At 41.1% G+C, this 53310-nt stretch carries 59 protein-coding genes; 5 read left to right on the plus strand and 54 right to left on the minus strand.

The annotated features are described in order from the left end of the window. Positions 1-97: 97 nt before the first annotated feature. Positions 98-646 carry a YppG family protein gene (locus tag NFS43_RS17875; RefSeq protein ID WP_251554129.1) on the minus strand — a complete coding sequence of 183 codons (549 nt, stop codon included), beginning with the start codon at positions 644-646 and terminating at the stop codon, positions 98-100. Between the two features lie 184 nt (positions 647-830). Between NFS43_RS17875 and yppF the strand changes: the two genes are divergently transcribed. Continuing rightward, a complete protein-coding gene (gene yppF, locus NFS43_RS17880; protein ID WP_251554130.1) occupies positions 831-1037 on the plus strand; it encodes a YppF family protein in 207 nt (68 codons plus the stop codon). A gap of 16 nt (positions 1038-1053) precedes the next feature. On the opposite strand, the gene NFS43_RS17885 is transcribed toward yppF, so the two are convergent. The 3 genes from NFS43_RS17885 to NFS43_RS17895 form a co-directional block, all read right to left on the minus strand. Further along, entirely contained in the window at positions 1054-1428 is a 375-nt protein-coding gene (locus NFS43_RS17885; protein WP_251554131.1) for a DUF1798 family protein, read from the minus strand. 77 nt (positions 1429-1505) lie between these two features. Next, positions 1506-1766 (minus strand): hypothetical protein, encoded by a 261-nt coding sequence (locus tag NFS43_RS17890; RefSeq protein WP_251554132.1) that lies wholly within the window; start codon positions 1764-1766, stop codon positions 1506-1508. A gap of 409 nt (positions 1767-2175) precedes the next feature. After that, positions 2176-3138, minus strand: coding sequence for a DUF2515 domain-containing protein (locus tag NFS43_RS17895; protein ID WP_251554133.1), 963 nt, complete (start codon positions 3136-3138; stop codon positions 2176-2178). A gap of 197 nt (positions 3139-3335) precedes the next feature. On the opposite strand from NFS43_RS17895, the gene recU reads away from it, so the two are divergent. Both recU and NFS43_RS17905 read left to right on the plus strand, forming a co-directional pair. After that, a complete protein-coding gene (gene recU / locus NFS43_RS17900) occupies positions 3336-3941 on the plus strand; it encodes a Holliday junction resolvase RecU (protein WP_251554134.1) in 606 nt (201 codons plus the stop codon). 16 nt (positions 3942-3957) lie between these two features. After that, positions 3958-6555 (plus strand): transglycosylase domain-containing protein, encoded by a 2598-nt coding sequence (locus NFS43_RS17905; RefSeq protein ID WP_251554135.1) that lies wholly within the window; start codon positions 3958-3960, stop codon positions 6553-6555. Positions 6556-6568: 13 nt separating this feature from the next. Here the strand turns inward: NFS43_RS17905 and NFS43_RS17910 are convergent, their stop codons facing one another. The 17 genes from NFS43_RS17910 to NFS43_RS17990 all read right to left on the minus strand — a co-directional run bounded on the left by NFS43_RS17910 (position 6569) and on the right by NFS43_RS17990 (position 22292). Next, a complete protein-coding gene (locus tag NFS43_RS17910; RefSeq protein ID WP_251554136.1) occupies positions 6569-6931 on the minus strand; it encodes a YpoC family protein in 363 nt (120 codons plus the stop codon). After that, a complete protein-coding gene (gene nth / locus NFS43_RS17915; protein WP_251554137.1) occupies positions 6928-7578 on the minus strand; it encodes an endonuclease III in 651 nt (216 codons plus the stop codon). The genes NFS43_RS17910 and nth overlap by 4 nt, the downstream gene beginning before the upstream one ends. Before the next feature lie 63 nt (positions 7579-7641). Next, complete coding sequence (locus tag NFS43_RS17920) at positions 7642-8340, minus strand: DnaD domain-containing protein (RefSeq protein WP_251554138.1); 699 nt, start codon at positions 8338-8340, stop codon at positions 7642-7644. A 156-nt stretch (positions 8341-8496) separates the two neighbouring features. Continuing rightward, positions 8497-9153, minus strand: coding sequence for a group II intron maturase-specific domain-containing protein (locus tag NFS43_RS17925; protein WP_277613967.1), 657 nt, complete (start codon positions 9151-9153; stop codon positions 8497-8499). Between the two features lie 336 nt (positions 9154-9489). Continuing rightward, on the minus strand, positions 9490-10683 hold the full coding sequence (locus NFS43_RS17930) for a pyridoxal phosphate-dependent aminotransferase (RefSeq protein ID WP_251554185.1): 1194 nt from the start codon (positions 10681-10683) through the stop codon (positions 9490-9492). Between the two features lie 31 nt (positions 10684-10714). Further along, complete coding sequence (locus NFS43_RS17935; RefSeq protein WP_251554141.1) at positions 10715-11266, minus strand: cell wall elongation regulator TseB-like domain-containing protein; 552 nt, start codon at positions 11264-11266, stop codon at positions 10715-10717. Between the two features lie 174 nt (positions 11267-11440). Beyond that, positions 11441-14242 (minus strand): ATP-dependent DNA helicase DinG, encoded by a 2802-nt coding sequence (gene dinG, locus NFS43_RS17940; RefSeq protein WP_251554142.1) that lies wholly within the window; start codon positions 14240-14242, stop codon positions 11441-11443. Between the two features lie 138 nt (positions 14243-14380). Then, positions 14381-14764 (minus strand): aspartate 1-decarboxylase, encoded by a 384-nt coding sequence (gene panD / locus NFS43_RS17945; RefSeq protein ID WP_251554143.1) that lies wholly within the window; start codon positions 14762-14764, stop codon positions 14381-14383. Positions 14765-14780: 16 nt separating this feature from the next. Further along, complete coding sequence (panC, locus tag NFS43_RS17950) at positions 14781-15629, minus strand: pantoate--beta-alanine ligase (protein WP_251554144.1); 849 nt, start codon at positions 15627-15629, stop codon at positions 14781-14783. After that, complete coding sequence (gene panB, locus NFS43_RS17955; RefSeq protein ID WP_251554145.1) at positions 15626-16462, minus strand: 3-methyl-2-oxobutanoate hydroxymethyltransferase; 837 nt, start codon at positions 16460-16462, stop codon at positions 15626-15628. The genes panC and panB overlap by 4 nt, the downstream gene beginning before the upstream one ends. A 246-nt stretch (positions 16463-16708) precedes the next feature. Beyond that, positions 16709-17689, minus strand: a complete 981-nt coding sequence (locus NFS43_RS17960) for a biotin--[acetyl-CoA-carboxylase] ligase (protein WP_251554146.1) — start codon at positions 17687-17689, stop codon at positions 16709-16711. Then, positions 17674-18873: a CCA tRNA nucleotidyltransferase gene (locus tag NFS43_RS17965; protein WP_251554147.1), complete on the minus strand. Its 1200-nt coding sequence runs from the start codon at positions 18871-18873 to the stop codon at positions 17674-17676. Before NFS43_RS17965 ends, NFS43_RS17960 begins: the two co-directional genes overlap by 16 nt. Before the next feature lie 5 nt (positions 18874-18878). Continuing rightward, entirely contained in the window at positions 18879-20009 is a 1131-nt protein-coding gene (gene bshA / locus NFS43_RS17970) for an N-acetyl-alpha-D-glucosaminyl L-malate synthase BshA (RefSeq protein WP_251554148.1), read from the minus strand. A gap of 3 nt (positions 20010-20012) precedes the next feature. Then, complete coding sequence (gene bshB1, locus NFS43_RS17975; RefSeq protein WP_251554150.1) at positions 20013-20720, minus strand: bacillithiol biosynthesis deacetylase BshB1; 708 nt, start codon at positions 20718-20720, stop codon at positions 20013-20015. Continuing rightward, complete coding sequence (mgsA, locus tag NFS43_RS17980) at positions 20713-21129, minus strand: methylglyoxal synthase (protein ID WP_251554151.1); 417 nt, start codon at positions 21127-21129, stop codon at positions 20713-20715. Before mgsA ends, bshB1 begins: the two co-directional genes overlap by 8 nt. Before the next feature lie 10 nt (positions 21130-21139). Continuing rightward, positions 21140-21946 (minus strand): 4-hydroxy-tetrahydrodipicolinate reductase, encoded by an 807-nt coding sequence (gene dapB, locus NFS43_RS17985; RefSeq protein ID WP_251554152.1) that lies wholly within the window; start codon positions 21944-21946, stop codon positions 21140-21142. Then, a complete protein-coding gene (locus NFS43_RS17990) occupies positions 21939-22292 on the minus strand; it encodes a nucleotide pyrophosphohydrolase (RefSeq protein ID WP_251554153.1) in 354 nt (117 codons plus the stop codon). Before NFS43_RS17990 ends, dapB begins: the two co-directional genes overlap by 8 nt. Before the next feature lie 172 nt (positions 22293-22464). Here NFS43_RS17990 and NFS43_RS17995 point away from each other — a divergent pair, with 172 nt between their 5' ends. Continuing rightward, positions 22465-23337 (plus strand): YitT family protein, encoded by an 873-nt coding sequence (locus NFS43_RS17995; RefSeq protein WP_251554154.1) that lies wholly within the window; start codon positions 22465-22467, stop codon positions 23335-23337. 27 nt (positions 23338-23364) lie between these two features. Here NFS43_RS17995 and NFS43_RS18000 read toward each other — a convergent pair whose 3' ends face one another. From NFS43_RS18000 to NFS43_RS18140, 29 genes are all read right to left on the minus strand, one after another. After that, positions 23365-24045: a zinc metallopeptidase gene (locus NFS43_RS18000; protein ID WP_251554155.1), complete on the minus strand. Its 681-nt coding sequence runs from the start codon at positions 24043-24045 to the stop codon at positions 23365-23367. Between the two features lie 57 nt (positions 24046-24102). Then, positions 24103-24891, minus strand: coding sequence for a sporulation protein YpjB (gene ypjB / locus NFS43_RS18005; protein ID WP_251554186.1), 789 nt, complete (start codon positions 24889-24891; stop codon positions 24103-24105). A gap of 66 nt (positions 24892-24957) precedes the next feature. Beyond that, the gene (gene lhaT, locus NFS43_RS18010; RefSeq protein WP_251554156.1) at positions 24958-25551 is read right to left on the minus strand and encodes a lipoprotein heptaprenylglyceryl N-acetyltransferase LhaT; all 594 of its coding nucleotides are present in this window, start codon (positions 25549-25551) and stop codon (positions 24958-24960) included. 70 nt (positions 25552-25621) lie between these two features. Continuing rightward, a complete protein-coding gene (locus NFS43_RS18015) occupies positions 25622-26395 on the minus strand; it encodes a menaquinol-cytochrome c reductase cytochrome b/c subunit (protein ID WP_251554157.1) in 774 nt (257 codons plus the stop codon). 61 nt (positions 26396-26456) lie between these two features. Next, positions 26457-27131: a menaquinol-cytochrome c reductase cytochrome b subunit gene (gene qcrB, locus NFS43_RS18020; protein ID WP_042457816.1), complete on the minus strand. Its 675-nt coding sequence runs from the start codon at positions 27129-27131 to the stop codon at positions 26457-26459. Between the two features lie 2 nt (positions 27132-27133). After that, the gene (locus NFS43_RS18025; RefSeq protein ID WP_277613968.1) at positions 27134-27640 is read right to left on the minus strand and encodes a QcrA and Rieske domain-containing protein; all 507 of its coding nucleotides are present in this window, start codon (positions 27638-27640) and stop codon (positions 27134-27136) included. A gap of 128 nt (positions 27641-27768) precedes the next feature. Beyond that, positions 27769-28242, minus strand: coding sequence for a YpiF family protein (locus NFS43_RS18030; RefSeq protein WP_251554158.1), 474 nt, complete (start codon positions 28240-28242; stop codon positions 27769-27771). Positions 28243-28357: 115 nt separating this feature from the next. Next, positions 28358-28924 (minus strand): ReoY family proteolytic degradation factor, encoded by a 567-nt coding sequence (locus NFS43_RS18035; RefSeq protein ID WP_251554159.1) that lies wholly within the window; start codon positions 28922-28924, stop codon positions 28358-28360. 28 nt (positions 28925-28952) lie between these two features. Further along, positions 28953-30215 (minus strand): tetratricopeptide repeat protein, encoded by a 1263-nt coding sequence (locus NFS43_RS18040; RefSeq protein WP_251554160.1) that lies wholly within the window; start codon positions 30213-30215, stop codon positions 28953-28955. 18 nt (positions 30216-30233) lie between these two features. Continuing rightward, the gene (locus NFS43_RS18045) at positions 30234-31190 is read right to left on the minus strand and encodes a hypothetical protein (protein WP_251554161.1); all 957 of its coding nucleotides are present in this window, start codon (positions 31188-31190) and stop codon (positions 30234-30236) included. A gap of 109 nt (positions 31191-31299) precedes the next feature. Continuing rightward, positions 31300-32592 (minus strand): 3-phosphoshikimate 1-carboxyvinyltransferase, encoded by a 1293-nt coding sequence (gene aroA, locus NFS43_RS18050; RefSeq protein WP_251554162.1) that lies wholly within the window; start codon positions 32590-32592, stop codon positions 31300-31302. Positions 32593-32615: 23 nt separating this feature from the next. Next, a complete protein-coding gene (locus tag NFS43_RS18055) occupies positions 32616-33722 on the minus strand; it encodes a prephenate dehydrogenase (RefSeq protein WP_251554163.1) in 1107 nt (368 codons plus the stop codon). A 216-nt stretch (positions 33723-33938) separates the two neighbouring features. Next, entirely contained in the window at positions 33939-35027 is a 1089-nt protein-coding gene (gene hisC / locus NFS43_RS18060) for a histidinol-phosphate transaminase (protein WP_251554164.1), read from the minus strand. 39 nt (positions 35028-35066) lie between these two features. After that, positions 35067-35441, minus strand: coding sequence for a chorismate mutase (gene aroH, locus NFS43_RS18065; RefSeq protein WP_251554165.1), 375 nt, complete (start codon positions 35439-35441; stop codon positions 35067-35069). An 11-nt stretch (positions 35442-35452) separates the two neighbouring features. Beyond that, positions 35453-36526 carry a 3-dehydroquinate synthase gene (gene aroB, locus NFS43_RS18070; protein ID WP_251554167.1) on the minus strand — a complete coding sequence of 358 codons (1074 nt, stop codon included), beginning with the start codon at positions 36524-36526 and terminating at the stop codon, positions 35453-35455. Continuing rightward, on the minus strand, positions 36526-37704 hold the full coding sequence (aroC, locus tag NFS43_RS18075; protein ID WP_251554168.1) for a chorismate synthase: 1179 nt from the start codon (positions 37702-37704) through the stop codon (positions 36526-36528). The genes aroB and aroC overlap by 1 nt, the downstream gene beginning before the upstream one ends. 237 nt (positions 37705-37941) lie before the next feature. Next, complete coding sequence (ndk, locus tag NFS43_RS18080) at positions 37942-38388, minus strand: nucleoside-diphosphate kinase (RefSeq protein WP_251554169.1); 447 nt, start codon at positions 38386-38388, stop codon at positions 37942-37944. Positions 38389-38536: 148 nt separating this feature from the next. After that, positions 38537-39499, minus strand: coding sequence for a heptaprenyl diphosphate synthase component II (gene hepT / locus NFS43_RS18085; protein WP_251554188.1), 963 nt, complete (start codon positions 39497-39499; stop codon positions 38537-38539). A gap of 39 nt (positions 39500-39538) precedes the next feature. Then, positions 39539-40243, minus strand: a complete 705-nt coding sequence (locus NFS43_RS18090) for a demethylmenaquinone methyltransferase (protein WP_251554170.1) — start codon at positions 40241-40243, stop codon at positions 39539-39541. Positions 40244-40245: 2 nt separating this feature from the next. Next, complete coding sequence (locus tag NFS43_RS18095; RefSeq protein ID WP_251554172.1) at positions 40246-41064, minus strand: heptaprenyl diphosphate synthase component 1; 819 nt, start codon at positions 41062-41064, stop codon at positions 40246-40248. A gap of 216 nt (positions 41065-41280) precedes the next feature. Continuing rightward, the gene (gene mtrB, locus NFS43_RS18100) at positions 41281-41517 is read right to left on the minus strand and encodes a trp RNA-binding attenuation protein MtrB (RefSeq protein WP_251554174.1); all 237 of its coding nucleotides are present in this window, start codon (positions 41515-41517) and stop codon (positions 41281-41283) included. A gap of 34 nt (positions 41518-41551) precedes the next feature. Then, positions 41552-42118 (minus strand): GTP cyclohydrolase I FolE, encoded by a 567-nt coding sequence (gene folE, locus NFS43_RS18105; protein ID WP_251554176.1) that lies wholly within the window; start codon positions 42116-42118, stop codon positions 41552-41554. A gap of 166 nt (positions 42119-42284) precedes the next feature. After that, positions 42285-42557: a non-specific DNA-binding protein Hbs gene (gene hbs, locus NFS43_RS18110; RefSeq protein WP_042457856.1), complete on the minus strand. Its 273-nt coding sequence runs from the start codon at positions 42555-42557 to the stop codon at positions 42285-42287. 353 nt (positions 42558-42910) lie between these two features. After that, complete coding sequence (spoIVA, locus tag NFS43_RS18115) at positions 42911-44389, minus strand: stage IV sporulation protein A (RefSeq protein WP_251554177.1); 1479 nt, start codon at positions 44387-44389, stop codon at positions 42911-42913. Between the two features lie 347 nt (positions 44390-44736). Beyond that, positions 44737-45447, minus strand: a complete 711-nt coding sequence (locus NFS43_RS18120) for a hypothetical protein (protein WP_251554189.1) — start codon at positions 45445-45447, stop codon at positions 44737-44739. A 35-nt stretch (positions 45448-45482) separates the two neighbouring features. Next, positions 45483-45668, minus strand: a complete 186-nt coding sequence (locus NFS43_RS18125) for a DUF2768 domain-containing protein (protein WP_251554178.1) — start codon at positions 45666-45668, stop codon at positions 45483-45485. Between the two features lie 224 nt (positions 45669-45892). Then, the gene (locus tag NFS43_RS18130; RefSeq protein WP_277613969.1) at positions 45893-46942 is read right to left on the minus strand and encodes an NAD(P)H-dependent glycerol-3-phosphate dehydrogenase; all 1050 of its coding nucleotides are present in this window, start codon (positions 46940-46942) and stop codon (positions 45893-45895) included. A 22-nt stretch (positions 46943-46964) separates the two neighbouring features. Then, complete coding sequence (der, locus tag NFS43_RS18135; RefSeq protein WP_251554179.1) at positions 46965-48275, minus strand: ribosome biogenesis GTPase Der; 1311 nt, start codon at positions 48273-48275, stop codon at positions 46965-46967. A 124-nt stretch (positions 48276-48399) separates the two neighbouring features. Beyond that, positions 48400-49008, minus strand: a complete 609-nt coding sequence (locus tag NFS43_RS18140) for a YphA family membrane protein (RefSeq protein ID WP_251554180.1) — start codon at positions 49006-49008, stop codon at positions 48400-48402. A gap of 106 nt (positions 49009-49114) precedes the next feature. Between NFS43_RS18140 and NFS43_RS18145 the strand changes: the two genes are divergently transcribed. After that, positions 49115-49261: a YpzI family protein gene (locus NFS43_RS18145; RefSeq protein WP_251554181.1), complete on the plus strand. Its 147-nt coding sequence runs from the start codon at positions 49115-49117 to the stop codon at positions 49259-49261. A 42-nt stretch (positions 49262-49303) separates the two neighbouring features. Here the strand turns inward: NFS43_RS18145 and fni are convergent, their stop codons facing one another. The 4 genes from fni to cmk form a co-directional block, all read right to left on the minus strand. After that, on the minus strand, positions 49304-50374 hold the full coding sequence (gene fni / locus NFS43_RS18150; protein ID WP_251554182.1) for a type 2 isopentenyl-diphosphate Delta-isomerase: 1071 nt from the start codon (positions 50372-50374) through the stop codon (positions 49304-49306). Positions 50375-50386: 12 nt separating this feature from the next. Beyond that, positions 50387-51526, minus strand: coding sequence for a 30S ribosomal protein S1 (gene rpsA / locus NFS43_RS18155; RefSeq protein WP_251554183.1), 1140 nt, complete (start codon positions 51524-51526; stop codon positions 50387-50389). A gap of 248 nt (positions 51527-51774) precedes the next feature. Further along, positions 51775-52356 carry a lysophospholipid acyltransferase family protein gene (locus NFS43_RS18160; RefSeq protein ID WP_251554184.1) on the minus strand — a complete coding sequence of 194 codons (582 nt, stop codon included), beginning with the start codon at positions 52354-52356 and terminating at the stop codon, positions 51775-51777. 1 nt (position 52357) lies between these two features. Further along, positions 52358-53032, minus strand: coding sequence for a (d)CMP kinase (cmk, locus tag NFS43_RS18165; RefSeq protein WP_251554191.1), 675 nt, complete (start codon positions 53030-53032; stop codon positions 52358-52360). Positions 53033-53310: the final 278 nt, after the last annotated feature.

Raw genomic sequence — 53310 nt, forward strand, 5'->3', positions numbered from 1 at the left:
ACGTCTCTTTCAGATAATGAAAAGAAGAGTGTCGACTGAGTCAACACTCTACGCGACTGCCCGTCGCACAAAAAGACGGCTGGCTTTGCCGTCTTTTTTATGCCTTAAATATTCCGCCAAATCCCTTTACGAGCGAAGATACCTGTGAAACGGCATTGACCATTTGGCCTGCCGTATTAATCATTTTGTTAAAATCAATCGACCCATCCTGTGACTTAAATGAATTCATGATGGATTGCATGCCGCTTGGCTGTTTGGGTATGAAGCTTTGTTTAGGATATGGATTCATAATCGGATACCCGCCCATTGGCGAATAGGACTGAGCGAAGGTTTCCTCCTTCGGCTGCAAAGGGTTTTGAAATAAAAACTGTGAATCTTTTTGCTGGTAAGGCTGATTTTGCATAGACATATAGTGTGCGCCGATTCCAGGCTGAAAATTTTGGGGAAATGGCTGTGATCCCTGTGAAGAATAAGGAAATTGCTGCGGATTCATCCATCCATTAGCGGCCATTTGAGGATAGTACGGGTACGTTTGCTGGCGGAATCCAGAAGGATGATTCCACTCTTGACTAATGAAATTCGGCTGCATCACTTGTCCCGGATATCCATAATGAAAATGATGATTGGGACTCATGGTACCAGACACGGGCAAACATCTCCTCTTTATTTATCTGCTACACATTATGAAGGTTCTCCCTGATAGGTGATTCAATAAAGATAGCTAAAGTTGTCAAACCGAAAAGAATTTTGTCTAAAGTTTAAATTTTATAAAAACTAAAAATCTTCCTTTTCTATGATACGATTAGGAAAATGATGGAGGAGGAGTATCTATGGACATTTGCGAATTAAAAAGTAAGTTTTTACAATCACGGGACTTTACTACCGAAGATGTAAATGCACTAATGGATTTTGCTAAGAAGACCTATATTCATAATGAAATTACGATCAATGAATATCGCCAGCTTGTCCGTGAATTAGAGAACCAAGGCGCAAAATTGCCTGCCGAGGAAGACTCCCTCATCGAGAATACGAAGTAAACATTGAAAAGAGATGCTAATTGGCATCTCTTTCCTTTTTTCTTAATTCTTTTATTAATTCTGTAAGGAAATATTCAATCGTTCTATTGGCATTTAAAAACATAGCTTTGCTTGTTCCAGGGAAAAAAGCCTGGATGGAAATCCGGTCCATGTGCTCTGAAGCAATATCAATTTGTTTCCGATGAATATGCTTTGGAGATTCCTTTTCCATCCACTCTTTCGCCATCTCTGCCCATTCGTCCTTTAAGGATTTAACCTCATTTGCAAAAGGTTTTACGACTTGATAAAAATCCTTCTCCTTTTTGGTTTCCCTGACTTCTTCATAATATTTTAAACACATCTGATTATATGCTAATAGTTTTTCTGTTAATTTAAGGAGCTTTTCCTCCATTTTCTTCCCCTTCAATCCTCGTTAGATAAAAGAGCAGCATCAAAAATGGGCTGCACACCCTTTTATCTTATCGGAAGTTAAAAACCTAATTCAAGTTTTAAGGATTGAGGCATATTGGCAGTATGGGATTGGGCCATAATCACCGAATGACGATAATGATCTTCCAGGACAGACAGCTTTCTGGATGACTCAGCTAATTTCCCCTGTTCTTCCTGATCAAGCTCGCAGCGCCTATTTGAAAATGAGGCATTTAGAACCACTTCCAACTCTTCCAATTGATCATAGATCTCTGTCAGTTTGGCCAATAGCTTTTCTTTATTATTTTGCGGTTTAATCATCTAGAACCCTCCTCATGATTTTTGCCAAGAGAAATTATTCTCATTACCCTCCACCGAAGAAAAGTGGAACAGGACAGTATGTTTAGTATCAATAATTCTCCCTCTCCTTACTGCTTCCTTCATGGTTGACAAAACTAGAAGTGTTTCGCTAAAGAAAGTGCCAAAGCGGCATATTCCTAACCCGGATTCGACATCTTCCCTCCGCATGAAAATTGCCATTTCGCACAAGCTAGTAATGGAGGTGTTATGAATGTCTAAAAAAAATCGTCAATCCAAAAATCAAGCAAAAGCGGCACAACCTGAAAAAAGCGCAGGGTACGGCGATAAAAAGCTGGAAGGGCCTAATCGTCCTGCGGAATGACCTGAAAAAAGCAAGGAATCTCTCCTTGCTTTTTTCAATTCACCTCTCCTAGTCGAGTATCCTTTTAAGTGAGACTAATAATTGAAGCTGATTGGATTTCTTGTAGTACCAATCAGTCAGATGAATAGGATGGGGAAACCGCGCGGGAGCATGGAGCCAAAACGGCGATACAAACCGTTCTTCGCTCCAGTCCTCATATTCATGCTGATGGTGCTCCACAATCGGGAATACCGTCCGCAGCATCGGCGTTCTGCCTGCAGTCCTTGCTTTAAAGTACTGTTCATAATCAAACCTTGAACCAGTATGGGGTGTTTTTTCCGCAAACTCAATAAAATAAGGATAAAGCCGGGGATGAAACAGAATCCGCACCAATCTTTTTCCAAGCCTAATCCGTTTGGAAAGGGACCTAAATCCATATACACTTGCCCCATACACCTCTCCCCCACAGGTTGGAAATAACACGCAGCTAAAATGCAGCCAATCTTGAAAATTAAAAATAAAGGAATGAAACACTTTTCTTTCATAGATTGGGTGCTCAATGACTGGAGTTTGAATCACATTTTGTTCATTTATAATCAACGCTGTTGTCAGCCTGCCAATGTCTTTGGAGTTCCAATAATGCTCCCATTCCTTTTGCATAAACTTGGAAACATGGAATATAGAAAGTAAATGAAACAGAGGGCGGTTTAGTTTCGTCGAATATTGGTAGAGCAATAACTGGGGATAGGCATCATGGAAAATAAGCCAATTGGCCCGTTCATAGGTCATAAACAGCTGCTTTCTGACTTCCGATGCAAGCAATTGACGAAAGGCCGTCCCTTCTAAATCACACATATTCCAGCCGCCATTTCTTGACACCATACTGGCAAGAAAGGACCAAATAATCTCAGGACATTTTTTAAAGTAGGAAAAATAGGCGTCTGTTCTGGAAATATTATCAATATTTTTCTCGCTTGTATCCATTTGAATTTGACTAATAATATTCTGTTCGTGTATTGTAAGATGATTCATATGGCTATTTCCTTTATAAATTTGCTAGTTTATCAGGATCAGATGGATATTTTCAAACTTCTCTAAGTAAAATGGTTCATTTCTTTTCTTGGCAATAACGGTACAATTAATAGTAGTATTTGCGGTGAAATGTATTTTATTCACCCATTTTTACATTGAGTTGGTATGATAATGTATGGCTTAAAGAGGTGAATATCATGAGTGTGAATTACCCAAACGGAAAAAAATATTTTCAGAGTCAAGCAAATCCCAAGTTAACGGTGAGAAATCATAAAGATGGCTCTTATAGCAATCGAGGGATGACACTAGAAGAAGATCTAAATGAAACGAACCAATATTATCGGGAACAAAAAATTGCGGTTATACATAAAAAACCAACACCCATTCAAATTGTCCAGGTTGATTATCCCAAACGCAGTGCAGCTGTCATAAAAGAAGCTTATTTTAAACTTGCATCAACCACTGATTATAATGGTGTATATAAAGGCAAATATATCGATTTTGAAGCAAAGGAAACACAAAATCCAACATCGTTTCCGTTAAAAAACTTTCATCAGCACCAGATTACCCATATGGAGGAAGTATTGAATCATGGCGGAATTTGTTTTGTCATCATTCGGTTTACCAAATTTGACGAAGTCTACCTGCTGGGTGCGAGGCACTTATTGGCCTACTGGGATCGAATGATTAATGGCGGAAGAAAATCTATTACTAAAGAAGAAATTGAAGAACATGGACATTATATCCCTTTGGGCTATCAGCCAAGAATTGACTATATTAAAGTGTTAGAAGATACGGTTTGAAAGGAAGGACTTTCCAATGGCTGAACAATATCAATCGAGAGAGGAACGCCGTAAGAAACTCCAGACAAAAGGCAAGCCAAAAACCAAGAAAAAATCAGGAGGACTGGCCAAAAAGATCTTTCTGATTCTCATCATTCTGGGATTTGCCGGTTTGCTGGCCGGTGTTGGTACCTTTGCCTATTTGGTGAAGGATGCCCCCAAGCTTGATCCGAAATTATTAAAAGATCCAATCCCTTCGAAGATTTTAGATAAAGATGGCAACCCCGTCACAGAGGTAGGTGCCGTTAATCGGGAATATGCCAGCTACGATGATATCCCAAAAGTGCTCGAAAATGCGATTTTAGCGACAGAGGACTATCGGTTTTACCAGCACCATGGAATTGACCCAATCCGTTTAGGTGGGGCCATCGTTGCCAATTTCCGGGAAGGTTTTGGTGCTGAAGGCGGAAGCACGATTACCCAACAGGTGGTTAAGAATTCGTTCTTAACACATGAGAAAACGATTAAACGGAAAGTCCAGGAAGCTTGGCTTTCTTACCAATTGGAACAAAGATATACAAAACATCAAATTTTTGAAATGTATGTAAACAAGGTCTTTGTTTCCGAAAATAGTTTCGGAATGGCCACAGCTGCTAAAATTTATTATGGCAAAGAGTTAAACGAATTAACCTTGTCTGAAGCTGCCCAAATTGCCGGAATGCCGCAAAGCCCGAATAATTACAACCCGTTTACGAACCCAGATTTGGCAGAAAAACGGCGCAACATTGTCTTAACTCTTATGGAGCAGCATGGCTTTATTACGAAGGAAGAAATGGAAGAAGCAAAGAAAGTAAAAGTTGCTGATACGGTTCTAAAACCGGAACAGCGAAACGTAAATGACAAACCCTATGATTCTTTTGTGGACCAAGTTATAGCTGAGGTAAAAAACAATACAGATTTTGATATTTTTACCGATGGATTAACGATCCATACCACATTGGACTCTAATGCCCAAACATATGTCGATAAAATTTTGAATACCGATGAAGTCATTGCCTATCCAGACAGCCAGTTTCAAGCTGGAATTGTGCTCCTTGATACAAAAACAGGAGAAATTCGGGCGATTGGCGGCGGAAGAAACCAGGAGAAACGCGGCTTTAACTATGCCATCCAATCGCAGCGCCAGCCGGGCTCTACCATTAAACCAGTACTTGATTATGCCCCGGCCATTGAATACTTAAATTGGGGCACTTATCAAATGATTGAAGATAAACCAATCACCTATTCCTCTGGGAAACCATTTGGGAACTATGACGGGAAATATAAGGGGCCAATGACCATAAGGACTGCCTTGCAATTATCACGAAATACCCCAGCAGTCCAAGCACTACAGCAAGTAGGACTGGATAGGGCTAAAGATTTTGCTGTCAATTTAGGCATTCCTTTAAAGGAAATTTATGAGTCATATGCTATTGGCGGTTTTGGTGGAAAAACGGTTGGGGTGTCTCCGCTTCAAATGGCTGGTGCTTACAGTGCATTTGGCAATAATGGGATATATACCAAACCACATGCCGTTATCAAAATTGAGCTCCGCGATGGTACCGTCATTGATATGGCACCGGAGCCAAAGGTAGCCATGAAAGATTCAACCGCCTTTATGATCACCAGTATGCTTAAAAGTGTTCTCGTTTCACCAGGAACCGGCACAAGGGCAAACGTGCCTGGCGTACCTGTTGCAGGGAAAACAGGAACGACTAATTATACAACCGATGAAATGAAACAATGGGGAATCGAAAACAAAAGCTCAGTTCCTGACGCCTGGTTTACTGGCTACTCCACCAACTTTACTGCCTCCATTTGGACCGGTTATAAAGATAGAAAAACACCAATTGAGGCTGAAGGGGATAACCAGAGAATTGCCCAAATTATTTTTAGAAATTTAATGTCCTATGTATCAAAGGATATCGACACACCCGATTTTACTATGCCGAATAGTGTCCAAGAGGTCAGAATTGAAAAAGGCTCCATGCCTCCTGCCCTTGCAGGAGACTTTACGCCTGATAGCGAAGTCATTACAGAATACGCTGTTAAAGGGTATGCTCCTAAAACGGTTTCCGAAAAGTTTAATAAGCTTGAGGCACCTGCTAATCCTGCCGCCACCTATGATGCCGCCTCAAAACAAATCATTTTAACATGGGAGTATAGCAATTCTGCAAATGCAGCAGTCCAATTTGATATTGCGGCCGATAACGGAAATGGTCCGACACATGCCGTTCAAAAGGAAAATCGCCTGGCCATTCCTGCCAGCCCAGGTGACAAATATACCTTTACCATTACCGCCATCAGTGGAAATAGAAAAAGCGATCCGGTCTCAACCTCCATCGAAATCCCACTGCCAGCAGGCGATAGCCATGGGAATGATGGGTGGAACGGCGGCAACAACGGGAATGGCAATGGCAATGGGAATGGGAATAACAATGGCAATGGGAATGGGAATAACAATGGCAATGGCGGCAATCAAGGTGGAGCAGGCACAGATAACGGCAGCGGCCAAGATGCCGGGAATGTCTCACCCCCCGTCATTGCTCCTGATACCCAAAGCTGGCGTGGACGCTGGCGCAGCAGTGGCCATTAATCAAAAAAATCGTCTAGGAAGTGGTCCTAGACGATTTTTTTATGGTTTGTTTGACGAACAGCTTTTCCAATTCAATCATCAATTCAGAAAGCTGTCTGTAAGAGTGAAATAAAGCGGGTCTCTTTCTAATAAACTCTAATCTTTCTTCAAGATTTATTGGTTTAATCATGAATTGGGGATATAGGGCAGGCTGGGAATGATGATAGTCATCTCGGCCGTTTGTTATATACAATAAATGAATTAATAGGCTGATACCTTGCTTCATCTTGGTTTCTGCCTTTGCTTGGTCCCTGTCTCTGAAGAATCCCTCAAGCTCTTGTTTCATTTCTCCCCATTCTGTCAGTATCTTTTTAGCGGTATCCTGCTGATTATTCACTTATTTCCTCGCATCCTTTTCTTCCCCTCTCGGCATAACTCCAATAGAGGGCAGCTTGGACATTGGGGATTTTGGGCTTTGCAATGGTATCTGCCAAAAAAGATTAACCGATGGTGTGTAACCGACCATTCGGATTTAGGAACCTTTTTCATTAAAGTATTTTCGACTTCCAATACGGAGTCCTTCCACCTGCAAATTCCCAGCCGCTTACTTACTCTCTCCACATGCGTATCTACGGCAATGGCCGGTATTTCAAAAGCCACCGACACAACCACATTTGCCGTCTTCCTGCCCACACCTGGCAGCTTTGTCAGCTCGTCACGATCCTTTGGCAGTTCACCATGATAATCATTGATTAGCATCCGGCATAAGCTTTGAATATTCTTTGCCTTATTCCTGTAGAGCCCAATGGAACGAATGTCATTTTGCAATTCCTCGAGCGGCACACTTAAATAATCCTCAGGAGTCTTATATTTATTAAATAATTCCTTTGTCACCTTATTGACAAGAGCATCCGTACATTGCGCCGATAAGGATACGGCAATGATTAGTTCAAATGGGTTCGAATGATTTAATTCACAGTGTGCGTCAGGAAACATTTCTGCAATTTGGTCTAAACAATAACGGATTTGCGAATTATTTAGCAACTTTTATCCACCTGCTTTAGCTTAGAATGAAAAATAAACGAGAGCAGACTCTCGTTTCCAGTTTTATTGATCCAGCCAATTGTAAAAAGGAACCGTTGGCTGATTAGAATCATCTCTCACTTTCCCTTTTTGCGTCTGATATTGACGGAACTTGCGGCCATGATTTTTAGCCTGTTCAATTGTTTTAATGCCATTTTTCTTCCATTCAAAAAGGATTCTATCAATATAGCGGAAATTTAGTTTGCCGGACATAACGGCTTCCCTTAAAGCCGCTTTAATAATGATGGGATCATGGTGGTCATCGTCCATCCACATTGCCAGGGATTCACATTCAAAAGGAGATAAAGGCCGGCCGAACTCCTGCTCAAAGCTAGTATATAAATCAGTCTCCTCCGACTTTTTCGCCACCTCTTGTTCCGCTTTATTAGATAGCAGAAACAACTCCACTAGCTTTTCCCATAATGGTTGAATGGAATACTTTTCATAGCGGATTCCTTCGTTTGAGTACTCATCGATAATTTCAAGATACCCTCTTTGGATCAGCCTGCGAAGAGAATCATTACATTCATCAATCGTGACAGTCATCCGGGCTGACAGTTCTTCCGGTGTTGGAAACGGATTGCCTTTTTCTATAAAGGTTAAAATATTTAGTAACAGGACAAGCTCTATTTCAGTTAAATTTAATTTACGATACTCAGCAAATAAAAGAGTTGGAACCGTAATCGTACCTTGTTCCAGCCAGTTTAATAACATTGTTTTCATTTTCGGCACCTCCTAAGGTAGTATAACATGAACCTGCCTTGTTGGGTAAGTGCATTAGGTATCCAGTTTAGGAATCGAGTAGAGGGAAAATAATTTAACTTATTTTCGCCCCTCTAACAACACCGTACGTACGGATCTCGTATACGGCGTTTCAATTTATATTACAGTGTGTACTTTTAGGTAACGTTCCAAAGCAGAGGGGACTCCCCTCTGCTTTAGTCTTTTGTTTGAGATTGCTCTTTGTACGACTTTTGATAACCCTATATATCGGTAGCCTTTTCGACAGTAGGTTAGTCCTTTTGCTTCTTCCTTCGGAATCTTCCATTGCTTCCAGATAATTACTCTAATTCTAGAACGGAGTTTCATATCTGTTCGTTCCATTACTCTCTTCATATTTGCAATTCTGAAGTAGTTTACCCAACCGAATATAACCTGTTTCAGCTTTAGAATTCGGTAGTCTAGTGGAACACTCCAGTTTCGCTTTGTTAGTTGTCGAAGCTTCCTTTGAAATTTCTGCACTGAAGTTGGGTGGGGTTTTACATGATATATCTTGTTTTTCGAATCAAAATAATACCCAAATCCCAAAAATTTTAACTCTTTAGGGCGAGAGATTTTACTCTTTTCAACATTTACTATCAATCCTAATTTCCCTTCTATAAATCTCGCGATTGATTCCATTACTCTGCTAGCTGCTTTTTCACTTTTCACAAAGATAAGGGCGTCATCAGCGTATCTCACGAACCTTAGTCCTCTACTCTCTAGTTCCTTATCAAGTTCGTTTAACATAATATTACTCAATAATCGACTGTACATCTGTACATCCGCAAGACCTCCCAGGGTAAGACAACTATCTTTCCTCTTTTACTCGCCTGATTTACCTAATAAAGTTACGCACATCTTTTGGACTTTGGCTTGTCTTGTAGCCTCATCCCTTTATTAAGCCTTAGTATCAGATTTCTGTTCGTCGAGCCAAGATTTTATTCCACGCTTCCTCCAACCCTTACCTCACGATAAATGCCCTGCGCTTCCTTAGTGGTTGGTCGATGTGTACCCCCACAGTGGACTTTCACCACCTAGATAGTTGCCATGCCTGGCACACAAGAAAAAAGCCTGCTGCTGCAGGCTTCCTCCTGATTAGAATGGGCAACTTTATTTAACTGCCTTGCTTTTTTCTTCAACGAATTGGTGCATTCTTGCTACTGCTGTTTCCAGCTGGTCCAGTGCGGCGGCATAGGAAAGGCGAATATTGTCTGGAGTGCCGAACCCAGAACCAGGCACAACGGCAACTTTAGCTTCTACTAGCAATCCCTCGACAAATTCATCTACACTCTTATATCCAGTCAGTTCAGCAGCCTGTTTAACATTTGGATAGAGGTAGAAAGCTCCCTGCGGCTTAACGCAAGAAAATCCAGGAATAGCAATGAGTTTTTCATAAATAATTTCAAGGCGCTGTTCAAAGGCTTGGCGCATGTCCTCCACCGTCTGCTGCGAACCGGTATAAGCCGCAATCGCCGCATACTGAGCTGTTGTGGTTGGATTTGAAGTGCTATGGCTGGCAAGGTTCGTCATGGCCTTAATAATAGTTTTGCTGCCGGCCGCATATCCAATCCTCCATCCTGTCATGGAGTGGGATTTAGAGACACCATTAATGACAATCGTCTGCTCCTTTAATTCAGGTGAAAGCTGGGCAATAGATACATGGCTGGCCTGCCCATATATTAACTTTTCATATATTTCATCAGAAACGATGAGAATATCCTGCTCCAAACAAACCTTTCCTAACGCCAGCAATTCGTCAGCCGAATAAATGACGCCTGTAGGATTGCTGGGAGAATTAATAACCACAGCTTTAGTTCTGCCGGTTATCGCATCCGCGAGCTGTTCAGGAGTAATTTTAAAACGATTTGCTTCAGAGCCTTCAATAAAGACAGGAACACCGCCTGCAAGCTTGACTTGCTCTGGATAGCTTACCCAGTACGGAGTAGGAATGATGACCTCATCGCCTTCATTTAAAAGCACTTGAAATAGAGTGTAAAGCACATGTTTAGCGCCGCTTCCGACAATAATTTCACTTGGCTCATAGGTCAGGCCTTGGTCTGTTTCAAATTTATTGATAATGGCTTTCTTTAAAGCAGGGAGTCCTGCTGATGGTGTATATTTTGTATGGCCTTCGTTCATTGATTGAACTGCAGCATCTAAAATATGCTGAGGTGTATTAAAATCAGGTTCCCCTGCCCCTAATCCTATTACATCCACACCCTGCTGCTTCAGTTCCTGTGCCTTTGCCGTAATCGCCAATGTAGTAGAAGGCGTCAGTGCCATTACCCGCTTTGCTAATTCGATTGCCATTACCTGTTCCTCCATTCATATCCTTCTATAAATTTTCAATTTGTTTCAGCCATTCCCCTGTTTCAAAATGAACATAATAATAGTTTATTAAGTTATCTTTAGAACGGTAATAAATTTCCCATAATGGGATGTTTTTCTCCATTCCCAGCCTGACTGACATAATTTTTTCTGGATTTTTTTCTTCTAGCAGTTTTTGAATGGCTTCCTCTCTTGTAAGACCTGAACTTGCATTTTTAACCAATACTTGTTTGGTTTTTTCAGGAATCCATACAATGATATTTTTACCCTGCTTGTTTTTCCCTTCAATTACATTTACTATTTCTAAACCATTATAAATATGGAAATCCTTTACTTCACTAAACTGGACCTTATTGCCAGCAAGCTTGATTGCATTTTCTTCAGCTGCCTTCACAGGCCCCATTGCAGTCATATATACTTTTATGGATATCCCCACAATTATCAATACCAAGAGGATAGCCGCAATAATCCATTTTTTCACATTCTTCACTTCACTATGTACAAATTGTATAAATAAATCACATGCTGTTTCTTTCCGTTTACTATTCGTTTCATCCATTTTCCCCCAGTAATTTTGCAAAACTTTAATCGGATAAAATCCTATGAACTATTATAGCAGGTAATAAAAAAACTTGCCCTGATTGAAGGAGAGATTTATACAAAAATTTAAATAAATTACTTCTCACCCAAGTAGTCACAGGGAATATCATGGTAATATTCCCCAATCTTATTATTATAGCCAAGTTTGTATCACCTTTATTAACTCATTCATGGAACCCTTTTTTATGGAAACGGGAGGAATAGATTGTAAAAAGTACTTTCCATAATTTGTTGTCATAATTCGTTTATCAAAAACTACGATGATTCCTCTGTCCGTTTCAGAACGGATTAAACGGCCAAATCCTTGTTTAAATCGCAAAACCGCTTCTGGAAGTGCAAATTCTGTGAAAGGATTGCCGCCGTGTTCTTCGATCATTTGACATTTTGCTTGTGTAATGGGTTCTTCCGGCGGACTAAACGGGAGCCTGACAATCACTAAACAGGATAAATCTTCCCCGGGAATATCCACTCCTTCCCAAAAGCTGCCCGTACCGAAAAGAAGCGCCTTTTCAAACCTCTGGAAGCTTCTTGTAAGCCGCATCCGGCTGCCTCCAGTAATTCCTTGAGCAATCAGAACATAATCCTCCAGAAAACCGCTTTCCCGGATTAATTCATATGTTTTCTTTAACATATCATAAGCTGTAAAAAGGATCAGCATTCTTCCATTAGTGGCTTCCGCTAAGCTGATGATCTGTTCCGATATTGCAATCACATACTCATCTAAAGATACCGCATTAACTTCAGGAAGGTCACTCGGGATTAACATCTGTACTTGGTCTTTATATTCAAAGGGTGACGGGATCACCAGCTGCTGGACTCCGATAGGGTCAAGTCCTAATTCTTTCATAACATAGGTAAAAGAGTGATTGACTGTTAACGTGGCTGAGGTGATGACAATTCCTTGCTTCACAGAAAAAAACTTTTCTTGCATTGTACCTGCAACCGAAGCAGGCTGGGCCATAAAAGCTGTTACATTTTGAGGAGAGCGAAAATCTATCTCAACCCATTTCACATCATCAGTGGCCTTCATAAAACAACTTTTTACCGTGTTTTTCAAGTTTATTAACTCATTTAACCATGTCAGAAGGTCAGTTATGATCGTTTCATCTTCGTCCGTATAAGCCTTTTGCTGATCTTTTAACCATTCCACCCGTGCTTCAACTGCCGCTTGAAGATCAGATAATGAAAATGCCAGCCGCTCAGCACTGTGAACGAGAGCTTTGCTTTGCTTGCTCTTGTCTGTATAAGAAAAGCGGATTTTGGTCCGAAAAGAACTGCTTGAATCTACTTGTTTGGACTTGGCAAAAATGCCAACCAGTTTAAAGAAATCATCGACTTCATAGACTGCCTGTGTCACAATTTCATTTACTTGAGATGTATGCCCTAATTCCGAATGTGAATCAGGAAATGCTTCAAGCAGTTTTTCCAGTTTATAAAACAATTGTCCCTGTTCATACTGGCCGAATTGCCCTAACAGCAGCCGAGTGGAAAAATAATCGAGCGAATGCCCAAAAAATTGGGCTGCAGTTTTTTCAAGATGATGCCCTTCATCAATGATGGCAAAATCATACTTTGGCAGAATTGTGCCTTCGTCTTTTATATCACTTAATAATAATGAATGATTTGTAATAATGATATCTGACGACTCTGCCTTTGCTTTTGCCTGCTTATAAAAGTCTCGGTCATTCCATAGGTGATTCTGAGGGAAAACAGGGGCCTCATTTTTAATTTTATTCCAGAAAAGCAGCCCTCCGCTTGACAGATTTAATTCATCCTTGTCACCTGTCTCCGTCTCAAGCAGCCATATGAGAATTTGCATCTTAGTCAAAGTGGTATCGTAGTTATCATTTTCATCCTGCAAAGTCAGAAAAAACTTCTCTAAACTTAGATAATGGCTTTTTCCTTTCAGCAATACAGCCTTAACCTGAAATGGCAGCATTTTATTTAATTCAGGGATGTCCCTTTTTAAAATTTGTTCCTGCAATTGTGTAGTTTGTGTACTAACAACAATAGGTTTATGATGCTGTTTGGAAAAATAGGCTATCGGCAGCAGATATCCCAGCGACTTTCCGATTCCAGTGCCAGCTTCAATTAGCGAATGTGTCTTCGTTTGAAAGGACATATAAACAGCATCCATCATCTCAAATTGGCCGGTTCTTTTTGTGTACGTTCTATTTCCCTTCCTGAGCACTTCTAGCTTTTCAGTATCATCGGCAGGATAAGCGAACACGTTTTTATTTTCATTTGAACCTGTTTCCTCATGTGGTTTCCTTAAAGCTAATCCATTATATATTTCTACGGACTCATCTAATGGTTCTTTCTGATTTTCTATTTCTGACAGGAGTTCATCAAGCAGCTGCTGCAAGTCGCTTTTAAGCCCTCCAGAAAGCGGCAGAAGCTTCCTGAGCGTCACAGCTGGTAGTTTTGCCAATCGTTTAAGAAACAGAAGAAACAGTTCAGCCGTAACTTCAGCATCACTGTCAGCCTGATGCGGATGATCATGCTCAAGTTTCTCCCTTTCAGCCAGATCAGATAGTTTATAACTATCGGCAGTAGGGTATAGAATTCTGGCCATCTCTACTGTATCAAGAACAGAACCATAAAATCCCCCAAAGCCTGACTGAATCAGTTCCTCTTGAAGGAACGATAAGTCAAACAGAACATTATGTGCAACAAAATAAGCATCTTCTAATAACGCATTTACTTTATCGGCTATTTCCGTAAAAAATGGGGCATCCTTCACCATTTCATCGTCTATTCCAGTTAATTCCTCGATAAAAGGAGGAATGGACTTTTGGGGATTGACAAGGGACGAAAACTTTTCAGTGATTTGGCCATTTTCAATAACCACTGCTGCAAACTGAATAATTTTGTCACCCTTTTTCGGCAAGTTCCCAGTCGTTTCAAGGTCGACGACCACAAATTTATTTAACATTTCAATTAACACCCCAAAACTTCGCGTTCCTTAAACAGCTGCCCTAACAATGATTATACTGCCAGCGGCAGCCACTTTCACTTAACCATTATAATAAAGTCTTGCAAAAAAGAAAAATCCCCTGCAAGAGGGGATTTTTCACATGATGGTAAGAGCAGGTTCAGCATTGATGAGTTCTTTAATTTTGTTACGTTCATCCATAATGGCTACCTTCGGCTTATGGGTGGATAGCTTTTCCTCTGGAACCATGATGTAGGAAATAATAATGACTACATCTCCAGGCTGCACGAGCCTTGCTGCAGCGCCATTTAAACAAACAACCCCGCTTCCCCTTTCACCTGGAATAATATAGGTCTCCAATCTGGCACCATTATTGTTATTAACAATTTGCACTTTTTCATTGGCAATCATACCCACTGCGTCTAATAAATCTTCATCAATCGTAATGCTGCCAACATAGTTTAAATTCGCTTCAGTCACTATTGCTCGATGGATTTTGGCATTCATCATGGTGCGAAACATTTCGAATCCTCCCTTGCTAGTCTATATCGATTATCACATTATCAATTAAACGGACCTTAGAAAATTTTACTGCAAGGGCAATAATAATCCTGCCAGTGAGTTCTTCCAATGGTTTTAATTGTGGATACGATAATAGTCCAATGTAATCTATTTTTCCGCTTGATTGGTTTGTAATCATGTCATCGATTAACTGAATCAATGAGCTTGGATTCCGTTCCCCTTCGTTGATTGCCTGATGCGCTGCCTGCAAGCTTTTGTAAAGAATGGGTGCTTCCTGCCTTTCATCAGGCAGAAGATTCACATTCCGTGAGCTTTTGGCCAGCCCATCCTGTTCTCTGACAATATCGACGGCAACTAGTTCAACTGGAAAATTAAAATCTGAGACTAACCCTTCAAGTACGGCGACCTGCTGCGCATCTTTTTTTCCAAAATAAGCACGCTCTGGCATCACGATATGAAACAGCTTGGTAATGACGGTAGCCACCCCGTCAAAGTGCCCCGGCCGTGATTTGCCGCACAAAACGTCTGAACGGTCCTTGACTGAGACCGTGACTGCCGGCTCATTTGGATACATTTCGGCAACTGACGGATAAAACAAATAGTCGACTTTCTCACTTTCAGCCAAGGCACAGTCCCGGTCAAAATCACGGGGATATTCAGCAAAATCCTCAGTCGGCCCAAATTGCAGCGGATTGACAAAGATGCTCATGACCACAATATCGTTTTCTTTCCGGGCATTTCTTACAAGTGTCAAATGACCTTCATGCAGATACCCCATCGTAGGCACAAAACCAATCGATTTCCCTTTCTTCTTCTGATGAATCATTTCAGCCTGCATCGCCCTAATTTCTGTCACAACTTTCATGATTTACCCCCATAGAGTCCGTTAAGCTCATGTTCCTTCATCGTATAGGAATGCTTATCTTCCGGGAATTGCTGATTCCTTACTTCCGAGGCGTAGGCCTGGATTGATTCAATCATAAAAGTGTTGACAGAATGGTATTGCTTGACAAATTTCGGCACTCTTTCCACACCATAGCCTAAGATATCATGATATACAAGTACTTGCCCATCCACATTGACACCTGCTCCAATTCCGATAACCGGTATGTCCAATAACTTGGCCGCTTCCTCTGCCAGCTGTTTAGGTACACATTCCAAGACAATAGCAAAGGCGCCCGCTTGTTCGCATTTTTTCGCATCTTCCAGTAATTTTCTCGCAGCTTGGGCATCTTTGCCTTGCACTTTATAGCCTCCCAGAACACCTACCGATTGCGGGGTCAGCCCTAAATGGGAGCAAACAGGTATACCAGCATTTGTCAGGGCAGATATTTTTTCAATTACTTCATCTGCGCCTTCCAGCTTCACTGCATGCGCCCCTGATTCCTGCACGATCCGTCCGGCGGCGATTAATGTATCCCTTACAGATAAATGGTAGGATAAAAATGGCATATCGGTCACGATAAACGTGTCTTTTGCCCCTCGTTTCACAGCCTTGGTATGATGGATCATATCATCAAGCGTCACAGGAATAGTAGAATCATAGCCAAGGACTACCATTCCAAGCGAGTCACCGACTAAAATCATATCGACTCCGCCCTGTTCAGCTTGTTTAGCAGACGGATAATCATATGCCGTCAACATCACTATTTTTTCGTTGTTTTGCTTCATTTTAAGAAAATCAGTTGTTTGCTTCATTTTCATTCCCTCCTCATTAAATTGGGGAGAGGTGACAAAACGACAAAAAGAATAAACAAAAAGGATCCTTCTGAAGGCAGAGGATCCCTAAGTGTTCTTTGCGTGTTCCATCCCTCTGTCCCGGTCCGTATTTCGGATCTAGGCAGAAACCTATTTCATTTTAGCAGTTCTAAATAAGGTGCAGTTCTATCGATACTGCCCAAACAAATTATACAAAATTTACAAAATTCCATCAAGATATTATTTTTACTGCAGTTCAATGTCAGCTGAGTAAACATGATGAATGGAGCCAGCTTTATCCTCCAGCATCAGCACTCCTTCATCGGTTATGCCTAAGGCTTTTCCTTCGATGACATTGGTGAGGGTCCTCGCTTTTATTACCCTGCCAATACTGATGGCATACCCTTCCCATAAAATCTTAATCGGATAAAACCCTTCTTTAAGATAAAGTATATATAGTTTTTCAAAATGGGAAAAAATACTTCTTATCAATGCCGAACGAGAAGTCAGGCTGCCAGACTCAATGTAGAGCGAACTAGCAATGCCATGCAATTCAGCAGGAAAGTCTTCCTGTTTTTGGTTAACATTCAAGCCTATTCCAACAATAATGGAGTGAATGCGGTCCGCCTCGGCTTGCAGCTCTGTCAGGATTCCCGTCACTTTTTTGCCATTCAGCAAGATATCATTCGGCCATTTGATTTCCGGTGTTAAGCCAGACATCTCTTCGATAGCCTGCACAATCGCAACAGCAGTCAGCAGGGTTAACTGAGGAGCTTTGGTGGGCGGAATATTCGGCCGAAGAATCAAGCTCATCCAGATGCCGGTATATTTAGGCGAATGCCATTTTCGATTCAATCTGCCCTTGCCTGAAAGCTGCTCCTCCGCAATGACGACTGTGCCTTCAGGGGCATTTTCGGCAGTGAGCTTGTGGGCAATCAATTGGGTGGAGTCCACGCTTTCTTGATAGTGAATGTTTTTCCCAATAAATTGGGTCGTAAGTCCAAGGCGTATTTCATCTGCTGTCATTTTATCCGGAGTTTTTAAAATTCGATAACCTTTTTTACGTACGGCCTCTAATTCAAAACCCTCTTTTCTAAGTTCTTCTATATGCTTCCAAACAGCAGTTCTTGAACAGCCGATGACTTCGGCTAAATGCTGTCCGGAAAGAAACTGTTCTCCTGCCTGTGTAAAGGCATCCAGCAGTTTCTTTCTTAATTCTGACTGCACGTCTTCAGCCACTCCTTAATTTTAGGTTTTTCGTTGACTACTTCACCTTCCAAAACTGCCTTTTCAATTTGCAAAAGCGTTTGTTTGAGCCATGGCCCGCCTCTTCGACCAGACCACTCGATCACATCGCTTCCAGTTACATCCAAATCAGTCCTCGACTTAATGGGAAGTTTTTCGTAAAGCTTTAACCAATGCTGAACTGTATTCTTGCCTTGACTGCCATTTATTACGAATGTGAGCTTTTCTACAGATTGAATCGTGTCGTATCCCGCCATATATAACTGATGGGTGGACCATTCCTGGACAAGCCTTTGTCTGGTGAAATATAAGCGATCTTTGATTGCTTTTATATCCTTAAGAGGCAGCCGCCATTCCCGTAAAAAGGCTTCGGTATCCACCTCATAAACTTCAAGGCAATACAAAAGCAGGCACCACATTTCAATTCTGCCTAGATGTTCACAAGAAAATCCGAGCATATCTGCAATCTTTTTTGTGTGTTTTCCCAATCCAGGCAAAAACAGATGAAGGTTGGTTTCTAATAATAGGCTTAAGGCATTTTTTCGGTTTTCACCCATTAGCAGTTTTTCAAACTCTGCCCGTTTTCGTTCCACTGCAATGTTGGCAAGCAGATGATTGAGAATGGATAATGCTTTTAATGTTTCTGGTTCAATTTGAAATGACAGCTGGCTTGCAAAGCGGACAGCCCTCATCATGCGCAATGCGTCCTCATGGAATCGGTCATGTGCCGGCCCTACAGTTTCAATCAGCTTATTTTTGATGGCCAGCTGTCCATTAAACGGGTCGATTACCCTGCCATTCCGATCCATGGCGATGGCATTCATGGTAAAGTCCCGCCGCTTCAAATCTTCCGTCAGGCTGCGAATGAAGGCCACTTCTTTTGGCCTTCGATAATCCTGATATTCCCCTTCTGTCCGGAAGGTGGTTATTTCATACGAATTTCCATGGTAAAGTACGAGAACCGTTCCATGTTCAATCCCAATATCTACTGTTTTAGTGAATATAGTTTTAACTTCATCTGGGACGGCTGACGTAGCAATGTCTACGTCACTAATTTGCTTGCCAAGCAGATAATCCCGGACGGAGCCTCCTACAAAATAGGCTTCAAATCCGGCATCCTCGAGTTTCTTTATAATGGGTACAGCTGAAAGGAAGGGTTCGTTCATGCCAATCACCTTGCCAATAGATTGTAGTAGATCGCTTCATACTGTTCTACAATTTTTTTCATGTTAAATTTCGTCCTAGCGAGTGTTGGCGCTGCTTGAGAAAATTGTTGATGAAGCCTCTCATCTTTCAATAGCTCTATTCCCTTTTGTGAGATGTCTGACACGTCGCCAACTTCACAAATATAACCAGTTACCCCATGTTCAATCACTTCGGGAATGCCTCCGACATTTGTGCCAAGACAGGGAACTCCGCAAGCCATCGCCTCTAATGCAACAAGTCCAAAGCTTTCCTTTTCTGATAATAATAGCATCAAATCGCTAATGGAATACAATTCATCAAGATTCTCCTGCTTTCCCAGAAAAATAACTTGGTCTTCAATAGCAAGCTTGGTGACGAGTTTTGTTACAAGAGACATTTCCGGCCCATCACCGACTAAGAGCAGTTTTGCCGGCATTGCCGCTGCAATGTTCGCAAAAACTTTTACTACGTCTTGAACCCGCTTTACCCCTCGAAAATTGGATACATGGATGATGACTTTTTCCTCATCACTTATTCCAAACTCCGTTTTTAAATGCTGTGCGTCGCTTTTATGATAAATCCGCTCATCAATAAAGTTATAGACGGTTTGAATTTGTTTATCAGGATGAATGAGTTCGTGCGTCTGATCCACCAATGCTTGGGACACAGCTGTAACTGCGTCAGATTTTTCAATGCCAAATTTTATGGCATCTGAAAGGGAGGGGTCTGACCCCAGCACCGTTATATCGGTACCATGCAATGTGGTGATGATTTTAATGTCCCTGCCTAACATTTGCTTGGCCAAAATCGCACAAACAGCATGCGGAATTGCATAATGAACATGAAACAAATCCAGCTTTTCCCTATTTGCCACTTCGGCCATTTTACTGGCCAAGGCAATGTCATAAGGCGGATACTGGAAAAGGGAATATTGATTGACCTCCACCTGATGGTAATAAATATTGTGGTAGATCCGGTTTAAACGAAACGGAACACTTGATGAAATAAAGTGAATTTCATGGCCTTTTTCCGCAAGCATTTTGCCTAATTCTGTTGCGACAACACCTGATCCCCCTACAGTGGGATAACAGGTGATGCCAATTTTTAGTTTTTTCATACATTAATCTCCTATTAAATCACGGTGCAGCAGGATCGGCATTTTTGTTTTAAAGCCTTCCGCATAAGTGACGCCCGCCTGCTTGCCAAACATTCTTTCTCTTGCTTCCACTGTTTCAATATAACCATTGACAAGCGGTGTATCAAAGCTATCATCTGACCTCACAAATTGACTTTCATAAGCGCGCAATGCGGATAATTTTTTTTCGATGAAAGGTGAAATATCGACAGCAAAGTCCGGCCGATGAAAACCGTTTATCATATAGAAATACATTCTGTCTGCCTTGTGCGGCTGGTTCGCCTGTTTGGTCTGGTATTTTTTGATACCGGCAGAAAAAACCGCTTCTTCCACTAGACGTGCACAATTCCCATGGTCCGGATGGCGGTCTTCAAAATATGGCGCAAAGACAAGCTTCGGCTTGTATGTTCGAATCACATCTGCGATTTTATTTATGTATTCTTCGTGCATATATAATCCTCTATCAGGGAAACCAAGTGAGGTTCGATACGCCACACCCAAAATTTCAGCCGACCTGTCAGCTTCTTGTTTTCGAAGTGCCACCGTTCCATTTGAAGAGAGGTCGGCATTTGTTAAATCACAAATGCCAATTTGCTTTCCTTCTGAAACTAATTTGGCAATCGTGCCTCCCATGCCTATCTCAACATCATCAGCATGGGCGCCAAAAGCAAGAATGTCTAATGTTTTATTCATTGTCATCACTTTCTTCATTTACAATTTTCCGCCAATCCAATAAGCCTTCATCGATTCCTCTGATTAATAATTCTGCTGTTCCCATATTCGTCGCAAGCGGGACAGAATATACGTCACATAAACGGACAAGAGCCGTAATATCCGGTTCGTGCGGCTGGGCGGTTAATGGGTCACGGAAAAAGAAAACAGCATCCATATTGTTTTCAGCGATCATGGCGCCAATCTGCTGATCTCCACCAAGCGGGCCTGACTGAAACCGGGTAATCGAAAGTCCAGTTGCCTCCTGGATCCTCATTCCTGTTGTTCCGGTAGCAAATAAATGATGTTTAGCGAATGTGAACTGATAGGCTGTCGCAAACTGCACTAAATCATCTTTCTTTTTATCATGGGCAATTAAGGCAATGTTCATAGTTATTCTCCTAATCTAAAATATTCTCTAGGCCATAAACAAACTTGTTTTGCTGCATTATGGTTTCAACTGCTACCTTTACACCAGACATAAAAGAACTGCGGTCATAAGAATCATGACGAATCGTCACGGTTTGTCCATCTGCGCCAAATAAAACCTCCTGATGGGCAATTAATCCTGGCAAACGAACGGAATGAATGTGCATCCCATCGTACTCTGCACCACGGGCACCTTGAATGGTTTCCTTTTCGCTGGGATGTCCTTGTTTTTTTGGTTCTCTGACAGATGAAATCATCTGGGCAGTTTTAACGGCTGTGCCAGAAGGAGCATCCAATTTTTTGTCATGGTGGAGCTCAATAATTTCGATATTATCAAAGTATTTGGCCGCCATTTGGGCGAATTTCATCATCAATACGGCACCAATGGCAAAATTGGGAGCAATAATGCAGCCCAGATCTTTTTCCTGGCAGATTCGTTCCAATTGTGCCAGGTCTTCCTTTGTAAACCCTGTTGTTCCCACAACAGGCCGAACATTATGCTCCAAAGCAGCCAATGTATGGTCCATTCCTGCTTCTGGAGTCGTCAATTCAATTAATACATCCGCTTGTTCCGTTTCTAGACATTTTCTAATATCCGAGTATACAGGGACATTTGGAATGGTTTGAAATCCATCTATATCACTTAGCATCATTCCATCATTTTTATGGTCAATGACAGCAGTCAGCTTAAAATGTCCTGTACTCGTTACCATTTTGACTGCCTCGCGTCCCATTCGTCCACGAGGACCCGCAATTATCACTTTAATTGTATCACTCATTACCATTACTCCCCTGCTCTATTCTTGTCCAACGATTTTTATCCCTTGTATTAAATTTCTCCATGACAGCATCGTGGGCCTGTTCTAAATCAATATTTAACGAATTGGCTAAACAGATCAGGACAAACAACATGTCCCCTAGTTCTTCATCTATTTCCTTTTTCGTCTCGGTATCCTTTTTAGGCTTTTCTCCATAATAATGATTTATTTCCCTAGCCAGTTCACCCAGCTCCTCTGTCAGCCTTGCCAGCATCGCAAGCGGGCTAAAATAGCCCTCTTTAAATTGACTTATGTATGTATCAACTTCTTTTTGTAGCTCTTTCATGGATTTGCCATCCGACAACATTGTTCACCCCGCTATTATTAGTTGAGTCTATAATCATGTTAGCTAAATTAACGCTGATTTACAAATGTTTTCGTTTTTCCAAACTGCTTTTATGCCTGATTGCGGTAACCCAGTTATTTCGATATAATAAAAACCGCCATTAAGGGAAAAACATGGAAGAGGGGGAAAGAAAATGATTTATGGACTCAAAGTGAAAAATATACTTTTTATCCTGTTAGGATCAGCTATTATGGCTTTTGGCCTCGTAAATTTTAATATGCAGAATAAATTGGCTGAAGGCGGCTTTACGGGAATTACCTTGCTGCTTTATTTTTTGTTTCATTGGGACCCGTCCTATACGAACCTCTTATTGAATATTCCTCTCTTTTTTATTGGCTGGAAATCATTAGGCCGGAATGCTTTTTTATATACCATTTTAGGAACAGTCGGCGTCTCTATGTTTCTTTGGGTCTTTCAGCGGATCACCATTGAAATGCCTCTTGAGAATGATTTAACACTTGCTGCCCTATTTGCTGGTGTATTTACCGGAATTGGATTGGGGATAATCTTTCGTTATGGCGGCACAACTGGGGGAGTCGATATAATCGCCAGGCTTGTGCAAAAGTATGCCGGCTGGAATATGGGAAAGACTATGTTTTTGTTTGATGCTTGTGTCATTGCCCTTTCTTTAATGACCTACCTAAACTACAAACAAGCAATGTATACACTCGTTGCCGTATTCGTCAGTGCTAGAGTGATTGACTTTATCCAAGAGGGGGCTTACTCTGCCCGGGGAGCCATGATTATTTCCGAAAAAAATGATCAAATAGCTGATAAAATATTGCAAGAAATGGGACGAGGTGTAACAGCACTTAGGGGATATGGGGTATACACGAAAAATGAACGAGATATCTTATATTGTGTTGTCGGGAAAAGCGAAATAATCCGCTTAAAAAACCTGATCACCACCGTGGATCCTCATGCATTTGTCTCAATATCGGTGGTAAACGATGTACACGGTGAAGGCTTTACACTAGATGAAAACAAAATGCCGATAATCGATTAAAAAAGCAATGTCATAGACATTGCTTTTTTAATCTTCATTTCTATTCATGCCAGTAAATATCAATAGCAGTCTCAGCAGTTCGAGTACAGCGACAGCTGCGGCAGCAACATAGGTAAGAGCTGCTGCGTTTAAAACCTTTTTCGCTTCTGTCCTTTCTCTTTGATCAATGAGTCCGAGTGAGACCACTTGATTCATCGCCCGATTTGATGCATTAAACTCAACCGGCAAGGTCACAATTTGGAATAGTACCGCAGCGGCCATGAAAATGATTCCCAACAATAGCATACCTGACAATTGAGCAAATATACCAATCATAATCAGAATCCATGAGAGATTCGAACCAATATTCGCAACTGGCACTAATGCGTGGCGGAACCTTAAAAAAGCATAGCTTTCAGAGTCTTGGATGGCATGTCCACATTCATGGGCAGCGATTGCTGCTGCTGCGATGGATGTACTGTGATAATTTTGCGAAGATAAACGGACTGTTTTAGTACGCGGGTCATAATGGTCGCTTAAATATCCTCTCACTTCTTCAACACCAACATGATACAGGCCATTTGCATTTAGGATCTCTCTTGCTGCATCGGCACCTCGACGAAGTCCGGCAGAATTAACCCTGGAATACTTTGCGTAGGTACCTTTTACTTTCATTTGAGCCCAAATAGGAATGAGCGCAATGATGATGAAATAAAGAAGATAGTACATACGATACCTCCTAATCAGCTCTAATGAAATAAATTTTAGTAAAGCTGATTAGATGCGTCAATCTTTATGCTCCCGTGAGCGGTCTTTTTTGAGGTCCCTCTCCCCTTGATACTTTCTCCAGCCAACATAAGATAAAGTCATGATAATAATGCTCCCCGTTGAAATAATTACCCACCATAATGATGGGTCCGCATCATCATCTTCAATATTGGTGAATAGCTTTTTTAAATCAGCATCAAGTTTATCAAGCTCCTGCTGCCCTTCTGGATCGTGGATAATTTGGGAACGATATTCATCAATGAATTTAATGCGAGCATCTAATCTTTGTATATTTTCTGCCGGCACATCAATTTTCATACTAGGATAGATCACATTATATAGGGATAGAAATGTATTGAAATTCGAGTGAAAATCAGCTGAATCGCCATTGGCTGCCGCTTCCCTTGCCTGGTTGAACGCTGTTCTGACTGAATCCTCCATTTCCGTCCATAACGGCTGGCTGCTTGTTGCAATAGCATCAATGACAAGGCGGAACTTAGTCAGTTTATTGATTCGCTCTTCATGACCCATATCCGGACTGAGGGCGGCTTCCATCGCCTCATCACGTGAGCTGTTAATAATCCTTACCTCATCCATTGTTAATGGCTGCGCATTAACGGAAAGACTTTCAAACTGATTGGAAAAATAGTCAAGCATCCTCTTGGCATCTTCATATCTATGAAACTTTACCATTTGCAGAGCTTCATCCGAGATGTCATCTAACTTGTCCATTGGCGATTCAGGCTCAGCCGAGACAGACATAGGAATAATGGCAAAAAAAATGGCAAATAAAAGGAACCACTTCATTTTCACATCTTGTCCCCCCTTTCATTTCTATAAATGTATGAAGGGTTGGACAAGGATAGACCATGATTATTTTATTTCTAATTTAAACCGATTGGCCCGAATGCAGAAATAATAGGCTATGCCAATAGACACAATCGAAAGCCAAAATGTAAAGTAGCCGATTTGCGGCATGTATTGATCAAGCATGTGATAATTTGGCATCATAAAGAACACATAATCAATGACATCATTATGCAGGGTCCAAATCGCTGCTGCAATTAAATGCCAAGCTTTCATACGATAAAAAGGGGAATACAAAACACCTTGCACAGCCATTGCAAAGTGGGAGCCAATTAACATATAGCCAGTCCAATCCAATTCCCCTTGGACAATGAATACAAGGAAATTCATCACAACGGCCCAAATGCCATACTTAAATAAGGTAACAATGGCTAAAGCTTCGATCAGCGGCCAATTCTTTTTAAATAAAAATGCCAACAGTACAAAAACAAAAAATAGACTCGCTGTTGGACTATCTGGAACAAAAGCCAGAAAAATATCCGGAGTTTGTTTTAATTGATACCCATACCAATAATAGCCATAAATCGTTCCAGCCACATTGACTAGAAATAAAAGAAAAAGTATTGATCGATTCCCCAAGATCGGATAAATCCAGCGCACAAATAGACCCCTCTCCTTGACTATCTAACTGATATGAAAAAAGCTGAGGATACCCTCAGCTTTTTCCGTTCTATTTTTTTGCAACATCGGCAATGAATTCCGCCAGCTTCTTAAGCTGTTCATCATCACCTTTAAAGACGCCGGCAGGCATTTTGCCTTTACCTTCTTTTGCAATTTTTGTAACATCTTCAGCCGTTACCCCTGAACCGGTAAGTGCAGGTGCAAGGGCCCCGCCTGTGAGGTTTTCACCATGACAGGTAAGACATGTATTATCCTTGGCAATTTGATAACCCTCTGCAGTTTTATCGATATCTACTTTAGCAACAATCTTCCCTTGACGTTCTGCAGCTTCCCAGTCGTGCGTTGCAACAGACTGCCAAGTTAAAAAAGTTATGGCTGCTAATGCCAATAGCATAAATCCTGTAGCTAATGGGCGTTTGCTTGGACGGCGCTCTGGACCGTTATCAATAAACGGAGCTAACACTAATCCCCCAAACGCAAGTCCAGGAATCACCATGGCACCGATAACTGTATATGGACCAGAAGCATATGAATATTTTAAAAGTTGGTACAAGAATAAGAAATACCAGTCTGGCATTGGTATGTACCCTGTATCAGTCGGGTCGGCTATCCTTTCAAGCGGTGCTGGGTGAGCAACGGTTAAACAAAGGAAACCAACTAGAAAAACGGCTCCTACCATCCATTCTTTCAATAGAAAGTTAGGCCAGAACGCTTCGGTTTTGCCTGGGTATTCAGAGTAATCTTTTGGAAGTTTCGGCGTCCGCATTTCGGGCGCTACCACGCGTGAGTCGCCGACAAACTTCATACCTTTACCGCGATGCATTGAGCAATCCCCCTCCTTTTTCCGTAGAAAATAGAAATGATTTCATCTCATTTAATTCAGATCATAGTGGTCCTGAAATACCTTGTCTGCGAATCATGACAAAGTGTGCAGCCATTAATGCAAAGAGCACGGCAGGCAGGAAGAATACGTGGATTGCAAAGAAACGAGACAATGTTTGAGCCCCAACAATCGTTTCATGACCAGCCATTAAGGTTTTAAGGTATGGCCCTATGAATGGTACTGAGTCCACAATTTGAAGGGTTACTTTCGTCGCAAATAACGCCTTCATATCCCATGGAAGCAAATACCCCGTTAATCCTAGACCCATCATGACGAAGAAAATCAGTACCCCAACGATCCAGTTTAATTCACGAGGTTTTTTGTATGCACCTTGGAAAAAGACCCGCAATGTATGTAAGAACATCATGACAATGACTAAACTTGCTCCCCAGTGATGCATTCCACGGACGATTTGTCCAAATGCCACTTCATTTTGCAAATAAAAAACAGATTCCCATGCGTTTTTAATATCTGGCACATAATACATCGTTAAAAACATGCCAGAAAGAATTTGAATAACAGTTACAAAGAACGTAAGACCCCCAAAGCAATAAACAAATGCGGAAAAATGATGTGCAGGGTTTACATGCTCCGGTACTTCATGGTCAGCAATATCGCGCCACATCGGCGTAATATCTAAACGTTCATCTACCCAATCGTAAATTTTGTTTAACATGATTACGCCCCTTTCCGTGGTTCGGCTTTTCCTAAGTATAGGTATCCATCTTTTTCTTTGTACGGATATACATCAAGTGGTGCTAATGGCGGTGTGCCAGGTATGTTGGTACCGTCCTTTTCATAACGGCCATAATGGCATGGACAGAAGAATTGGTTAGGGTGTTCCTCGTTAGAATTCCAGTTAACTGTACAGCCTAAATGTTTACAAACTGGCGACAGGGCAACAATTTTCCCTGAATCATCCTTATAAACCCATGCTGATTGTGTAACATCTGACTCATACCAAGCATCCTTCTGTTTGAAGGTAAAGTCAACCCGTACCGGCTCGTCTGTTAAATCCGCAACTTTTTGTGTAGTTGCAATAAAATCCCCTGCATCTTCAGCCTTTAAAACAGGATCAACCGCAAATCTAACCATTGGCATTAACATTCCGGCTGCCATGAAACCGCCTACACCTGTTAACGTGTAGCTTAAGAATTGTCGTCTTGAAACTCGCTCCTTACTCATGCTTATCCCCCCCTATTCGCGAAGTAAGTCCAATGGACATAATAAATACATATAAAACTAGGACATAACAATGATACTTCAATCTTCATTGAAGGTCAATATCATACTATTTCAAAAAATAATCGATATCAAGAGTTTCCCTGATTTTCATGCCACTTTTGGGTAAAAAGAGGCAGCAGTTGATTGACCTGGCTGTCAACCAGTGTTATTTTTTGTCCATCACTCATGCTTTCAAGCGGTATAGACGGCAGCCAAATAAATGACCCTTCATACTGGTCCTCCATTCGTCTCCACTCGGCATCTGCCGTTAAATAGAAAACGTGCTTAAATTCAGCGTCCAAGAGAGTGCTTTCCCAATTTTTTAAATCCCCTCCTGTTTTCTCGCTTGATTCCCTTTTTAAATATGTAAAAGGAGGCAGCAAAACAAGTCTTCCCGCAAACTGCCTTTCTACTTGAGCAGCCAATAATGCAATAAATTCTGCCGATTCTGCTGACTGTTTCATCTCAGCTTCCATGGAGATGGAATATAATGGCACGACAGCTGTATCGATGTATTCCTTTGCAGACAAGTATGTTTGAACATCCTTTGGGATCCATTTCATTACTAGCACCAACCTTTTTAGCTTACTAACACTATACTATTTATTATCCCATTTTTCAAAAAAAGATAAAGTCATAACCTCCAGAATGGCTTTTAAAAAAGAAAGGAAGCTTTGCTTAATGCAAGCTTCCCGATTCAGTGGATCTTGGCAGTTTATTTAATTGTTCAGTCAGAATTTTGAACGCCTGCCTGTCTTGCTTATCTAAAGCTTCGTCGATGAGTTTCAGAAGCTTCTCCCGCTGAAAACGTTCAATGCTGCTTTGAAGGAGCTGCTCCGCAATCATTCCATCCTTCTCATTGACTTGAAGATGTTTTGGGACATAAGGATTCTCTTCTAACACGGCAGCGTATTGATGAGCCTGATTGGAGGCATGAAAATTCAGTTGAATATATATATCTTCATCCCTATTAAGGCGAATATCATGAAATGATTTCTCTGCATCTGTTGTCATGACATTTTCCTTATAAAAGCGAAACGGCACTTTATCAACACAATGGGTTGACATAATTAAACCGCGGGGACAATATTGGGCTTGCTCTACAAAATGTACCTTCTCCATTAGAGAATCGTGGCTCATTAAATAATTTAGAATCCACACGCACTCTCTTCTTTTTAATTGATAATGATTTAAAAACCAGCGAATAAAGTCCTTTTTCTCGTTGACAGAAACAGGGGTTGCCATGATCATTTCCCTCCTCTGCAATTTGCGCTTATTTATTCTCGGTAAGGCGGTTTAGTACATCCATATATTCTGAATTAGTTGGATCTAATAATAGCAGCTGTTTAAAAATTTCGGCAGCATGGGCCGTTTTTCCTTCCTCAATTAAAAAATATCCATAATCCTGTAAAAAATCCTCATTATTTTTAAAGAAAGTATATGCACCTTCATATTTGTCTAATGCTTCAGAATATCGCTCAAGCTTATCGAGAGCAAAGGCCGAATCCCATAACAGCCGGGGCTCCTGTTCCTCTAGCAGGTTAAGGCTGGAGATGAGGTCAAGTACGTCATCGTAACGCTCCTGATGAAAAAACAGCTTATTTAACGTCAATGCGGCATCGATAAATCCTGAATCCAATACAAGAGACTCTCGCAAATATTGTTCTGCTTCCTCTGTAAGCCCCAATTTCATCGCGATCTTTCCGCCGTGGAAAAATAAATCCTTATTAAATTCATCATGTTTGATTCCCTCTTTTATTGCCTTTAAGCCATTCTCCAAGTCCTCTTCCCGTTCATATCCTAATGCAAGTGGCAAATAAAGTGAATGGTACTCTGGATCCAGTTCCTTTAACTCTGTGAACTTCTCGATGGCAGTTTGATTAAATCCTGCCTGAAGAGCCGTAAAAGCATAACCAAATAATGTATTGATTTCCAATTCTTCATCGAGTGCTTTCTCATAGTAGACAAGGGCATCCTCGAATACTCCGGATGTGCTTAATAAGTCAGCCATCCTCGCATTTACATTGACACCGGCAATGCAGTCAGTCTCCTGCAAAACATTCTTATATGCATTAACTGCCTTAACAATTTCTCCCTGTTCACTATAGAGTTCACCTAAAGCAAAATCAATAATCGTTTCATTAGGAAGCATTTCCTTTGCTTTCAGAAGCTTTCCTTCGCTGACCTCATACAGCCCTTGAAGCTGATAGAGATCCGCTAATAACAGCAGTGACTGTCCAAAAAAAGCATCGTTTGCAGAAATCTTTTCCAAAACAAGGATGGCTTCCTCTTCCTCACCCTGTTCAAGAAGAATCTCACCTAACAACACGAGAAGTTCTCCCTCTTCAGGGTAGGTTTCCAAAAGATTCTCAATTAGAGCTTTCGCCTCATCCAAAAAACCGTAATGAAATAATTCTTCACCAAGCATAAACTTTTCGTCAGGCCTGCCGCTTTGTAGTACATCATTATATTCATGAATTGCTGCTTTATGTTGGCCGTTTTCCAACAAGTTAATAATTTTATTGATTCGATCCATTGGTTTATACCTCTTCCCCTAAAATGAAAAATATGATGGGGTTTTCACCTTTACATGTTCTCCAAATCCCGGCCTAAATGATACCAGTTTTCCAGAGCGGATTATTTTTCCCCGATGAACTGTCACAGTAAGTCTATCATTATGATATTGAAATAAATCAGCTTCATCAACTTTCACGATTTCATTTGACCGGATATATAAATTATAGCTTAATTCTGTGCCATTCATAAGACTGGCCTTAAAAGGATAAATGCCGATTTTATTTAAAATGCTCTTTGGAAGCGGCTGACCTTCATTTATTTCCTCCAAAACGGCTGGCATTTTTTCTTGCACCATGACCTCTTTCCATTTCGACAAAACCATTTTGACTTCCTGCTTGCCGGAACAAGTAATTATTGGAATTAACGGGCAGTTGAATGGGAACATCGCTTCTCTGATCCATCCCCAAGGCAGGTTAACAAGAGATTTAGGATCATCGATTTCAACAAAAATAGCAGGTACTTTTTCCTTTTTACAATTCCGGATAAATGATGGGGTAATCAGGCGGACAGGAATTCTAACCCCTATCAGGAAATCAATCGGACTGCTAGTTAGAGCTGTTTTCATTTCATTTATTCTGGCATGGAGTTGATGTTCAAAATCTATCTTTACATAGGTAAGAAAAGTAGTGCAGCCTTTTATTAAGAAATGGTCTGTTATGAATTGTTTCAGCATTTGAAAGGTACCATTTGGAGAGATGTTCGAATGGAGCAGGATATAAGGCGGCGTCATGATGAATGGTTCTAGATTCATTCTCATTAAAGAAAAGCGTTTAAAATTGGATTGAATGGAAGCAATTCGGTCTTCTTTTATTAAGAAAGAAGCGGTTTTGAGCTGCTTGTCCTTAAGAATCTGGGCGTTTTCAATAATATAAGCCATTCTGTCACCCTTTTCTCCTGCAGCAATCGCCCCTGCCGTTGATCCGCTGGCTTTCAAAGGGCCATCCGCAAGTTTTTGTCTAGTTTCTTTAAGACAAGCTATGCAAATGTTCCTTAAACTATGACTGGTGACCCAAATAAAAAAAGAGGCGACAGAAAAGTCGGCCTCATTGGCTCAATAACTGATTTAAGTGTGTAAAAAAGTTAGGATACGAAACAGAAATGGCCTCTGGCTGCTCCAGGATGACCTCTCCTTCACAAAGGAGAGATGCGATCGCCAGCATCATTCCAATTCGATGGTCGCCATGGCTTGATACCGTTCCGCCTCGTAATTTCGACTTCCCGTGAATAATCATACCATCGTCAGTTGCCTCAATGGCCGCACCCAATTTCTGCAATTCATGGACAACGGTATCAATTCGGTTCGTTTCCTTTACTTTTAATTCTTCCGCATTTCGAATGACCGTCGGACCGTCCGCTTGGGCAGCCATTAACGCAATAATCGGGATCTCATCAATCAAGGCTGGGATCATATCACCTTCAATGATGGTTCCTTTGAGAACAGATGACTTGATATAAATATCTCCGGCTGGTTCGAATGATCCGTTCTCATATTCCCTAATTTCAAGCTCGGCCCCCATTTGTTTCATCACCTCAATCATACCGGTTCTCGTAGGGTTTAAACCAACATTTTTCAGTACAATGCTGCTTTCAGGGACTGTTGCTCCAGCAGCTAAAAAGAAAGCTGCAGAGGATATATCACCAGGTACATGAATTGTCGCTGCCTTCAGTTTTTGGCCGCCCTTTACTTTTATGAAACGGTCTTCCGTAACGATTTCACCTCCAAATTGCCGGATCATTCTTTCTGTATGATCCCTTGTTTGAGCAGGTTGGAGTATCACCGTTTCACCTTCTGCTTGAAGACCCGCGAGGATGATGGCAGATTTCACCTGAGCGCTGGCTACAGGGAGCTGGTATTCGATCGCGTTTAGTTTTCCTCCACGGATGGAAATGGGAGTATACATGGCATTTTTGCGCCCATCAATGCGAGCGCCCATACTTGATAACGGTTCTGTTACTCGAGTCATCGGTCTTTTGCCTATGGAGTGATCACCAATAATGGATGAGAAAAAGGGCCTTCCAGCTAAAATCCCCATTAGTAATCGAATGGTCGTTCCCGAATTCCCAACATCCAATATTTCATTAGGTTCTGTCAAACCTTCAAAACCTTTTCCAATAATGCGAAGCCCGTCATTTTCTTCATGAATCGAAACGCCTAGCTTGCGGAAACAAGAAATGGTACTTAAACAATCATCACCTGGCAGGAAGTTTGAAACGATGGTTTCGCCATGGGCAACGGAACCAAACATGACAGAACGATGGGAAATTGATTTATCGCCAGGTACTGTAATTTCACCGGTTAACTTATGTTTATAGTTTTTCAGTTTTAATGACGTCATTTCATCACCTTACTTTAACCTTTTTAAATGCCAATTGATGTTGCAAAGTTAGTATGGGACATAATACATTGTTCCGCCCGGATACGGTCATGCTCGGTTTGAAAGCTAATGACACATACTCCATTTATATCCTCGCGGGTTTCAAGTATCCTGATATTCGTAATGCTGATTCTTTCCTTAGCCAGGTATCCTGTAATCTCTGAAATCACCCCTGGATAATCTGGCAGATCTACATATAAATCATAAAAGGCAGGAATAGCTCCTTTTTCCTTGACAGGCAGGCCGTCACGAAATAGTTTAGCCTGATAAAAATAATCAAAAATCTCATCGGCCTGTTCCTCTATAAGCAATTGTTTTACCCGATCCATTTCGACCTGCCATTGGTCTAACAGGCCAATCAAATTCTCCTTGTTTTGCAACAAAATATCCTTCCACATTTTTGGACTGCTAGAAGCAATCCGGGTAATATCCCGAAACCCTCCTGCTGCCAGACGTGGAATAAGACTCTCTGATTTAGACAGTTTCTCCGTCTGCTGAACAATGGACGCTGCAATTATGTGAGGAAAGTGGCTGACCACACCTGTAAGATAATCGTGGGTTTCGGGTGTGACAGTTAAAAACTTTGCATTAGTCCCCACAAGCCATTGCTTTAAAAGGTCTACTTTCGCCGGCACAATGTGCTGTTCCGGGGTAAATAAATAAAAGGCATTTTCAAATAAAATTTCTTTGGCAGCGGTTATCCCGCTTTTATGAGAACCAGCCATTGGATGGCCACCAATAAACGTTATTCCTTTTTGCTTAAAACTTTCTGCAGCTTGCACAATTTTTTGCTTTGTACTGCCTGTATCTGAAATAATCACATTAGGCTTCAAAGGAAGATTAGATAGCAATTGAATAATTGCATAGGTCTCATTTACCGGAACGGAAATAATAATCAAATCCGCATCAAGTGCTGCATCCGGAATCGTTTCCACTGCCTCATCAATGACTCCCAGCATTTTGGCGAGTCTTGCTTGTTCACTATTAACATCAAAACCGATTATGACTGCTTCGTTATGCTCCTTTTTAATACAAAGGGCAAGTGAACCGCCGATTAATCCTAATCCAATGACAAAAACACGGCCTCTCAAAAAACTCCCTCCATAAGAAAAGCGAAAGCGCCCTGGTCAGCGCTGTATGGCTTGGAGCTCTCCAACTGAGATAAAGGAAACACAATGAGCCGGAGGCGAATCGATGTTGACTTATCGCAGGGCGGAGAGCGAAAGACACTAGGCGCTAGGGCGCTTGCGCTAGACAATTCTCAAAGTCTAAAACTTTTATACTATCTAATAAGAAAAGCGCCCAAATCAGTTTTTATCCAGAAATTCGGATAAAGCTTCGAGTACTCCTTCATTTTGTTCTTTGGTGCCAACGGTGATTCTTACTGATGTTGGAAACCCTAGCGCTTTGCCTGAACGCACTATATAGCCTCTTTCTAATAAGAATTGGAAGGCTTTATCTGAATCTGCCTGTAAATCTATTAGTATGAAATTGGTTTGTGAGGGATAGTAGCTTAGGCCCCTTTGTTCGCAGAAATCATAATATTGGGCTAACCCCAGCCTGTTTTGGTCTCTGCAAAATTGCACAAACTCTTGGTCACGGATAGCCGCTGCAGCAGCCAACTGCCCTAAGGAATTGGCATTAAACGGTTCTCTTGCAGGCTCCAGCGCCTTTATGATGGCCCGGTTAGCTACACCATACCCGACCCGTAACGAAGCTAATCCATAGATTTTCGAAAACGTTCTTAAAACAATTAAATTTGGATATTTTCGAATCAGGCTGATAGAATCATAATAATCTTCAGCCGTTACATATTCATAATAGGCCTCATCCAGCACAACCAGGATCTGTTCTGGCACCTTGTCCAAAAAGGCTGTAAGGCGTTCTTTCAATATATATGTACCTGTAGGGTTATTTGGACTGCAAACCCAGATCACATTGGTCTGCTCATCAATTGCTTCCAGCATGGCATCTAAATCATGTTCTCCATTTATATCGGGGATTTCCTTTATAACCGCTCCTTCAATCACAGCATTGTGCTTGTATTGCGAAAAAGTATGCTCCGACATAATGGTGCTTGCCCCAGGATGCAGCAATGCCCTTGAAATCATTTGAATGAGATTGTCCGAACCGTTTCCTAAAATAATTTCTTCTTGATCCACACATAAAAATGCGGCTAATTCCTCTCTTAATGCAGTAGCATATCCATCCGGATAAATAGCCAGACTCGCTGGAGCTGATTGCAGTGTTTCAAGCACTTTTTTGGAGGACCCAAAAGGATTCTCATTGGATGCCAGCTTTACAATTTTGTCTAAGTTGTATTCGCGTTTAACCGAATCTATTGACTTCCCCGGCTTATAAGGAGTCAACGTTAACAATTGTTCTTTCCATCTCATATTTTCTCACTCCGTTGATAAAGTACTGTGCAGATATTATTATACTGCGCCATTTGTGTCTAAGTCAGGTCTTAAGGCCTTTGCCCCGTTTAAATATATATGATGGATTTCAGCTTGAGTTAAGCTTGTATTCAAATGGAGCATTATTCTAATGCACTTTTTTATTGAGTTCTCCACTGGAATTTCCCTCATGCACATAACCGGAACGTAAGTCCAGCCAGCAAAATTCCGAAGTGCCTTTGCCGGAAAAGCAGCTGTGATATCTTCGGTAGTTGAAATAAAAACGGAGGCGACAGCTTCAGGCTGTATGCAATTCGCATCAATCATGTTCCCTAAAAGCTCTTCAGTTGCAGCCAATATCTCAGCTTCTGTATTGCTGCAAATCGTCGTCGCTCCTCTCACCCCTCTAATCATGGAAATCCCCCTTATTTAAAAGCCTTCAGCTTATCTAATAACAAAGACTCGGATATTTCTTTAAGAACCGGCTGTCCCACCTTGCCAAGCAGGACAAAACGAATTGATTCTCCAACCGTCTTTTTATCCTGTTTCATTCTGCTTATAACCGAATCATAACCGATTTGCGGCGGTAGACTTGTTTGATAGCCCAAGCGCGCTGCCCATTCCGTAAAATTTTCTAAATCAAAATTAAGATCAAGAAGTTCATTGCTTAATTTTAGGGCAAAAATCATCCCAATCAGGACTGCTTCGCCATGTGTAAATTTTCCATACCCCATTTCTGCTTCAATTGCATGCCCCAATGTATGGCCAAAATTCAAGTAAGCACGGATCCCCGTTTCTCTTTCATCCTGGCTGACAAATGCATTTTTCACTTTAATGCCTTTGATTAACGACTGCGACAGTTGACCAAGTGCCATACTGTTTAAGTCTTGGATATTAGTCCGAAGCCATTGATAGAAATCAGGATCATAAATGAGCGCATGCTTAATAACCTCAGCAAACCCAGACCGGACCTCTTGTTCTGGGAGGGTGCCCAGCAATGCTAAATCATAAAAGACAGCTTCAGGCTGATGGAAAGCGCCTATCATGTTTTTTCCTAATGGATGGTTAATGGCCACTTTACCGCCCACTGCGCTATCATGTGCTAAAATAGTAGTCGGAACTTGGATAAAAGAGATTCCTCTCATATAAGAAGCCGCAACAAACCCAGATAAATCACCAACCGCTCCTCCGCCAAGTGATAAAATCACTGATTTTCGGTCAAGGCGGTTTTCTAAGCCGGCGGTAAGGGCATCATAATACACATCAAAGGTTTTTGCCTTTTCACCACCAGGGGCAATAAAAACAGCCGGATTCAAATGGTCCAGAACAGACAACACTTTTCCAAGATGCAGCTTCGCTACTATTTCATCCGTCATCACTAAAATTTTTGTCGCGTCAGGCAAATGGCTATTTAAAAACTCTGGAAGCCGGCTGATCACTCCTTCCCCGACAAAAACATCATACTGCTTTGATTCTGTTTGGATATGAATCGTCTCCATCAAAATCTCCTCGCATATTCATGCTGCCTTTGAATTTCTTCAGCAAAGGTTTCAAATCTGTCACTGTAAAATTGCTCCACAAGAGAGTTCGCAAGTTCCCATGCCACAACATGCTCTGCCACAACGGCCGCAGCAGGAACTGCACAGCTGTCTGAGCGCTCGATACTGGCTGAGAAAGGCTCTTTAGTTTCGATGTCCACACTCATTAATGGCTTATAAAGGGTGGGAATCGGCTTCATAACACCTCTCACAACAATTGGCATGCCTGTTGTCATCCCGCCTTCAAAACCGCCCAGCCGGTTGGTTTTCCGGTAATAGCCCCTTTCTTTATCCCAGGCAATTTCGTCGTGAACCTCGCTGCCAGGCTTTCTTGCGGCTTCAAAGCCAATCCCGAATTCAACGCCTTTAAAGGCGTTAATACTGATCATGGCTCCTGCTAATTTGGCATCTAATTTTCGATCATAATGAACATAACTGCCGATACCAGCAGGCATTCCTTCCGCAATAACCTCGACAATACCGCCAATTGAATCGCCATTTTTCTTCGCTTCATCAATCGCATTCATCATAGCCTGCTCCACATTAGGGTCAGCGGTACGGACAGGAGAATTTTCTGTGCGCTCTTTTAATGCATCCAGCGTTAAGGCAGGATCCACATTGGCTTTAATCCCGCCAATTTCGACAACGTGAGCCACAATATTAACTCCCACAAGAGACAATAATTTTTTGGCAACAGCACCGGCTGCTACTCGAACCGTTGTTTCACGGGCAGAAGACCGTTCCAGTACATTTCTCATATCACGGTGCCCGTATTTGATCCCCCCATTTAAATCAGCATGTCCAGGACGAGGGCGTGACACCTTCCTTTTCACTTCATCCTCTTCCATGTCTACTAGAGGCTCCGCCCCCATGATTTTGGTCCAATGTTTCCAATCATTATTTTTAACCGCCAACGCAACTGGTGACCCAAGTGTTAGTCCATGCCGGACTCCTGACATGATTTCTGCAGTATCTTTCTCAATCTGCATCCGTCTTCCACGTCCATAACCTTGTTGTCTTCGTGATAATTCTACATTTATATCTTCCGCCAATAGCGGCATCCCTGCAGGAAGCCCTTCAATAATTGCTGTCAATTGCGGGCCATGCGATTCGCCAGCTGTCAGATATCTTAATCCCATACTCTTTCCCCCTTCAACTCATTAAAGGATTTATGTATCAATATAACATATTGCGCGGGTTTCGCATAGTAGGACAATTCAGAAAACAGTTTGAAATTTTTTACTTATAAGAAAAGCGCACGCGCCCTGGTCAGCGCCGTATGGCCTGGAGCTAGACAATTCCCAAAGTCTAAAACTCTTTCTTATCTAATAAAAAAACACTTGTATCAGAAATACAAGTGTTAACATTTTATCGTATTAATAGACCCACTCATTTACCAACTTGGAATATTCCGATAATTCAGCGTCTTCAAAGAATAAACCAATCTCACGCACTGCACTTGCAGGTGAGTCAGAGCCATGGATCACATTCTTGCCAACTGTCAGGCCAAAATCCCCTCGGATGGTTCCTGGAGCCGCATCCTTTGGATTTGTGGAACCCATCATTTGGCGGGCAGCGGCAATGACATTTTCACCTTGCCAAACCATAGCAAAAACAGGACCAGAAGTAATGAAGTCAACTAATTCACCAAAGAAAGGCCGCTCTTTATGTTCACTATAATGCTGCTCTGCAAGTTCTGTCGGGATACTCATTAATTTAGCCCCAACAAGTTGAAAGCCCTTTCTTTCGAAACGTGAAACAATTGCTCCAATTAAGTTGCGTTGAACCCCATCTGGTTTTACCATTAAAAATGTTCTCTCCATCATTTCCACCCCTAATTATATGTATCAGATTGTTATATGGAAAACAATCCACGAAAATATTACCATTGTTTTGAAAATTTCGCAAGATTGTTAAACAGGGAACAATCATGGAGTATGAATGGTGATGGAAATGATGAAAACTATTTTCTTAAAATTTACGTTTGCCAATATTTTTGGCAATATCATGAAGGGATTTTTTTGCTTTGCTGTCAGGAAGTTCATTTAAAATGGCCAAAGCCTTATCCAGATATCGGTCACTGAGCTCAATAGACCTTTCAATGGCACCTGAATGTTTGATTAAGGAGATAATGTTTTGGATATCCAATGGCTGTGTGCCTTGATGAACCTGTTGGATTTTCTCACGCACCGCATGATCTTCCATTGCAAAAAATACCGGCGCCGTAATATTTCCGTGCAGCAAATCGCTTCCTGCCGGCTTTCCAAGCACTTCACCAGTTGCTGTAAAATCGAGAATATCATCAGTAATTTGATAAGACATTCCTACATAATATCCAAACTTGTACAATTTTTTATGGAGATCTTCTTCAACATTTGCCGCTATCGCCCCTAATTGGCAGCTGGACGCAATCAGGAGAGCTGTCTTCCTCTTTATTCTCCGTAAATAATCTCGAAATTTTTGGTCATAGCGGTATTTATCCTTAATTTGTTCAATCTCGCCCACTGTCACTTCAACCATCGTATCTGCCAGGATCTTATGCGCCAATGGATTTTTTATATTGGTCATGAGCTCAAGAGCGAGCGCAAACACAAAATCTCCTGTGTACATGGCAATTTTATTATCCCATTTGGATTTCACAGTTGGCTGCCCGCGGCGAAAATCTGCATCGTCGATGACATCATCGTGCACCAAAGAGGCCATATGGATTAGCTCTAGTGCCACAGCGACATTCTTTAAAACATTGATGTCGTAATCCCCGAATTTGCCGGCAAGAAGTACAAAAATGGGCCGTATCCTTTTTCCTCCTGCTTGCAATGTATGCATGGAAGCGTGCTTTAAAAGAAGCGATTCAGTTCTGATCGTCTCCTCCAGTTTTTTTTCTATAATGTTAATGTCTGAATTCAAAAATGAATACATCATTTTTAATTTCATTGTATTCACCCAGCTTTTCATCCTATCTGTTTTGCGCGATTATTTTTTCTTCCCGATGTGTACAGCAGCTGCACCGCCGCTATATGGCTTATATTTAACCTCATTAAATCCTGCCTGTTCAAACATGGCAGCCAGCTCCTTCATCCCTGGAAAATCACGAGCAGACTCTTGCAGCCAAGAATATTCTTTATAGCTTTTAGCAAACATTTTGCCAAACAGCGGCATGATATAACGGAAATATAGGTAAAAAAGCTGTCGATATCCGATTAAAGTCGGCTGGCTTGTCTCTAAACAAACTGCGATTCCGCCAGGCTTCACAACGCGATACATTTCCTTTAACACTTGAAGATAATCCGGAACATTTCGAAGTCCAAAACCAATGGTTACGTAATCGAAACTATTATCGGGGAAAGGAAGTTCCATCGCATTGCCATGGATTAATTCCACCTGGCCCAGCTGAAGCTGCTCAACCTTTTCTTTCCCGACTTTCAGCATATTTTTGCTGAAGTCAAGCCCGATCACTTTCCCTGCTGGTCCGACTGCCTCAGCTAAAGCAATCGTCCAATCAGCAGTCCCGCAGCAAACATCCAGAGCGTGCGACCCCGGCTGAACATTCATTTTTTTCATCGTGTCCTGCCGCCATTTAAGGTGCTGCTGAAAACTTATCACAGAGTTCATTTTGTCATAGCTGTCTGAAATTTTTTCAAATACATGATGAACCCGTTCTTCCTTTGATTGCTGCATTTTTACCCTTCCTCCGCAAAAGTTTTCACAAAAGGCTGATGTTGATTGATTAAATCAGTGATCCTATTTCTCAACCAATCGTTCACATATGGCACGGTTGCCATTGTGTTTTCAATAGCTTGTTTTGTTTGCTCCAAATACCGATCACAAATGATGAATAGCTGCTTCCTCTGTTCAACAGGCATATCCATTAATTGGCCGTCATGATAGGGAAATGTCATTTTGTTTATGATTTCAAATAAGACTGAGTTTTTTGCTTGAATGTAATGCTCCTTTTCTCTAAGAAGCCGTTTAAAAAAGAGCAGATTTTCAAGAAAATGATTCCAGATGTCCAATTTAAAATGGTCAGCAAACTTGGTAATAATCGAGCTTTCGATCAATTTAAGGCTTTCCATTACTTTGTCTATGCCTGTAGGGCTTTGATAATAAAAGGTGATCTTATTTTCATTAACCTCTTTGACTCCTTTGGAGAGGGCTTTAATCATTAATATATCATCGGAATCTGCAAGGAATTTGTAATATAAACCGCTAAAATAATCTCCAGCTAAAACCGTTAACTGGCGCTCTACTCCATCTTCCGATTGTGTAGAAATATGTTCATGGGTATCAAGGGCTATTTGTATGAGCATGGTTGATAAACAATAATTCTCACTTTCCTGCTCCTGCAAATCAAGGAAATCCATCATGGATACCAGGACAAGAAGTTTATCCTGATCAATGATTGGGGTTTCAATGTATTTCAGCAAGTAAGTGTCCCAAACACATTTTTCGACTCTCTCTTTAATGTTGGTATATTTTTGTCGAATATCCAGCACAATCATCACCCTTGCTTCCCCGAAGTAATATGTATATGTATGTTATTATCCAACCGAAACGATTATTATACTAAAAAAAACAGCCTGTGTATTCTAAACAAGGCACACACCATTATATCACAAAAGAAAATTTTTCGGCACCTGTTCACCAAATAAATATATTTCCTTTTCCAAATAACACAAGGTTCATTCAGAAAAGGAAAGGAATCAATTATCAATTACTTATTTTTTCATTTCACTGTCAATTTCGCCATACCGAGTAAAGATTTTGGCATTTCCTCTAACTTTTATGGCAGAAGTGTGCTCAGTAAATTGCGCGAGCAGAACTTCTCCTTTATCAAGCTTTTCTAAATGGTGGAATTTGGTATCCGAGCCCCTGGTTAATCCGATCACACTCACACCATCTTCTTCTGCTTTTATGACAACATAATCACCACTTTGAATCTGCTGCCTTTCCAAGTTCCTTCACCCCTGGTTTCTTATTTTTCAGCCGTTAATTTTTGATTAATGAAAGAATTTCAGATCGTGCAGCCGGATCTTCTGCCAACGTGCCGCGGACAGCTGTTGTCACGGTTTTCGACCCTGGCTTTTTAACCCCGCGCATCGTCATGCACATATGTTCTGCCTCTACAACGACCATTACACCATGTGGTTCCAGTTTTTCTACAATGCTGTCAGCAACGGATGAGGTGATCCGTTCTTGAAGCTGCGGCCTCTTGGCAACAGCCTCTACAGCCCTTGCCAGTTTACTTAAGCCAGTAACCCGGCCATTTCGCGGAATATAGGCAACATGAGCTTTGCCAAAGAATGGAACAAGATGGTGCTCACACATGGAATAGAACGGGATATCTTTAACCAATACAAGTTCCTCATGGTCCTCACTGAATATGGTTTCAAAATGCTCCTTTGGATCCTCATTCAATCCGCTAAAAACTTCCTCATACATTTTAGCTACCCGTTTAGGTGTATCGAGCAGCCCTTCCCGATTTGGATCTTCACCAATTGCTTCTAATATTAAACGTACCGCTTGCTCAATTTGGGTACGATTCACTTCAGTCATACGGCAATTCCTCCTATTATTCTGCTGTCAAGTTGATGACAAATTCATATTAGCATACTCTTTTAGATGCAAGCAAAAAAATAGAAGCCTTAAGGAAAAAGAAAAGGCCATGGGTTCTCCATGGCCTTTTGCCTAAGCATTCGCTTAAAGCAATAAATTTATGTAATTATTTTACTGCATCTTTAAGCGCCTTACCTGGTTTGAAAGCAGGAACCTTGCTTGCACCAATTTCGATTTCCTCACCAGTTTGAGGATTACGTCCTTTACGTGCTGCACGCTCACGTACTTCAAAGTTTCCAAAACCGATAAGTTGAACCTTATCACCATTTTTTAAAGCATCTAAAATTGTGTCAAAAACAGCATCAACTGCTTTAGTAGCGTCTTTTTTAGAAAGCTCGCCTGCCTCAGCAACTGCATTGATAAGTTCTGTCTTGTTCATGCCATTCACCTCCTCCCAAAGAAGAAAATAAGATAAATAAGATTACTTATCTACATTTCTAAACAAATTTTCTAATTTCTATACGTAACAGCCCCATTTTCATGCGAAAATTAGCCAAAAAAATAATGCTTGCGCAAAATCGGCCAAGTCCAAGAAATCCCATGAAATAAAGGCTTCAGCGCTATTACGTAATCTGTTAAAAGATTAACACAATCAATTCCGCATATCAAGAAGAATTCATGATTTTATGGTAATCTTTTCTTTTGTTCTACAAAATTCTACTTTTTTAGACTTTTTCTGGTAAAATCGCCCCATAAAAAGTAAAAAAAGGACTCCAATTGGGAGCCCAAAGCCTAGAGGATAATGGCGATTAAACCGCCAGAACCTTCATTAATGATTCTTTCTAATGTCTCTTTTAATTTATATCTAGCATTTTCCGGCATTAACGACAGCTTTGCATGGATGCCTTCCCGGACTATCGAGCTTAAAGAACGCCCAAAAATATCTGAATTCCAAATGGAAAGCGGGTCATCTTCAAAATCCTGCATCAAGTAGCGGACTAACTCTTCACTTTGCTTTTCAGTCCCAATGATTGGGGCAAACTCCGATTCAACATCGACTTTTATCATATGAATAGAAGGTGCCACCGCTTTTAATCTAACACCAAAACGAGCACCCTGCCTGATGATTTCCGGCTCTTCCAAACTCATATCAGAAAGTGTCGGCGAGGCGATTCCATATCCAGTTTGCTTTACCATCTTTAGCGCATCTGCAATATGGTCATATTCTGCTTTCGCATGGGCAAAGTCCTGCATCAATTCCAGCAAATGGTCTTTCCCGCGGATCTCAACCCCGACAATTTCTTTTAATATATCATCATATAATTCATCTGGGGCAAATAAGTCGATTTCGGCTACTCCAGATCCCATTTCAACCCCGGCCAATCCCGCATTTTCAATAAAATCAAAATCGCTGAATTGCTGCACCACCCGGTCTACGTCTCTTAATCTCTTGATATCCTTAACTGTTTCCCTTACCGCGTCTTGATAACTTTCACGCAGCCAATGGTTTTCTCTCAGTACCATAACCCAGCTTGGAAGATTTACATTGACTTCAAGAACTGGGAATTCATAAAGGGCTTCGCGAAGGACGTTTAGAACATCACTTTCCCTCATGCTTTCCACACTCATTGCAATAACAGGAATATCATACTTTTCAGCCAAACTGCTTCTTAATGTTTCAGTGCTTGGATGATAAGGCTGGGCACTGTTCACTACCATGATAAAAGGCTTCCCTACTTCTTTTAACTCGGAAATGACTCTCTCCTCTGCTTCGATATAGTTGCTTCTTGGTATCTCCCCGATTGTCCCATCAGTTGTGACCACCACACCGAGTGTGGAATGTTCCTGAATGACTTTTCTGGTGCCAATCTCGGCCGCTTCATGGAAGGGAATCGGTTCTTCGTACCAAGGAGTGTTAATCATCCGGGGACCATTTTCATCCTCATATCCCTTGGCACCTGGAACTGTGTATCCCACACAATCTACCAGCCGAATATTCACATCCAAGCCCTCATCAACATGTACCGTAGCCGCCTGATTCGGCACAAATTTTGGTTCTGTAGTCATAATCGTTTTTCCGGCGGCACTTTGCGGAAGTTCATCTTGAGCCCTAGATCTTTCCGCTTCACTCGGTATATTCGGCAATACCACAAGCTCCATGAATTTCTTAATAAATGTTGATTTACCTGTTCGAACTGCACCTACTACACCTAAATAAATATCGCCTCCGGTTCTTTCGGCAATATCCTTAAAAATATCTACCTTTTCCAAGTGATCCCCTCCTGAATTTTAGAGTGTAAAGTGGGATAATTTCATCCATTTAGCTATTTTTGGACAGTATATGTTTATGATGTTGTCCTATATGGTTATGACACTTTTCTAAAATTTTTTACCTCCTTATTAAAGTTTCATAAGGATTTTTCATGGATTGATTATGCCTAAGTCTTCTTTACTGGAGGGTTTCTATTACATCTATTCACGGATATGAACTATCAGGCAAGGTCATATCACGCTCGGTACGGAACAAAAAAAACCCTTCACCTACAATATATTGCCGGATGAAGGGGATATGACTAAAATTAATCCAATATACTTTTTTCTAAGAAAATTAAAATATTCTACTTTTCCAGGAATACAGGTTCCTTTGTTTCTGCATCTAACGTGTATGGCAGCGAAAAGGCAGGAACAAACATAGAGTCTGCTGTTAGCAGCGGACGAATATCATCACCTGGACGGACTTCTTGGTTTGTCTTCTTTAACACCTGATACAGATCCGGACGATAATCTACATATACCTCAGCATTCGTGTTAATGACAAAGGATAAATTTTGTCCGGTAAAAGGGCTGACAGCATATGGCGGCTTTTTATAACCCAATTGTTTAAAATCCAATGTATAGACATTTCTGGAAATTCGCTCTTTAAATGGCGGATATCCTTGTGTTTTAATTCTTAATTGAATTTCGCGAATCGTTTCTGCCATTCTTAAATCAAGCAGTTTAACAGTTGGATTCGTTTCTGCATCAATTAGAACATATTGAAAAATCCCGCCGCTCTCAAATGCGTTCCCAGGAGGCTCAGCCATATATTTAGGTGCAATTTTTTTAAAGTCGATCGGATACTTCTGATAAATCGGTGTATCCATTTCTTTTGTCTTTATAGGGAGAATTCCCCCATTATCCTGTCTAAATTCCTCTACCGCTGTTTGGACGGATTGTATTTGGTCCTTGTAAGGGACTTGATTTTCCGCTAATTTTTCATCAGGGTACATACATCCTGTCAACAGAAAAACGGTTAAGCCGAGTAAACAGGCAGCCCTAGTCCATTTCATATAATCACCTTTATTATTATGTAAAATATGCATGATTACGCCAAAAAGACAACTAACAGCGTCAATCCTGCCCCAATCAAAAATAAATAGGCCAAAATAGCAGTAAGAATCCGAAATACCCCTTTTAGCTTAAATCTGCTTAAATAAATGGTGATCATGGCCAGAAACATCAAGCCTATTCCAGCAATAGAAATCCACATTTTTACCATTCCAGGTGACAAGCATAATACCCCCTTTTTCCGAATGTTATTATAACATAGGAACTTGTTGAAAAAAATAAAAAAGCTGAAGCAAAGAGGGGCGTATCTTTGCTTCAGCCGGAAGACTAAAAATACCCAAACTCCAGGCGTTAAACTACCAAGTTGCTTCGCTCCCATTTTATGCATAAGAAATGAAAAGCGTATCATCTAACGCCTATATTCATGTTTAAAAAGTATTTTTTTGTTTATAACATCCGCTCATCCAACACATTCACTAAATCTTCCATCTCATGGGTCTTTCCACGCGACATGAGTTCATCAACAGCATCCTTGGCGTTTTTCCCGGCAAACAAAATACCGTATAGGGCATTGGTAATTGGCATTTTGACTTCATATTTTTGGGCTAACTGATGTGCTGCCTTTGTCGTTCTAACCCCTTCAACCACCATTCCCATGTTATCGAGGACTTCTTCCAGCGTTTTTCCTTTGCCCAGCTGATTGCCTGCTCTCCAGTTTCTTGAGTGAACACTAGTACATGTCACGATTAAGTCGCCAATCCCGGCCAGGCCCGAAAATGTTAGTGGATTGGCTCCCATTTTAGTGCCCAATCTAGCTATTTCCGCCAATCCCCGTGTAATCAGGGCAGCTTTCGCATTATCCCCATAACCAAGCCCATCCGATATTCCAGCCGCCAATGCAATGATATTTTTTAATGCACCGCCAATTTCCACGCCCACAATATCGGGGTTCGTGTAGACACGAAAATTATGGTTAATAAACAGATCCTGAATTTTTTCAGCTGCGGCCATATCTTCACTGGTTACCGTAACTGTCGTCGGATGGCGCAGGCTCACTTCCTCAGCATGGCTTGGACCAGACAGGACAACGACTGCTTCTAAAAGTTTAGGAGGCATTTCCTGTTTAATCATTTCAGAAATTCTCAGCAAAGTATCAGGTTCAATTCCTTTACTCACGTGGGCAATCGTAACTGGTTCATCCAGAACTCCAGCCATTTTTCCAATTACTTCTCTTATTGCCTTTGTGGGCACTGCTAATATAACCGTGTGAATGCCTGCCAAAGCCTCTGATAACGAAGCGTACCCAATAATTAATTTGGGCAGGACAATTTCGGGCAAATATTTTGTGTTTGTGTGGAATTGATTGATTTCCTTTATCTGATCTTGATTATGGCTCCATAACCGTACCGTATGGCCGTTATCTGCCAATACCATCGCAAGGGCTGTGCCCCAGCTTCCAGCACCGATGACAGCAACTTCTTCTGATTTTCCCTGCACAACAATTCACCCCAGCCTTCCGTTATTTTCTCTCTCTAGCGAAAATCTTGATTGGCGTTCCTTCAAAACCAAATGCATCCCTAATTCGATTCTCAAGGAACCGCTCATATGAAAAATGCAATAACTCAGGTTCATTTACAAAGATGACAAATGTAGGTGGTTTTACGGCTACTTGAGTTGTATAGTAAATTTTCAGCCGCTTCCCTTTATCTGTTGGTGTTGGATTCATGGCCACAGCGTCCATTATGACATCATTAAGCACACTTGTCTCTACACGCATGGAATGATTATCACTGGCCATATTTATCATTGGCAGCAGGGTATGAATCCGCTTTTTCGTTTTGGCTGATAAAAAGACAATCGGCGCATAGGATAGATACAAGAAGTGGTCCCGGATTTTTTGTTCGAATTCCTTCATTGTTTTCTCATCTTTTTCTATGGCGTCCCATTTATTGACAACAATGACTACAGCCCGCCCTGCTTCATGTGCATATCCGGCAATTTTTTTGTCCTGCTCAATAATTCCCTCCTCTGCATTTAGAACCATAAGGACGACATCAGAACGTTCAATCGCTCTTAATGCACGGAGTACACTATATTTTTCGGTATTCTCATACACTTTTCCTTTTTTTCGAATACCGGCTGTATCTATAATGACAAATTTTTGTCCATTATATGTATACGGTGAATCAATGGCATCCCGTGTTGTACCGGCAATATCGCTGACAATTACTCTTTCTTCCCCTAAAATCGCGTTAACAAGTGATGATTTCCCAACATTAGGACGTCCAATTAATGAAAACTTAACCACATCATCTTCATACTCGTTTTGTCCAATTTTAGGGAAATGCTTAGCGGCAGCATCCAATAAATCTCCCAAGCCAAGTCCATGTGATCCTGAAATAGGAATAGGCTCACCAAATCCTAGGGCATAAAAATCGTAAATGAGATCCCGCATCTCAGGATTATCAATTTTATTAACCGCTAAAACGATTGGCTTTTTGGACTTGTATAATATTTTCGCCACTTCTTCGTCGGCAGCCGTAACACCTTCTCTGCCATTTGTCAAAAAGATAATCACATCCGCTTCGTCTATGGCAACTTCTGCCTGCTGGCGAATTTGTTCTAAAAACGGCTCATCTCCAATATCAATCCCGCCAGTATCAATGATATTAAAATCATGCGTCAGCCATTCCCCAGAACTATATATACGATCGCGTGTTACGCCAGGTACATCTTCAACAATTGAAATTCTTTCACCAACAATCCTATTAAAAATAGTGGATTTTCCAACATTCGGTCTTCCGACAATGGCAATAACCGGTTTAACCATTCGAATCGCCATCCTTTCTGCCTGTATTTAAGCGCATGGCTTAAGAAAGAACCCTTCTTTTCGTTAGAAGGGATAACTTTTATTATCTTAGCAAATCTTAATCGACTCCTGCAATGATAATATTTTACGACGACTTGTGCTTGGCTTTTTCCTGAAGGTGAAAAAAATTTTGCAGCACTGCCCCAGCATGTTCAAGCAGACTCCACCCAGATAGTAAAAGGGCCGTTAATGAGAGGACATTTAAATAGCCAAATGCCCCTATTTCATAAGGAAATTCCAAGCCAGTTACTATATAGGCATAGAAAATATCTCCTTGCATCATCCCGCAGACCACAATTAATAATCTTCCTTTTATCGTCTTTTGCAGCAAGCAGCTCAAGCAACCAATGAGGATTGCCAACATCCATTCTCTTTTAAACTTAATCCAAATAGGATCGAAGATTTCAAACAATTGAAAAGTAATATAGGAAATTGAAACAATTAATGAACATATGGAATAATAGATTATGCTGTTCATTTTTTCTTTACTAATCTCCCAATAAGCAGTCACTAATAAAAATAATCCACCTAAAAATACTTTATAATGGCCAATAAAAAAGTAACTATTTGAAACAATAATGGTGATCAAAATGAAGGCAGCCAATTTTGTCCGATAAGGATTTTGTTTATTTTCGATAAAGGTCAGATAGATCCAAAACAGCCAGAAGACCCAGTAAAACATATTACCCTCCATTCCACACACACCTCCTATTATTTTCATTATTGGTTGCCACTATGTATTTTCATACCTTGAATAATATTTAAAGAGAGAATCATTCTATAAACAGGAGGTGTGGAGGATGGGTAAGGACCGTCAAGAAAAAAAGCAGAGAGAAAGCGCCAGAGCCGGAAAAGACCGGGACCAAGCATTGCATTTTTCAGGTTCAACTAAGATGTCAAGTCCGGAAGAAGCAAGGGATTTAAATAACGGGAAATATGATATGTAAGAGTGAAATGTACCTCTGCAAAGCAAAAGAGGATGACCGGAGTCATCCTCTTTTGCTTTGAATTGAACGTTGACTATAGCCTTTTGTATCGATACCTCTTTGATTCAGCCAATGATACGTTTCTCCTGTAATTAAAAGCGGGGTTTTTTTTAAATCAGAAATGGTTTTTGCACCTAAGGCTGTCATGATTAGCACCATTTCATGATGCAGAGAATCGATTTCCTCCCTCAATCTGTCAATTCCTTCTTTGACCAGGATTTTTAGGAAATACCCTGCAACACCAATGGCATCAGCCCCTAAAGCCAGTCCTTTAACGATATCCAAACCGCTGTTGAATCCGCCTGAACCTATAATGGTCATTTGACTTGAAACAGAGGATGCCTCAATAATCGATACAGGAGCAGGGATGCCCCAATCAATAAAAAACGGCAATATCTTTTTCCGCCGCTTATTTTCGATCTCAGCAAAATTGGTTCCGCCAAAGCCTCCGACATCTGCCATTGTCACTCCTGCTGAGATTAACGCCCTTACCGTTTCCAGTGACATGCCAAATCCAACTTCTTTTACAATGACAGGTATATCGAGACCCTTAACGATCATTTCAATTCTTTTTAGCGCCCCTGAAAAATCTCGGTCGCCTTCCGGCATTGTCAGTTCTTGTATGACATTTAAATGAATTTGCAGAGCATCCGCTTCAATCATTGCTGCTGCAGCTTTTGCATCATCCACTGTTGCTTCACTGCCAAGGTTCGCGATGATGATCCCGGAAGGATTCTCTTTGCGAATAACTTCGTACGTATACCTTTGGGTTTGATCCTTCAGTGCAGCCGTTTGAGAGCCGACAGCCATTGCAAGTCCTGTTTCTTTTGCTGCCATCGCCAGCTGCTGATTAATCTGATAGGTTTTCTCACCGCCGCCGCCTGTCATTGCATTGATAAAAATTGGCGAACTTAAAGAAAGTCCGCCAATGGAGTGGTTTAACCGAACATCCAAAACACTGATATCTGGTAAGCTCTGGTGAATAAATTTAATATCGTCAAAAGCAGATGAGCTTTTCTGCCCAGTTTCAAGGGCATAACGGATATGTTCCCACTTACGTTCGGTTCTAGACACGATCAATCACCATTATTTTCCTAGATTCTTTAATTTATCTCCAATGACTTCTCCTAATTGGAAGCCTTTTGACTCTTCTGGAAGCTCATAATCCACATTCTCTTCCGCTTCTTTTTCGAGAAGGTCCTTGATGCTTAGTGAAAGGCGTTGTTCTTGTTCATTGGCATCAAGCACTTTCACCTGCACCTCTTGGCCTTCTTTCAATACTTCATGAGGAGTGGCAATATGTTTATGGGAAATTTGGGAAATATGGACAAGTCCTTCTACTCCTGGAAAAACTTCAACAAAGGCTCCATAGGAAACCAATCGCTTCACAGTACCCGTTAAAACGCTGCCTTTAGGAGCTTTTTCGGAAATATTTGTCCATGGTCCAGGGAGAGTATCTTTAATCGATAAAGAAATCCGCTCGCTTCCACGATCCACATTTAAAACTTTAACTTGTACTTTCTGTCCTTCGTGAACAACATCAGAAGGCTTATTAACATGTTCATGGGATAATTGGGAAACATGAACAAGTCCATCAATTCCGCCAATATCAACGAATGCGCCAAAATCGGTAATTCGTTGTACGGTGCCTTCAATCACTTGCCCCGGTTCTAAGGCATCCAAGCGGCTTTGCTTTTGTTTGCCCTTTTCTTCTTCAACCACAGCACGGTGTGAAAGGATTAAACGGTTCTTTTCTTTATCCAGCTCGACAATCTTGAAAGTAAGGGTACGCCCTTTATAATCACTGAAGTCTTCCACGAAGAAGGTTTCCACCAAGGAAGCTGGCACGAATCCACGTACTCCAAGATCAACCACTAAACCGCCTTTTACAACATCCTTAACTTCCGTTTCGATAATTTCTCCAGTTTGGAATTTTTCTTCCAAGCTATCCCAAGCTTTTTCAGCATCTACTTTTCTTTTGGACAGGACCAATGCTTCTTCCTCTACTTTCACTACTGAAAGCTCTAATTCATCCCCTTCAGAAACAACATCAGAAGCTTTTTCAATGTGCAAGCTTGACAATTCACTAATCGGAATAATGCCATCCAATTTGCTGCCTTGAATATCAACAAGCACCTGTTTTTCCTCCACTTTGGTTACTTGTCCTGTTACTTTGTCGCCAATTTCAAAATTTCTTACTTCTACTTGATTCATCTCTTCAGACATATGTAATCCTCCTTAATCCTACTGCAAATCCTATTCAAACCGCGAATTGCCTTCTCAGCCTCATAAGAATATATACGAACAAAAAAAGAAATGTTCATATACCTCTCCTTATTCGAACCTGCCTATTTGGCAATTCATTAGGCTGCTAATATCATAATAAGTGCAGAATTTATCAATGAATTCTGACTAGACAAAAAAGAATCTCAATTATTAACTTCTTATAAATAAGCTATTTTGTCAAGCAGAAGCTATCGATACTCTTTAATAAGTTTATGAATTTCTGACATAATTAATTCAGTCACTTCTTCAGGAGATGCTTTGGATGCCCGCATCTCATCCATCTCTATTGGCTTTCCAAATACAACTTTCAACTTGTGAAATGCTTTGTAGGGACCAATGACGGCACAAGGAATAACTGCACAATTCGATCTGAGTGCAAAGAAACCTGCCCCCGCCAGACCTTTCCCTAATTCCCCCGTTTTGCTTCTTGTTCCTTCCGGAAAAAGCCCTAAAACATGGCCATCCTTTAAAACGCTCATTCCTTTTCTGAGTGCTTCCCGGTCACTCATGCCTCTTTTTACAGGGAATGCCTTGCACTTCCTTACAATATTCCCCAGGACTGGAACACGAAAGATTTCTTCTTTTGCCATAAAATGAATCGTTCTTGGTGCTGAAATTCCAACCACAATCGGATCAAAATTATGAATATGATTGGTGCATAAAAGCACCCCTTGTTCCTTTGGGACATTTTCCTTTCCAATTACTTCAATTCTGTACAATGGCTTAAAAACCGAATTCACTGCGGCCCTTGCAAATGTATAAAATTCCAATCTACCCAATCCTTTCTTCCACAAGCCTCATAATGGTTTCGACTACATCTTGAATGGTCATGGAAGTGGTATCGATTTCGATCGCATCATCTGCTTTTTTTAGCGGTGCAGCTTCCCGTTCAGAATCTATTTTGTCTCTTCGGGCAATTTCCTGTTTTAATTTTTCTAAATCTGATTCATATCCTTTTTGCAAATTTTCATGATGCCTCCGCAATGCACGTTCCTCAACACTGGCGAGCAAAAACACCTTTACTTCGGCGTCAGGCAGGACATGGGTTCCAATATCTCTTCCATCCATAACGACCCCGCCCCCTTTTGCAAAAGCTTGTTGGCGTCTCACCATTTCCTCACGTACTCTTTTATGTTTAGAAACAATTGACACAGAGTTAGTGACATCGCTTGTTCGAATCGCTTCTGTAACATCTTGTTGGTCCAAATAAACTAATTGTCCGGTTTTTGACGGAAGCAGTTCAATGCTTGTGGTTAAGAGCATTTCTATTAAGGTATCCTCATCCTCTAGGTTAACCTTATTTTTAATCGCTTTATAGGTTAACGATCGATACATCGCACCTGTATCAATGTAAATATACGATAATTTTTCTGCTACAATCTTTGCTACTGTGCTTTTCCCAGCCGCTGCTGGACCATCAATAGCAATTGATATTCTATTATCCATAAATCCTCCTTGTTTTGATCCACTCATAGGTTGTCTCCTATTTATTTTACCATAATTTACGGATTACCTTTGATTTTTAACCGTGTAAAAAAGATAATTTTATTAATTTTTTTATTGTGCGATCCGTTTGGTTCTCAAGTGATTCCGATAACCTATGATCAAAAAAAAGCAGCTTCCTGCTTTACAGATTGTAGAGAAAGCGTATTTTTCTCGGCAATTTTTTATTATCACAGAATCTAAATACCAAATTTATTGATTGTCCATGCAAATGGGCCTGT

The organism is Neobacillus muris, assembly GCF_943193175.1.
GTDB lineage: Bacteria > Bacillota > Bacilli > Bacillales > Cytobacillaceae > Neobacillus > Neobacillus muris.

Coding starts and splice junctions, on each gene's coding strand:
- yppF (WP_251554130.1), top strand. CDS start 831: ATGGACATTTGCGAATTAAAAAGTAAGTTTTTACAATCACGGGACTTT.
- NFS43_RS17885 (WP_251554131.1), bottom strand. CDS start 1,428: ATGGAGGAAAAGCTCCTTAAATTAACAGAAAAACTATTAGCATATAAT.
- NFS43_RS17890 (WP_251554132.1), bottom strand. CDS start 1,766: ATGATTAAACCGCAAAATAATAAAGAAAAGCTATTGGCCAAACTGACA.
- NFS43_RS17895 (WP_251554133.1), bottom strand. CDS start 3,138: ATGAATCATCTTACAATACACGAACAGAATATTATTAGTCAAATTCAA.
- recU (WP_251554134.1), top strand. CDS start 3,336: ATGAGTGTGAATTACCCAAACGGAAAAAAATATTTTCAGAGTCAAGCA.
- NFS43_RS17905 (WP_251554135.1), top strand. CDS start 3,958: ATGGCTGAACAATATCAATCGAGAGAGGAACGCCGTAAGAAACTCCAG.
- NFS43_RS17920 (WP_251554138.1), bottom strand. CDS start 8,340: ATGAAAACAATGTTATTAAACTGGCTGGAACAAGGTACGATTACGGTT.
- NFS43_RS17925 (WP_277613967.1), bottom strand. CDS start 9,153: ATGTACAGTCGATTATTGAGTAATATTATGTTAAACGAACTTGATAAG.
- NFS43_RS17935 (WP_251554141.1), bottom strand. CDS start 11,266: ATGGATGAAACGAATAGTAAACGGAAAGAAACAGCATGTGATTTATTT.
- dinG (WP_251554142.1), bottom strand. CDS start 14,242: ATGTTAAATAAATTTGTGGTCGTCGACCTTGAAACGACTGGGAACTTG.
- panD (WP_251554143.1), bottom strand. CDS start 14,764: ATGTTTCGCACCATGATGAATGCCAAAATCCATCGAGCAATAGTGACT.
- panC (WP_251554144.1), bottom strand. CDS start 15,629: ATGAAAGTTGTGACAGAAATTAGGGCGATGCAGGCTGAAATGATTCAT.
- panB (WP_251554145.1), bottom strand. CDS start 16,462: ATGAAGCAAACAACTGATTTTCTTAAAATGAAGCAAAACAACGAAAAA.
- NFS43_RS17965 (WP_251554147.1), bottom strand. CDS start 18,873: ATGAACGAACCCTTCCTTTCAGCTGTACCCATTATAAAGAAACTCGAG.
- bshA (WP_251554148.1), bottom strand. CDS start 20,009: ATGAAAAAACTAAAAATTGGCATCACCTGTTATCCCACTGTAGGGGGA.
- bshB1 (WP_251554150.1), bottom strand. CDS start 20,720: ATGAATAAAACATTAGACATTCTTGCTTTTGGCGCCCATGCTGATGAT.
- mgsA (WP_251554151.1), bottom strand. CDS start 21,129: ATGAACATTGCCTTAATTGCCCATGATAAAAAGAAAGATGATTTAGTG.
- dapB (WP_251554152.1), bottom strand. CDS start 21,946: ATGAGTGATACAATTAAAGTGATAATTGCGGGTCCTCGTGGACGAATG.
- NFS43_RS17990 (WP_251554153.1), bottom strand. CDS start 22,292: ATGTTGTCGGATGGCAAATCCATGAAAGAGCTACAAAAAGAAGTTGAT.
- NFS43_RS17995 (WP_251554154.1), top strand. CDS start 22,465: ATGATTTATGGACTCAAAGTGAAAAATATACTTTTTATCCTGTTAGGA.
- NFS43_RS18000 (WP_251554155.1), bottom strand. CDS start 24,045: ATGTACTATCTTCTTTATTTCATCATCATTGCGCTCATTCCTATTTGG.
- ypjB (WP_251554186.1), bottom strand. CDS start 24,891: ATGAAGTGGTTCCTTTTATTTGCCATTTTTTTTGCCATTATTCCTATG.
- NFS43_RS18015 (WP_251554157.1), bottom strand. CDS start 26,395: ATGCATCGCGGTAAAGGTATGAAGTTTGTCGGCGACTCACGCGTGGTA.
- qcrB (WP_042457816.1), bottom strand. CDS start 27,131: ATGTTAAACAAAATTTACGATTGGGTAGATGAACGTTTAGATATTACG.
- NFS43_RS18025 (WP_277613968.1), bottom strand. CDS start 27,640: ATGAGTAAGGAGCGAGTTTCAAGACGACAATTCTTAAGCTACACGTTA.
- NFS43_RS18030 (WP_251554158.1), bottom strand. CDS start 28,242: ATGAAATGGATCCCAAAGGATGTTCAAACATACTTGTCTGCAAAGGAA.
- NFS43_RS18035 (WP_251554159.1), bottom strand. CDS start 28,924: ATGGCAACCCCTGTTTCTGTCAACGAGAAAAAGGACTTTATTCGCTGG.
- NFS43_RS18040 (WP_251554160.1), bottom strand. CDS start 30,215: ATGGATCGAATCAATAAAATTATTAACTTGTTGGAAAACGGCCAACAT.
- aroA (WP_251554162.1), bottom strand. CDS start 32,592: ATGACGTCATTAAAACTGAAAAACTATAAACATAAGTTAACCGGTGAA.
- hisC (WP_251554164.1), bottom strand. CDS start 35,027: ATGAGATGGAAAGAACAATTGTTAACGTTGACTCCTTATAAGCCGGGG.
- aroH (WP_251554165.1), bottom strand. CDS start 35,441: ATGATTAGAGGGGTGAGAGGAGCGACGACGATTTGCAGCAATACAGAA.
- aroB (WP_251554167.1), bottom strand. CDS start 36,526: ATGGAGACGATTCATATCCAAACAGAATCAAAGCAGTATGATGTTTTT.
- aroC (WP_251554168.1), bottom strand. CDS start 37,704: ATGGGATTAAGATATCTGACAGCTGGCGAATCGCATGGCCCGCAATTG.
- ndk (WP_251554169.1), bottom strand. CDS start 38,388: ATGGAGAGAACATTTTTAATGGTAAAACCAGATGGGGTTCAACGCAAC.
- hepT (WP_251554188.1), bottom strand. CDS start 39,499: ATGAAATTAAAAATGATGTATTCATTTTTGAATTCAGACATTAACATT.
- NFS43_RS18090 (WP_251554170.1), bottom strand. CDS start 40,243: ATGCAGCAATCAAAGGAAGAACGGGTTCATCATGTATTTGAAAAAATT.
- NFS43_RS18095 (WP_251554172.1), bottom strand. CDS start 41,064: ATGATTGTGCTGGATATTCGACAAAAATATACCAACATTAAAGAGAGA.
- folE (WP_251554176.1), bottom strand. CDS start 42,118: ATGACTGAAGTGAATCGTACCCAAATTGAGCAAGCGGTACGTTTAATA.
- hbs (WP_042457856.1), bottom strand. CDS start 42,557: ATGAACAAGACAGAACTTATCAATGCAGTTGCTGAGGCAGGCGAGCTT.
- NFS43_RS18120 (WP_251554189.1), bottom strand. CDS start 45,447: ATGAAATGGACTAGGGCTGCCTGTTTACTCGGCTTAACCGTTTTTCTG.
- der (WP_251554179.1), bottom strand. CDS start 48,275: ATGGTTAAACCGGTTATTGCCATTGTCGGAAGACCGAATGTTGGAAAA.
- NFS43_RS18140 (WP_251554180.1), bottom strand. CDS start 49,008: ATGGAGGGTAATATGTTTTACTGGGTCTTCTGGCTGTTTTGGATCTAT.
- NFS43_RS18145 (WP_251554181.1), top strand. CDS start 49,115: ATGGGTAAGGACCGTCAAGAAAAAAAGCAGAGAGAAAGCGCCAGAGCC.
- rpsA (WP_251554183.1), bottom strand. CDS start 51,526: ATGTCTGAAGAGATGAATCAAGTAGAAGTAAGAAATTTTGAAATTGGC.
- cmk (WP_251554191.1), bottom strand. CDS start 53,032: ATGGATAATAGAATATCAATTGCTATTGATGGTCCAGCAGCGGCTGGG.